The sequence below is a fragment of the Streptomyces sp. NPDC093600 genome (assembly GCF_044764755.1).
GTDB lineage: Bacteria > Actinomycetota > Actinomycetes > Streptomycetales > Streptomycetaceae > Streptomyces.
The window spans coordinates 1-57,671 of sequence record NZ_JBIWIU010000020.1 but is presented as its reverse complement, the minus strand read 5'-3'; the positions used below and the strand labels follow the sequence as shown (position 1 = coordinate 57,671).

49 protein-coding genes, 1 tRNA gene and 6 pseudogenes (1 of these 56 running past the window's edge) are annotated in these 57,671 nt (G+C 68.8%); 24 read left to right on the top strand and 32 right to left on the bottom strand.

All coding sequences use genetic code 11. The annotated features are described in order from the left end of the window. A protein-coding gene (locus ACIRB4_RS30885; RefSeq protein ID WP_403295824.1) for an SUKH-4 family immunity protein crosses the window boundary here: on the bottom strand, positions 1–172 show its start. 389 nt of this gene lie to the left of the window's left edge; 172 of the gene's 561 nt are visible here — the first part of the coding sequence; its start codon is at positions 170–172; its stop codon lies off the left edge, out of view. Positions 173–248: 76 nt separating this feature from the next. On the opposite strand from ACIRB4_RS30885, the pseudogene ACIRB4_RS30880 reads away from it, so the two are divergent. Next, positions 249–476: pseudogene (locus ACIRB4_RS30880) on the top strand (transposase); the annotation flags it as partial. Positions 477–615: 139 nt separating this feature from the next. On the opposite strand, the gene ACIRB4_RS30875 reads toward ACIRB4_RS30880, so the two are convergent. Together ACIRB4_RS30875 and ACIRB4_RS30870 are read right to left on the bottom strand one after the other, a co-directional pair. Further along, positions 616–1,290, bottom strand: a complete 675-nt coding sequence (locus ACIRB4_RS30875; RefSeq protein ID WP_403295823.1) for a hypothetical protein — start codon at positions 1,288–1,290, stop codon at positions 616–618. A gap of 363 nt (positions 1,291–1,653) precedes the next feature. Then, a complete protein-coding gene (locus ACIRB4_RS30870; RefSeq protein WP_403295830.1) occupies positions 1,654–2,811 on the bottom strand; it encodes an RHS repeat-associated core domain-containing protein in 1,158 nt (385 codons plus the stop codon). A 764-nt stretch (positions 2,812–3,575) separates the two neighbouring features. Here ACIRB4_RS30870 and ACIRB4_RS30865 point away from each other — a divergent pair. Then, the gene (locus tag ACIRB4_RS30865) at positions 3,576–4,421 is read left to right on the top strand and encodes a TniQ family protein (protein ID WP_403295822.1); all 846 of its coding nucleotides are present in this window, start codon (positions 3,576–3,578) and stop codon (positions 4,419–4,421) included. Positions 4,422–5,080: 659 nt separating this feature from the next. Here ACIRB4_RS30865 and ACIRB4_RS30860 read toward each other — a convergent pair. Continuing rightward, positions 5,081–6,661: a class I adenylate-forming enzyme family protein gene (locus tag ACIRB4_RS30860; RefSeq protein WP_403295820.1), complete on the bottom strand. Its 1,581-nt coding sequence runs from the start codon at positions 6,659–6,661 to the stop codon at positions 5,081–5,083. 552 nt (positions 6,662–7,213) lie between these two features. On the opposite strand from ACIRB4_RS30860, the gene ACIRB4_RS30855 reads away from it, so the two are divergent. The 7 genes from ACIRB4_RS30855 (at position 7,214) to ACIRB4_RS30825 (ending at position 13,840) form a co-directional block, all read left to right on the top strand. Continuing rightward, entirely contained in the window at positions 7,214–7,630 is a 417-nt protein-coding gene (locus ACIRB4_RS30855; protein WP_403295818.1) for a lipocalin-like domain-containing protein, read from the top strand. 93 nt (positions 7,631–7,723) lie between these two features. Then, positions 7,724–8,602 (top strand): fumarylacetoacetate hydrolase family protein, encoded by an 879-nt coding sequence (locus ACIRB4_RS30850; RefSeq protein ID WP_403295816.1) that lies wholly within the window; start codon positions 7,724–7,726, stop codon positions 8,600–8,602. An 84-nt stretch (positions 8,603–8,686) separates the two neighbouring features. Beyond that, positions 8,687–9,607 (top strand): VOC family protein, encoded by a 921-nt coding sequence (locus ACIRB4_RS30845; RefSeq protein WP_403295815.1) that lies wholly within the window; start codon positions 8,687–8,689, stop codon positions 9,605–9,607. Between the two features lie 54 nt (positions 9,608–9,661). Further along, positions 9,662–11,275 carry a bifunctional 3-(3-hydroxy-phenyl)propionate/3-hydroxycinnamic acid hydroxylase gene (locus ACIRB4_RS30840; protein WP_403295813.1) on the top strand — a complete coding sequence of 538 codons (1,614 nt, stop codon included), beginning with the start codon at positions 9,662–9,664 and terminating at the stop codon, positions 11,273–11,275. Between the two features lie 76 nt (positions 11,276–11,351). After that, positions 11,352–11,978, top strand: a complete 627-nt coding sequence (locus ACIRB4_RS30835; RefSeq protein ID WP_403295829.1) for a malonic semialdehyde reductase — start codon at positions 11,352–11,354, stop codon at positions 11,976–11,978. Between the two features lie 133 nt (positions 11,979–12,111). Then, entirely contained in the window at positions 12,112–13,338 is a 1,227-nt protein-coding gene (locus ACIRB4_RS30830) for a PucR family transcriptional regulator (protein WP_403295811.1), read from the top strand. Between the two features lie 226 nt (positions 13,339–13,564). Then, a complete protein-coding gene (locus ACIRB4_RS30825) occupies positions 13,565–13,840 on the top strand; it encodes a hypothetical protein (RefSeq protein WP_403295809.1) in 276 nt (91 codons plus the stop codon). 1,455 nt (positions 13,841–15,295) lie between these two features. Here the strand turns inward: ACIRB4_RS30825 and ACIRB4_RS30820 are convergent. The 5 genes and pseudogenes from ACIRB4_RS30820 to ACIRB4_RS30800 all read right to left on the bottom strand — a co-directional run bounded on the left by ACIRB4_RS30820 (position 15,296) and on the right by ACIRB4_RS30800 (position 18,621). Then, positions 15,296–15,508 (bottom strand): hypothetical protein, encoded by a 213-nt coding sequence (locus ACIRB4_RS30820; protein WP_403295808.1) that lies wholly within the window; start codon positions 15,506–15,508, stop codon positions 15,296–15,298. A gap of 434 nt (positions 15,509–15,942) precedes the next feature. Beyond that, positions 15,943–16,581, bottom strand: a pseudogene (locus ACIRB4_RS30815) (IS481 family transposase); the annotation flags it as partial. Between the two features lie 2 nt (positions 16,582–16,583). Next, positions 16,584–16,769, bottom strand: a pseudogene (locus ACIRB4_RS30810) (IS21 family transposase); the annotation flags it as partial. Positions 16,770–17,043: 274 nt separating this feature from the next. Next, positions 17,044–17,832, bottom strand: coding sequence for an NAD-dependent epimerase/dehydratase family protein (locus ACIRB4_RS30805; protein WP_403295806.1), 789 nt, complete (start codon positions 17,830–17,832; stop codon positions 17,044–17,046). Between the two features lie 321 nt (positions 17,833–18,153). Then, a complete protein-coding gene (locus ACIRB4_RS30800; RefSeq protein ID WP_403295804.1) occupies positions 18,154–18,621 on the bottom strand; it encodes a hypothetical protein in 468 nt (155 codons plus the stop codon). Positions 18,622–19,114: 493 nt separating this feature from the next. On the opposite strand from ACIRB4_RS30800, the pseudogene ACIRB4_RS30795 reads away from it, so the two are divergent. The 6 genes and pseudogenes from ACIRB4_RS30795 to ACIRB4_RS30770 form a co-directional block, all read left to right on the top strand. Next, positions 19,115–19,706: pseudogene (locus ACIRB4_RS30795) on the top strand (IS5 family transposase); the annotation flags it as partial. Between the two features lie 557 nt (positions 19,707–20,263). Further along, a complete protein-coding gene (locus ACIRB4_RS30790; RefSeq protein WP_403295803.1) occupies positions 20,264–21,082 on the top strand; it encodes an SDR family NAD(P)-dependent oxidoreductase in 819 nt (272 codons plus the stop codon). A gap of 261 nt (positions 21,083–21,343) precedes the next feature. Next, positions 21,344–23,032: a GMC oxidoreductase gene (locus ACIRB4_RS30785; protein WP_403295802.1), complete on the top strand. Its 1,689-nt coding sequence runs from the start codon at positions 21,344–21,346 to the stop codon at positions 23,030–23,032. Next, positions 23,029–24,585 (top strand): patatin-like phospholipase family protein, encoded by a 1,557-nt coding sequence (locus ACIRB4_RS30780; RefSeq protein ID WP_403295800.1) that lies wholly within the window; start codon positions 23,029–23,031, stop codon positions 24,583–24,585. Before ACIRB4_RS30785 ends, ACIRB4_RS30780 begins: the two co-directional genes overlap by 4 nt. A 16-nt stretch (positions 24,586–24,601) precedes the next feature. Beyond that, on the top strand, positions 24,602–26,446 hold the full coding sequence (locus ACIRB4_RS30775; RefSeq protein WP_403295799.1) for a hypothetical protein: 1,845 nt from the start codon (positions 24,602–24,604) through the stop codon (positions 26,444–26,446). A gap of 708 nt (positions 26,447–27,154) precedes the next feature. Next, a pseudogene (locus tag ACIRB4_RS30770) lies at positions 27,155–29,179 on the top strand (acyltransferase domain-containing protein); the annotation flags it as partial. 27 nt (positions 29,180–29,206) lie between these two features. Here ACIRB4_RS30770 and ACIRB4_RS30765 read toward each other — a convergent pair. The 13 genes from ACIRB4_RS30765 to ACIRB4_RS30705 form a co-directional block, all read right to left on the bottom strand. Beyond that, a complete protein-coding gene (locus ACIRB4_RS30765) occupies positions 29,207–30,340 on the bottom strand; it encodes an acyl-CoA dehydrogenase family protein (RefSeq protein ID WP_403295798.1) in 1,134 nt (377 codons plus the stop codon). Between the two features lie 18 nt (positions 30,341–30,358). Further along, on the bottom strand, positions 30,359–31,561 hold the full coding sequence (locus tag ACIRB4_RS30760) for an aminotransferase class I/II-fold pyridoxal phosphate-dependent enzyme (RefSeq protein ID WP_403295796.1): 1,203 nt from the start codon (positions 31,559–31,561) through the stop codon (positions 30,359–30,361). A 106-nt stretch (positions 31,562–31,667) separates the two neighbouring features. After that, positions 31,668–33,347 carry an AMP-binding protein gene (locus ACIRB4_RS30755; protein ID WP_403295794.1) on the bottom strand — a complete coding sequence of 560 codons (1,680 nt, stop codon included), beginning with the start codon at positions 33,345–33,347 and terminating at the stop codon, positions 31,668–31,670. 94 nt (positions 33,348–33,441) lie between these two features. Continuing rightward, entirely contained in the window at positions 33,442–34,254 is an 813-nt protein-coding gene (locus ACIRB4_RS30750; RefSeq protein WP_403295792.1) for a 4'-phosphopantetheinyl transferase family protein, read from the bottom strand. Between the two features lie 81 nt (positions 34,255–34,335). Beyond that, positions 34,336–34,860 (bottom strand): flavin reductase family protein, encoded by a 525-nt coding sequence (locus ACIRB4_RS30745; protein ID WP_403295790.1) that lies wholly within the window; start codon positions 34,858–34,860, stop codon positions 34,336–34,338. Next, entirely contained in the window at positions 34,861–36,540 is a 1,680-nt protein-coding gene (locus tag ACIRB4_RS30740) for an AMP-binding protein (protein ID WP_403295789.1), read from the bottom strand. Positions 36,541–36,551: 11 nt separating this feature from the next. Continuing rightward, positions 36,552–36,857, bottom strand: coding sequence for an acyl carrier protein (locus ACIRB4_RS30735; RefSeq protein ID WP_403295788.1), 306 nt, complete (start codon positions 36,855–36,857; stop codon positions 36,552–36,554). Then, positions 36,854–38,053 carry an acyl-CoA dehydrogenase family protein gene (locus ACIRB4_RS30730; RefSeq protein ID WP_403295786.1) on the bottom strand — a complete coding sequence of 400 codons (1,200 nt, stop codon included), beginning with the start codon at positions 38,051–38,053 and terminating at the stop codon, positions 36,854–36,856. Before ACIRB4_RS30730 ends, ACIRB4_RS30735 begins: the two co-directional genes overlap by 4 nt. 8 nt (positions 38,054–38,061) lie before the next feature. Beyond that, entirely contained in the window at positions 38,062–38,889 is an 828-nt protein-coding gene (locus tag ACIRB4_RS30725; RefSeq protein ID WP_403295785.1) for a hypothetical protein, read from the bottom strand. Between the two features lie 19 nt (positions 38,890–38,908). Beyond that, the gene (locus tag ACIRB4_RS30720; RefSeq protein ID WP_403295784.1) at positions 38,909–39,943 is read right to left on the bottom strand and encodes a peptidase U32 family protein; all 1,035 of its coding nucleotides are present in this window, start codon (positions 39,941–39,943) and stop codon (positions 38,909–38,911) included. A 79-nt stretch (positions 39,944–40,022) separates the two neighbouring features. Further along, complete coding sequence (locus ACIRB4_RS30715) at positions 40,023–41,228, bottom strand: cysteine desulfurase family protein (protein ID WP_403295782.1); 1,206 nt, start codon at positions 41,226–41,228, stop codon at positions 40,023–40,025. Then, positions 41,221–41,619 (bottom strand): iron-sulfur cluster assembly scaffold protein, encoded by a 399-nt coding sequence (locus ACIRB4_RS30710; protein WP_403295780.1) that lies wholly within the window; start codon positions 41,617–41,619, stop codon positions 41,221–41,223. The genes ACIRB4_RS30715 and ACIRB4_RS30710 overlap by 8 nt, the downstream gene beginning before the upstream one ends. Before the next feature lie 4 nt (positions 41,620–41,623). After that, entirely contained in the window at positions 41,624–42,775 is a 1,152-nt protein-coding gene (locus tag ACIRB4_RS30705; RefSeq protein WP_403295778.1) for a hypothetical protein, read from the bottom strand. A 144-nt stretch (positions 42,776–42,919) separates the two neighbouring features. Here ACIRB4_RS30705 and ACIRB4_RS30700 point away from each other — a divergent pair, with 144 nt between their 5' ends. The 3 genes from ACIRB4_RS30700 to ACIRB4_RS30690 all read left to right on the top strand — a co-directional run bounded on the left by ACIRB4_RS30700 (position 42,920) and on the right by ACIRB4_RS30690 (position 44,830). Continuing rightward, entirely contained in the window at positions 42,920–43,276 is a 357-nt protein-coding gene (locus tag ACIRB4_RS30700; RefSeq protein WP_403295776.1) for a BlaI/MecI/CopY family transcriptional regulator, read from the top strand. 135 nt (positions 43,277–43,411) lie between these two features. Continuing rightward, positions 43,412–44,281, top strand: coding sequence for a M56 family metallopeptidase (locus tag ACIRB4_RS30695; RefSeq protein WP_403295775.1), 870 nt, complete (start codon positions 43,412–43,414; stop codon positions 44,279–44,281). Positions 44,282–44,341: 60 nt separating this feature from the next. Further along, on the top strand, positions 44,342–44,830 hold the full coding sequence (locus ACIRB4_RS30690) for an SRPBCC family protein (RefSeq protein ID WP_403295773.1): 489 nt from the start codon (positions 44,342–44,344) through the stop codon (positions 44,828–44,830). Positions 44,831–45,032: 202 nt separating this feature from the next. Here ACIRB4_RS30690 and ACIRB4_RS30685 read toward each other — a convergent pair whose 3' ends face one another. From ACIRB4_RS30685 to ACIRB4_RS30660, 6 genes are all read right to left on the bottom strand, one after another. Beyond that, positions 45,033–46,628, bottom strand: a complete 1,596-nt coding sequence (locus ACIRB4_RS30685; protein WP_403295771.1) for a DHA2 family efflux MFS transporter permease subunit — start codon at positions 46,626–46,628, stop codon at positions 45,033–45,035. Positions 46,629–46,856: 228 nt separating this feature from the next. After that, a complete protein-coding gene (locus tag ACIRB4_RS30680; protein ID WP_403295769.1) occupies positions 46,857–47,582 on the bottom strand; it encodes a cation transporter in 726 nt (241 codons plus the stop codon). Beyond that, positions 47,582–47,917: an ArsR/SmtB family transcription factor gene (locus ACIRB4_RS30675; protein ID WP_403295768.1), complete on the bottom strand. Its 336-nt coding sequence runs from the start codon at positions 47,915–47,917 to the stop codon at positions 47,582–47,584. The genes ACIRB4_RS30680 and ACIRB4_RS30675 overlap by 1 nt, the downstream gene beginning before the upstream one ends. 85 nt (positions 47,918–48,002) lie before the next feature. Next, a complete protein-coding gene (locus ACIRB4_RS30670; protein WP_403295827.1) occupies positions 48,003–49,001 on the bottom strand; it encodes a cation diffusion facilitator family transporter in 999 nt (332 codons plus the stop codon). Between the two features lie 420 nt (positions 49,002–49,421). After that, positions 49,422–49,778 (bottom strand): hypothetical protein, encoded by a 357-nt coding sequence (locus tag ACIRB4_RS30665; RefSeq protein WP_403295766.1) that lies wholly within the window; start codon positions 49,776–49,778, stop codon positions 49,422–49,424. Then, positions 49,753–50,148, bottom strand: coding sequence for a hypothetical protein (locus ACIRB4_RS30660; protein ID WP_403295765.1), 396 nt, complete (start codon positions 50,146–50,148; stop codon positions 49,753–49,755). Before ACIRB4_RS30660 ends, ACIRB4_RS30665 begins: the two co-directional genes overlap by 26 nt. 400 nt (positions 50,149–50,548) lie before the next feature. Between ACIRB4_RS30660 and ACIRB4_RS30655 the strand changes: the two genes are divergently transcribed. Then, positions 50,549–50,622 (top strand) — tRNA-Met (locus ACIRB4_RS30655). A gap of 266 nt (positions 50,623–50,888) precedes the next feature. Here ACIRB4_RS30655 and ACIRB4_RS30650 read toward each other — a convergent pair. Both ACIRB4_RS30650 and ACIRB4_RS30645 read right to left on the bottom strand, forming a co-directional pair. After that, positions 50,889–51,263, bottom strand: coding sequence for a VOC family protein (locus ACIRB4_RS30650; RefSeq protein WP_403295763.1), 375 nt, complete (start codon positions 51,261–51,263; stop codon positions 50,889–50,891). Between the two features lie 134 nt (positions 51,264–51,397). After that, complete coding sequence (locus tag ACIRB4_RS30645; protein WP_403295761.1) at positions 51,398–51,820, bottom strand: DsrE/DsrF/DrsH-like family protein; 423 nt, start codon at positions 51,818–51,820, stop codon at positions 51,398–51,400. 532 nt (positions 51,821–52,352) lie between these two features. Here ACIRB4_RS30645 and ACIRB4_RS30640 point away from each other — a divergent pair. Continuing rightward, positions 52,353–52,493, top strand: a complete 141-nt coding sequence (locus tag ACIRB4_RS30640; protein ID WP_403295831.1) for a hypothetical protein — start codon at positions 52,353–52,355, stop codon at positions 52,491–52,493. Positions 52,494–52,523: 30 nt separating this feature from the next. Here the strand turns inward: ACIRB4_RS30640 and ACIRB4_RS30635 are convergent. Next, positions 52,524–52,891 (bottom strand): annotated as a pseudogene (locus tag ACIRB4_RS30635) (IS5 family transposase); the annotation flags it as partial. 237 nt (positions 52,892–53,128) lie between these two features. Here ACIRB4_RS30635 and ACIRB4_RS30630 point away from each other — a divergent pair. Both ACIRB4_RS30630 and ACIRB4_RS30625 read left to right on the top strand, forming a co-directional pair. Next, on the top strand, positions 53,129–53,644 hold the full coding sequence (locus ACIRB4_RS30630) for a GNAT family N-acetyltransferase (protein WP_403295760.1): 516 nt from the start codon (positions 53,129–53,131) through the stop codon (positions 53,642–53,644). 914 nt (positions 53,645–54,558) lie between these two features. Continuing rightward, positions 54,559–55,011, top strand: coding sequence for a PRC-barrel domain-containing protein (locus ACIRB4_RS30625; protein ID WP_403295758.1), 453 nt, complete (start codon positions 54,559–54,561; stop codon positions 55,009–55,011). Between the two features lie 348 nt (positions 55,012–55,359). Here the strand turns inward: ACIRB4_RS30625 and ACIRB4_RS30620 are convergent, their stop codons facing one another. Continuing rightward, complete coding sequence (locus ACIRB4_RS30620) at positions 55,360–56,703, bottom strand: polysaccharide lyase family 1 protein (RefSeq protein WP_403295756.1); 1,344 nt, start codon at positions 56,701–56,703, stop codon at positions 55,360–55,362. Between the two features lie 380 nt (positions 56,704–57,083). Between ACIRB4_RS30620 and ACIRB4_RS30615 the strand changes: the two genes are divergently transcribed. Both ACIRB4_RS30615 and ACIRB4_RS30610 read left to right on the top strand, forming a co-directional pair. Then, complete coding sequence (locus ACIRB4_RS30615; protein WP_403295755.1) at positions 57,084–57,386, top strand: hypothetical protein; 303 nt, start codon at positions 57,084–57,086, stop codon at positions 57,384–57,386. After that, positions 57,383–57,613 (top strand): DUF1775 domain-containing protein, encoded by a 231-nt coding sequence (locus ACIRB4_RS30610; RefSeq protein WP_403295753.1) that lies wholly within the window; start codon positions 57,383–57,385, stop codon positions 57,611–57,613. Before ACIRB4_RS30615 ends, ACIRB4_RS30610 begins: the two co-directional genes overlap by 4 nt. Positions 57,614–57,671: the final 58 nt, after the last annotated feature.

Genomic DNA, 57,671 nt, shown 5'->3' with positions numbered 1-57,671 from the left:
CCTCGCTCAGCATCACGACTCGTTCGATGAGGCGCGGAGCTACCGGGACGCCCACCTCGACGAGCTGCGCCTTCATGAAGCCCGGGATCTGCCAGCCGGCCACAACGTCCCGTCCGGCTCGCGTGACATGCCCCAGACCGGCCCACTCGGTCAGCTGGTCGTACGTCGCCATCGAACGATCCTCTTCCGTCGGCTCTGATCCTGACCCTATCGAGCCGGTCTCAGGTCAAGACACGGCCGCACTTGCGGGACAGCCCTTAGTCATCCCGCACCGTCGAGAGGGCGGCAAGACCGATCCCCCTGCCTGGAAAGAGGACCACAACAGGTTGCACAAGCAGGTCCGAGGCCGGGTCGAGCATGTATTCGCCCGTATGAAGACCTGGAAGATCCTCCGAGACTGCCGCCTCAAAGGCGACGGCGTCCACCAGGCCATGCTCGGCATCGCTCGCATGTACAACCTCGTCCTCGCCGGGTAGATCAATGGGTTTCACCGCGGTCAGCTCTACCCGAGGTGACTTGGAGTCATTACGCGACAGCCCTTAGGCGCTACCTGGGACAACAGGGGGTGACGACCCCAGTCACCTATCCGCGTTGAATGAGATCTCAAACGCGGTCTCAGAAAGTTGAGGTTCGAATCAGGACCGACAGAACTTCTTGTCCAAATTCATCACAGAGCCCCAAGGCTTCTCTACCGACTTCCGAGCCACCCCAGCCATCACCCTCGAAGGAAAGGATAGCAGAATTGCACTTTTGCTCAAGCTCGATATTCCGAGTGCCGAAATACCCAAGCCCATAGGCGGAGAGACTCCCTCCCACTCCGAGAATGTAATCTCGATGATCGCCTTCCCCTTCAAGAACCGAGAGAGACTGATCGACTACCACATCGGTTGCGTTCGCCAACTGCCGCACCCTCATGAGGATGTCGTAGATTGTCTCCTCATCCATGTCCCCAAGAGACTCTTCCAAGGAAATCCAGGCAGACAGCACATCCAACTGGAATTCCTCATTTCCCTCAGGGTGCACCTCATTCCCGTCTTCAAAAAGATCGGCACTCAGAAGTGCCTCGATAGCACGATGAAGATCGCGATCGACTGCGCCATCTAGCCTCGCCGATCCGGCTTGGAGAATCGCGGCCACAACTTCCGCCCTAATCCCCCATTCCTCCGGCATCGGAAGGCCTAGCAACGGCCCCTGAAGGCGCCTAAGGGCCAAGAAGGCCGCTTTATGGCGCTGAGCCGGGTTCATGCGCCTGATTTCACCCTCAAGCTGCGCATCGTCAAACCAGTCCAAGGATCCGGTATGCATCTCTATCGGTACCCCATCATCGCAAGCCAGTCATTGTACGCGCCGTAGTCCTGCCAGATATAGCCCGCCTGTCCAGGAACCTTGCCCGTGCCGCCAATGGTGACAGGGCCCACTTGAACTGCTCCAACTTGGGGCAACCAGTCCTCGCACCCCATAGGAGCAGAACAAGCGTTCCGATTAGCAGCCCCAGCTATTGGGGTCAACCCATTGCCGGCAGCATAGTGTAGACCAACGCCCTCCGCATGGACATGCTTGAGCTTCCCAGCGACCACGATGTTGGGGCGCCCCAGCTCATCACGTGCGGTAATTGAGTTCACATACCTCAGCTGGGCGGCATTCAGGCCCGACTCACCCACGCCAGAGACGACAGCGACAAGGGAGCCATCCTGCCTCCTTACCATCGTAACAGCGGTGGTCTTCCAATTTCGCGCTCCTTCCAAAAAGTGATCTTTGAATGAATGTAGTCCGCAAGCTGCTTGGACAGGGCAGCGAGTTCATCTGCCGTGCAACCAACAGCCCTGCAATTTGCGAGCCCAAGGGCTCCGCCGGCCTTAGATGCCAGCGCCTCCGCCATGGGAACACAAGTGTTACCTGAGCTTTGACCGCCTGCGGGATTGCAGTACGCGACACCCGTTTCCGGATCCAGAAGATTGCCATCAGCCGAGCACTGGAACCCAAGGAGGTTCCAGAGCAAACATCCTCTGGAATGAAGCCTTCGCTCTGCCCTGAGGTCAGTAGGGCCAGGATTTCGCTCGCGCTGTAGACCTGCGCCCAGCCGTCACCGGCCTTCCACTTCTGGTCCTCCCATTCAGGCTTGGGGGCCGGCCTATTAGGTGCGGGCTTCGGGCGCGATCCGTCATTTACATTTTGATCGATAATGGGCGCTGGCGGCCGTATGGCGCACCCATGTCCACAGCTTCCGTTGTGGCCTCCGCCGCTACCGGGACCGGACTCGCGGCCCCCGCCGGGACCGGACTCGCGGCTCCCGCCGGGTGCCGGTTCAGACCATATGTCCTCCGGTCGGCTGCATTTCGGGTTTGAAGCACGGCAGTTGTCTTGCGCAAGGTCAAGACCAGGCCGTGGTCGCGGCTTGGGCTTGGGCTTCGGCTGAGGCTTGGGCTGAGGCTTGGGCTGAGGCTTGGCTGGTGCAGGCTGCGGCTTGACGCCGATGGTGCCTCCTACAGGCCCCCCACCTCCACCCCCGTGCTTAAGGTCAGCGTGGCCTGAAGGATCGATTCGGTTGAGCGGATCCCCCGTGGCGTAGGCGAAACGGTTTGACCGCCCCGAGGGGACAGGGTCCAGTTGCCAGGTGTCCCGCGAGGTGAAGCTGCCAGTGCCGGGCTGGTACCAGCGTGCCGCCATGTTCACCTGGCCCGTCGCACTGTCGGTCCAGCCGGACTGGTAGCCAACCGAAGGGTTCGCTCCGTGGGACGCGGTGACAGTACCAAACGGGTCGTATGCCCGGGAACCGGTGACCGCAGTGCCGGTGTTGTTGAGTCCGGCCACAAGGTCGGTGTGCTGGTCCGTGAGGGACAGCTGGGCGTCCGCGGCCGTCCCGGCAGAAGCATGTGCGAGAACCGTGCCGCTCGGCGTGCGGCTGTACGCACTCGTACCGTCGCTGACGAGGTCGTTGGATCCGCCGTCGTACGTGAACCGGGCGCCATTGCCGGTGAGTACTCGGTCGAGGGAATCGTAGGTGAACGTGCTCGAGCCGTTGCTGATGGTGCGCTCGAAGGCGTCGCTGTTAATGGTGCTTGTGCTGCCCCCCTTGGTGACGCTCTGGATAGTGCCGCGCGGCGTGTATGTGTAGGTCTCGTTGCCCCACGTTTGGAGGCGGTTGCGGGCGTCGTAGACGCCGGTGATGTCGCCTCGCCGGGTGAGGTTGCCGGACTTGTCCCATTCGTAGGGCACGGTCGTGGTGCCGCTGGTCCAGGAGTCCATGCGGCCGGCGAGGTCGTAGGTGTACGTGTTCTCGCCTGCACCGGCAGTGCCGGTGGTGGCCTTCTTCGTTTCTCATATACAGGCAGGCACACTTCTCATCGGGCATCCGACCAGGAACGCCGTTGAGCACGACCTAGCAGGGGCTGAGGGACTGAACGACTCGGACATCTCGATGAGAATCTGTGTGTACAACGAAGTGAGAGTCAGCAGCCGGAATACCAGCACCCCGTGAGCCGACAGACGACACGGCCCGTGCCGCGACCGCCCCCGCCCCGCGCAGCATCCTCACCACAGAGGTATGGCTGCAGTCCCCGTCAGCAGCACCGGGCGTGTTCCGCGTACGACCACTGCACGGCGAAGCGACCGCCTCATACGCACAACGCCTCGCCGACACCTACCAGCTGACGCTCCCCCAACTCCTCGACGGCTCCGGCATCACGCTGACCGGCCACGGCACGCCACCGACCGCCGAACTCCACCTCAGCACCGCCGCCCGCCACCGCCTCGCCGCCCTGGCCCGCATCCCACTCCCCCTGATGCACGCCGTGCCCCGCCTCGCCCCCACCGACGACGCACACCACACCGCAGCCGCCGCGCACTGGAAACGGCTCGAGGCCGAGCAACAGCCCGTCCGCGCCTGCACCCTGTGCACCCGCCACCGCAGCCACGACGCCACCGACACCGCCTGGGTTCACCGGCCGCCGCACCGGCTGATGTGCCCGCGCCACCACCAAGCCGCCCCCGACCCACGGCTCGCCTCCCCCATCCACACGTGGGCCCTGCCCCAACTCACCGCCGTCCACCACGCCCACCAACGCCTCCTACGACACCCCCGCGCCGCCACCGCCTGGACCACAGCGCACGCCATCACCACCCGCTGGTACGACCACCAGCAACACCTCACCCACCGCTGGCACACCCGCCTCAACCAGCTGATCGCGACCAACCCCCACCTCACCGCTACCAGCAGCGCCTCCCCCGCCCTGCTGACCCGCGACCTGGTCACCTATCCCGAAACCGTCGCCCTCGCCCGCGCACTCGCCACCCTGCCCAGCCAGCCACACCGCACCATCGACGACGCCCTCAGCCTCATCGCCCACCGACTCAAACTGCCCCGCCTGGCCAGCAACGCGAGCGACCCGCTCCGGGCCTTCCTCACCCACATACGCCACTGACCAGCACCATCCGGAACCCCAAGCCCCCAAAGAGTGCAGCCACCTATAGACGCGTCACCACACCTACAAGAAATCCAAGATCAATCCCACACAACTATCGGACCGCAGGCCAAGCGCCCGAACAACCAAACCGAACACGCCCCCAGACCACACCAAGCACGCCTGAACACAGCGGCTCCAGCAACCCCCAGTCCCACCCCCAAACACGGAACACCAGACCACAACAGTCCAGCACCCTGAAGATCACTGACCCGTCACAGCTGGCAGGGCCTATCCCGTTGTCTCGCAACGATGGCACTGCGGCTCAGTCTCACTACGTGGCACTTCCTCAGGCCCTCGATCAGCCGATCGTGCTCCGCAAGCCCTAGCGTCACGATGCCGAGCGCAGCCTCGATCACCCTCCACTTGGCGGGCCGCCCCACGCCCGCCTGGCCGCGACCCCAAGGATCTGCATCAGCGGACGTGCTATTGGACTCGCTCCGCTTGGTTCCACAGCCGTCAGTCGGCACCGTCAGATTTCTGGGAGTGGACAATCTCGCTCGGCGCAAGGGTGACTCCTGCGCGACAACCCTGGTCGATCTCGAGGCCCGCCGCCCGAGCGAACCTCGACCGATAGCTGCGGGCACGGCGCCACCGGCGGCAGCTGTCGAGGGGGCGCGTCAGCGGTGCCCCTCGGCGGGCTGGTTGTCATTGCGTCGGGTGTCCTGCGGATCCGGAAGTTGGGGTTCCGCCGGCATTGTCCGCAGAGCCTGCTTGTCGAGCTTTCCCACGGCGTTGCGCGGCAGAGCGCAGGTGATCGTGATGTGCTGCGGCACCTTGAACCGGGCAAGCCGGGATGCGGTGAAGTCCCGCAGCTCCTCGGGCGTGACCGTCGCCTCGGCCCGGGCGGTGACCCATGCCACCGGTACCTCCCCGTGGACGGGGTCGGAGCGGCCTACGACAGCGGCCTCCAGTACTGCTGGATGCTGCTGGAGCACCGCCTCCACCTCGGAGGGCGCGATGTTCTCGCCGCCGCGAATGACGAGGTCCTTCTTGCGGTCCACGAGCGTCAGGTAGCCGTCCTCGTCGAGGTGCCCCACGTCCCCGGTGTGCAGCCAGCCGTCGGTCAGCGCGGCCACCGTCTCCTGCGGGCGGCCGTGGTACCCGCGCATGATCATGGGGCCGCGAGCGACGACCTCGCCGGCCGCACCCGTGGGCAGGGGACGGCTGTCCTCGCCGAGAACGAGCAGTTCCACGCCGGGCAGCGGCGGCCCCACGGTGCCGGGCTTGCGTACCCCGTCCGGTGGGTTCATGGTCAGGGCCACGGTCGATTCGGTCAGCCCGTACGCCTCCACCACCGGCACGCCGTAGCGGCTCTCGAAGGCTGCGACGGCTGCGGCGGGCATGGGGGCGGCGCCGCACAGGACGAACCGCAGTGAGGACACGTCCGGCCGCTCGGACGGCGGTAGGGCGGTCAGCAGATGGTAGATCGTGGGGACCGCCGAGAAGTACGCCGGCCGGTGCCGTTCCACGAGAGGCCAGAAGCCGGCGGGTCTGAACCCCTCGACCAGCACCAGATCGCCTCCGGCGTGGAGGGTGAAGACGCACGTCATCAAGGCGTTGACATGGAACAGGGGCAGCACGACGAGCCCGCGCTCACCGGGAGGGAGCTTCAGGACAGCGGCCAGCGCCCCGATCATGGCGGTGATATTGCCGTGGGTGAGTTCAACACCCTTGGATCGGCCGGTCGTACCACTGGTGTACACAAGGAGCGCCAGCTCACCGGGGCGCGTACCGCCCGCCGGCAGTACGGCGGGCGTGACCGTGTCGGGACCCCCGTCGCACAGCTCGTCGGACTCCATTACCAAACGGCCCAGCGACCGCAGGAGCGGGCCCGCGCACGCGTCGACGACGGTCAGCCGCGCCCCGGAATCGTCAAGCTGGTGCACCAGCTCCTCGGCGGTCAGCCGTGGGTTGACCGGGGTGACAATGGCCCCGATGTGCCAGCACGCGAACAGGCACAGCAGCGCCTCCACCCGGTTCGGCAGGGCCACGGCGACGACATCGCCGCGTTCCACGCCCCGGTCGGCCAGCCGCGAGGCGACACGCATGACGGCTCCGGCGAAGCCGGCGTCGTCCAGCTCGTAGCGGTCGTCCCGGACGCATGGGCCACCGCGGCGGCGGCCTCGCAGATGAGGCACTCCGTCCGTCGCAACAAGGGGGAAGGCAGCGGGTTCCGGGTCGGAGGACAGGCGGCTCATGGGACAACTTCTAACGTGGGCAAGCCGGTTGTGGCACCAACGGTCGGTGCCGCACCGGCTTCGGAGATCGTTCGCCCGGTGCGGGCACATCCGCCGTACGCGGATACCCTCCTCCCGTGCGGTGAGAGGACGGTTCCCCCATCCAAGGCACATCGGCACCGCACGTCTTGGCCCGGCAGCGCAAACCGTCACGCCGATGTGGCCCCCGGGCCCATAGGCATCGGTCTCACGTCGCCCCTCCCGACCAGGGCCGGCACCGCGCGAACCGGCCGACCACCCCCCGGGCGCACGCACTGTGCGGGCCGGTGGGCCGCGGCCTCCGGCGTACATCCGTGTCCGGGGCCGGCGCCGCACCCTCCTCCATATGCGCTGTCACACCAAAGGAGAGGCCGATCTTTGGTTCCCGGGACCGAGAGCCGGATCAGGGGGTGAGGGTTGGCTTGAGCGCGTGGTCGACGGATGTCGGTCACACGGTCCGGCCGACCGGGCACTGCCCCGTGCTCTGACTGTGCCCGGCGCGGCCGGACCGGCCCTGCGTGAGGAACGTGAGAGGTGCTTGTGGACGAGCTGATCGGTGCCTGGGTCCTTGAAGACTTCTCGGCCACACGCGAAGGAGTGACCACCCACCCACTCGGTGAACGTCCCGGCGGAATGCTGCTGTACGCCGCCGACGGCTGGATGAGCGCGCTCCTGACATCCGACCCCAAGGGCGGTACGGACCTCACCGACCCGCCAGACGCGCCTGACGGGACCGTGGCCTACGCCGGGCGCTGGGAGCGTACGGCGGAGGGAGCGGTGCTCCATCACGTCCAGTACAGCCACTTCGGACCGTGGGTCGGAGCAACCCTGGAGCGCGGTGTCCGATTCCGGCCCGGAAAGCTGGAGCTGACCGCCGTCACGACCCGGGGTTCTCACTGGCTCCTGCGCTGGCGCCGGGATCAGCCGGCACCCCCGCGACCCGGGCGCTGACCCGGCGCCCGCGAGCCCGGCTCGGCACATCGCGGTGCCGCCCGGGCGATCACCGATTTCTCGATCTCTCTTCGACATGGAGGTGGTGCGCCCATGCGCACAGCCAATCTCAATGGCCGTCTGGTGCTCGTGTTCGACGACGGTGTCGTGGACGCGGAGAAGGCCAGCGACGGCCTGTTCCCGTCCGACCCGCAGGCCGTCTTCGACCGCTGGCCCGAGTTCCGCGCCTGGGCGGGATCGGCGGCCACGGCCGGACACGAGCGTGCCCCGTTCGACGAGCGGGACCTGGGAGCCCCCGTACCGCGTCCCCGGCAGGTCTTCGCCGTCGCCCTGAACTACTCCGACCACGTGAACGAGTCGGCGTTCGACACCCCCGCTCAGCCGTCCGTCTTCACCAAGTACCCCACGTCACTGGCCGGCCCTTACGACACCATCGAACTGCCCAGCACCCTGGTGGACTGGGAGGTGGAACTGGTCGCGGTCATCGGTACCGACGCCCACCAGGTCAGCGCCGCCGACGCCTGGAGTCACGTGGCGGGGCTCACCGTCGGGCAGGACCTGTCCGAGCGTCGTATCCAGCTGGAGGGACCGGCGCCGCAGTTCGCGCTGGGCAAGTCCTTCCCCGGATTCAGCCCGACCGGACCGGTCCTGGTCACCCCGGACGAGCTGCCGGACCGCGACGACCTCGCACTCGGCTGTGCGCTGGGCGGCGAGACGATGCAGGAGTCCCGTACCAGCCGGATGATCTTCTCGGTGTCGGAGCAGATCGCCTGGATCTCCCGGATCTGCCCGCTCCTGCCCGGCGACCTGATCTTCACCGGCACCCCGGCCGGCGTCGGCGGTGCCCGTGATCCGCGCCGCTTCCTGGCCCCCGGCGAGGAACTGCGCAGCTGGGTCGAGGGCATCGGCGAACTCCGCAACCCGCTGATCGCCGGCCCGGCCCACCCGCACGGCCCGCACGGCCGCCCGTAACCGCCCCGATCGCACACGGTCGCCGGCCACCGTCCGTGTGCCGTCCGGACACTCCCTTCCCCTCACTGCTCCGAGGAGCCCGCCATGGCCCTGCACCGCCTTGCCCGCATCACCATGGGCGTCCCCGACGTCGACGCGACCGCCGCCTACTACGCCGACTTCGGCCTCACCAGCCTCGGCCGGGGGCGTTTCGCCTCCTCCGACGGCGGCGAACAGCTGAAGATCGTCCACGCGAACCGCCGCCGCTTGGAGGAACTGGTTGTCGGCGCCGACGACATCGACGACCTGGGCCGGATCGGCGCGGCCCTGGACCGGCTGGACGTGCCCTTCGTCCGCGACACGCACTCCCTTCGCGCGGTCGACCCCGGCACCGAGGTCACCGTCACCGTCGAGGCCCAGCCCCGCATCCTCCAGACCCCGCCCGCGCCCGTGCCGTACAACGCCCCCGGCCGCACCGAACGTCCCGACGTGCGCGCCCCCGGCGTGCTGCGCGAGGGCCCCGTCCGGCCGCGCCGGCTGGGACACGTCGTCCTCGGGTCGACGAACCAGGAGGCGTCCCAGCGGTTCTTCACCGAGGGCCTCGGCTTCAAGGTCAGCGACCTGGTGCCCGGCGCGGCGTTCCTGCGCTGCTCCACCGACCACCACAACGTCCTCGTCCAGAAGGCGCCCATCCCGTTTCTGCACCACTCCTCGTGGCAGGTCGACGACGTGAACGAGGTCGGGCGCGGCGCCACCTGGATGCTGGAGGGCCACCCCGAGCGGCATGTGTGGGGGTTGGGCCGCCACCACCTGGGCTCCAACTTCTTCTGGTACCTCAAGGACCCGGCCGGCAACTTCTCCGAGTACTTCGCCGACATGGACTGCATCGTCGACGACCAGCTGTGGACGCCGCGCGTGTGGGAGGACGTCCGCGCGCTCTACAACTGGGGTCCGCCCGTGCCTCCGTCCTTCCTCCAGCCCGAAGACCTCGCCGCGCTGATGACCGGCGCCCACGACGCGAGCTGACCGGAGGGCGAGACAGCCATGCAGACCGACAACAACACGCGTACGGGTACGGGGATGACGAGCGATTATGACGTTCTGGTGGTGGGCGCGGGGCCGGTGGGGCTGACCGCCGCCATCCAACTGGCCATGCGCGGCCGGCGGGTCGGTGTGGTCGAGCGCTGGCCGCAGCCCTACCCGCTGCCGCGCGCGGTGGTCTTCGACCACGAGATCGCCCGCATCCTCGCCTCGCTCGGGCTGGCCGACGTCCTGCCCACTCTCAGCGAACCCGCCGAGGACTACGAGTGGCGCAACGGTAAGGGGGAGACGCTGCTGCGCCTCGCGTTCGACGACACCAGCCACTCCGGCTGGCCGTTCATGAACATCTTCACCCAGCCCCGGCTCGAAGCGGCGCTGGAGGAACGTGCCCGCGCGATGCCCGGCATCGACATCCTGCGAGGCTGGGAAGCCGTCGACCTCACCGAGGACGCGACATCCGTCCGGCTGACCGTGGCGGAGAGCGCCGGTGACCGGCCGATGGTGCGTGACGGTGTCCGGCGGCACCGCACCGTCCGCGCGGCCTACGCCGTCGGTTGTGACGGCGCGAACAGCTTCGTACGCTCGCGTATGCGCACGGCGATGAGGGACCTGGGCTTCCAGTACGACTGGCTGGTCCTCGACGTCATTCCGCACGACCGGCACCGGGTGTGGTCCCCGCGCAATCTGCAGCTGTGCGATCCGGCACGGCCGAGCACGGTGGTGTCGGGCGGTCCGGGCCGTCGCAGGTGGGAGTTCATGCGGCTGCCGGGCGAGACGATCAGCGAGCTGAACCGGGCCGAAACGGCGTGGAAGCTGCTCGCGCCATGGGACCTGCACCCGGGCAACGCCACGCTCGAACGGCACACCGTCTACACCTTCCAGGCCCGTTGGGCGGACACCTGGCGCGAAGGGCGGCTCCTGCTGGCCGGTGACGCCGCGCACCAGATGCCCCCGTTCGCCGGCCAGGGCATGTGCTCGGGCATCCGGGACGCGGCCAACCTCGGCTGGAAGCTCGACCTCGTCCTGTCCGGCCACGCCGACGAGGCTCTGCTGGACACCTACACCACCGAACGCTCCCAGCACCTCCAGCACGCCCTCGAGCTGTCGGTGCACCTGGGGAAGATCATCTGCGAGCCCGACCCCGCAGCGGCCGCCGAGCGCGACGCCACGATGCTCGCCGACCAGGCAGCCCGCCGCGACCCGCTCGCGGGCATGCCGCCCCAGACCCTCACCGGCGGCCTCCTGGCACGCGGCAGCGACGGCACGCCCGCGAAGCCCGCGGGTGAACTCGGCCGCCAAGGCCGAGTGCGCCTTGGCGACCGCACCGGGCTGTTCGACCAGGTAGTCGGCACCGGCCTCGCCCTCCTGGCGGTCGAGCACCCGCGCCATGTGCTCGACAGCGACGCCGTCGCATGGTGCGAACAGGTCGGCATACGCCTCCTCAGGATCACCGACGACACCACGGCCGACGGCCCGGACGAGGTCCTAGACCTCGACGGCACCTACCTCCCCCACCTCGCCCGCATGCAGCGGCAAGCCCTGCTGCTGCGCCCCGACAACTACGTGTTCGGCGCGGCGGCCCGCAAGTACGACGTACCCGCCCTGCTGGCCGCGTTCCGCGACGGACTCACCGCCACCTCACCCGTCCACTGACCGTCCGGAACCATCGTTTGCCGGCCCGCCCCGCCCCTCATCCCAGCTACGGAAGAAGCCCACCCGCGTGACCGCCATGTCATCTCCTGTCCCACCCCATGACCTCCTCGCCCTCGCTCCCGACGCACAGGACCTGCTGTTCCGCGAGGCGCGCACCGCGAACGCCTTCACTGACCAGCCCATATCCCAAGACCAGATCAATGCCGTCCACGACCTGGTCAAGTACGGCCCCACCGGCGTCAACGGCCAGCCCCTGCGCCTGCTCATGCTCGGCACGAACGAGGCCAGGGCCCGGCTCCTGCCACACCTGCTGGAGGGCAACCGCGACAAGACGGCGAACGCCCCGCTCGTCGCCGTCTTGGCCGCCGACCTGTACTTCCACGAGCACCTGCCGCGGCTCCTGCCCTTCCGGCCGGAGATGAAGAACCTCTACGAGGGGAGCGCCGGCGGTGACGTACTGCGCACGGAAACCGCCCTGTTCAACAGCGCCCTCCAGGCGGCGTACTTCATCATCGGCGTCCGGGCGGCCGGCCTGGCGGCCGGGCCGATGAGCGGCTTCGACCGGCCGGGTGTCGACCGAGAGTTCTTCCCCGACGGCCGTCACCGGTCGATCCTGGTCGTGAACATCGGTGTACCCCGCCCTGACGCGTCGTTCCCCCGGCTGCTACGCCTGTCCGCCGACGAAGTGATCACCTGGCTGTAGTAGTACAAGGAGCGGGTGCGCGCCCGGCGACAGGCGCGCACCCTTATCATCCCCCTACCGGAGGGCACGGCTCATGACTCGACAGTGGCTCCAGCGACTCGAGCCGGACCCGGATCGGGCGGTTGACCCTGTGATGCCGTCGGCCGCCGTCGCGGGTGCTCTGGAAACCCTCGGACCAGGCCCAGCCGGTTGGGCGGTACAGATCGCCGAGGACATCGCGGGGGAGATCCTGGAACACGTCCCGAGGCACGGCGGGGGCCAAGGTCCGGTCACCACCCTGCGGCGGTCCACCGAGTCGGCCGTCCTGGCCGCCCTGCGCCTGCTGGTGTCCGACTCTCCCGGCCGTGTCTCCGACCTGACGGAAGAAACGCTCGAAGGCTGCCGCGAGTTCGCCCGCCGCGGCATCCCCCTCGACCAGGTGCTGCGGGGCGTACGGCTCGGCCATGCCCGGCTGGCGCACGACCTCGCGGCGGCGATCGAGGAACACGTCGAGGCCGACCAGCGTCTGACGGAACTGCGCCGGGTCAACGACCTGCTGTTCCGCTACGCCGACAGCCACGCGAGCATCATGGCCGAGGAGTACATCGCCGAACGCGACCGCTGGCGCGGCAGCGACGAGGCCGCCCGCCGCGCCATCATCGACGAGGTGCTCGCCGGCCGGCCGGTGGACACGCAGACCGCGGCCAGGCGCCTGCACTACGACATCTCCCGCACCCACGTCGCCGCCATCCTGTGGTGCGACGACACCGGAGGCAGCCCACCCCCGGCCGAGCGACTGCACCGAACGGCCATGGCGATGGCACGCACCATGGAAGCAGCGGGCATGCTGCTCATCCCGGCCGACAACACAAGCGCCTGGGTCTGGTTCACCCTCGCCGACGAGGACACCCCCGGCCGGGTCGAGCACCTCCGGGACCGCTTGGACCGCCCGCGCGACGTACGAGCAGCCCTCGGTCCGTCGGCAGCCGGATTGCCGGGCATGCGCCGCAGCCACCTGGGCGCCCTCCAGGCGGAGCGGATCGCACGCCTATCGGGGCATTGGCTGTGTGACTACCAAGAAGTCCGCCTGGTGGCACTGGCAACGGCAGAGCCCGAACACGCCCACTGGTTCGTCCAGGACGTCCTCGGCCCCCTGGCCTCCGGGGGAGAACGAGTACGGGAACTGCGCGAGACCTTGCGCGTCTACCTCGCCGAGGAACGCGGCCTCCGCACCGCGGCCGACCGCCTCCACGTCGCCCGCAACACCATCACCTACCGCGTCAAACGCGCCGAGGAACTCCTCCCTCCCGCCACCACCACGGCAGGCAACTCCCTCGAACTGCGCCTGGCACTGGAGATCGCCCAGCACCTCCCTACCTGACATCCGCATCAGCAAGCCGCGCCCGACGCGCGGCACACCCCTGGCGGCCTCGCCCTTGCAACACGTTCCGGTTCTCGGCGGGGCCCTAATCATGCGACGACGGCAGGCGCCCTCTATGTGGCCGCCGGAATCACCCTGTACCTGTGCGCCGAGCGGCGGTTCGGCACTTACCGTGCCACGGTGGATGGGGACCGTTTGGGGGGCTAGCCAGCTGAACGGAGGCACCATGATCATCAAGAAGCTGCACGACATGGGCATACGCAGCGAGCACGCCTACACCGCCGCTCTCGCCTCCATCGGCCTCACCGTCGCTGTGTGGGCCGAGTCGCTGAAAATGGAGCCCGGCACTGGCCTGGCCCGCGCTGACAGGTGGGGCCTGTTCGTCGGCGAGTGGGCGCCCACGTTCTTCGGCCTCGGCCTCGCCCTGTCCCACTACGAGCAGCATGACGGCACCCTCATCTCTACCGGCGCCGATGTGCGGGACCTCCGCGGAACCGCCTGATATGCCCATGCAGACTGGGGCCCGGCGCTCCGCCCGCCCCACTCCCGGGGAACCGACGAGATTCGTGTAACTGCGGTTTTGTGGCTCCGAACCTGTGAGAGCCCCGTGTTGACCCGGCCGGATTTCCAGAGGGGACAGGGTGGGTACGCGCGCTACTGTTGTGGTCACCGTTGCTGTGCCTGACCGCCGTAGGTGGCCGTACTGGCCACCTACGGCGCTCACGTTTCAAGGGCGACCCCGTTAGCCCCTTACAGAGGCAGGACGCCGGCGACCGGAGAGAGCAGACCAAGTACCGGATCGAGAGCCTGGCTTACCTGCCCGAGCTGGTCGGTAGGGCCGTCCGCGTGGGCAGGGACAGTAGTCAAGGCGAGGGCGCCGAGGGCGAGGGCCATGGAGCTGAGCAGGATGCGCATGTTCGTCATGCTTTGATCAACGATTGCATCCGTGTGCGGACACCCCTGAACAATTTCGTTACCCGAGCCCCGGCATGTCGTCGCTTCCCACTCGCGGGCGAACGCATCAGGCATTGCGAGGACCCGCTCCACCGGGCTGTGTGCGCCATTCCGGGAAGCTGCTCGGCATGACTCGTGCGCCGTCTGACGGAGGCGATGTTCCTCAGACCTGGGTGTGTCTCCCGTGGGGAGCCGGGAGGGGGCGCGGCCCCGCCGGACCAGGGGCAGGCGGGGCCAGGGGGCGGTCCTGTCTCCGGGGGTGGGATGCGAGAACCGCGTGCGCACAGACTGCCACTACGGCTGCGCGTAGCAAAGGGCCGTGCACGAAAGAACCGGCGGCATATGCGCGAGTGCCCGTCCCGTGTGCTGCCCGGGACGGGCACTGGCTGGTGTGAGTGGAGGGCGTAGCGCTCCGGCAGGAACGATTCCGCTGCTCGGAGCGGCTACTCGCCGGGTTTGACCTGCACGATCTCCACGCCGGTCGCGCCTGCGGCTTCGAGTTCGGCCTTGCGGTCCCGGCGCTCGTCTAGCCGTAGCTGACGGACGAGGTACGGGCCTGCGCGTTCTCGGTCCAGTGAAGTCGGTAGTTCACCATCGCTGCTCTCCGCTCTCCCGAAGGGGGGTGTGCCCGGCGGTGGCATCGGCTTCGAGGTGGGGCGCCGCCGGGCTCCGTACAGGGTGGCATCCGGCACTGACAACGGGCGGGTCAAGCGGTCCGGGTGCCGCGGATGGCGCGGCGGAGAACCCGGGGCCGAACGCGACGGCGAGGCCGCGGGCGCCGGCCGAGCCCGGCGACAGGGGGCCGTCGTCGCATGCCGCAGCGGCCTCGACCCCTGTGCGTGGCTCGGGAACCGCGCCGCCCGGCTTGGAGGGCGGCGAAGTCGGCGTGCGCCTGCTCGACGGCTTCCGGGTACGCCTGCCGTTTGGCATGTTCGGCGAGCGCCCGGTACATGCTGGCTGGGCACCGAGGGGTTCTCTCCCTTGCGCTTGCCGGTGGGGATGATTAGGTCGGGCTGGATCTGCTCGACGGACTCACCGAGCTCCCTGCGGCGGAGCCCGGGTGCAGCATGCTGTCGGTGATGACCGGCGGCCGGCCGCCGTGCTTGCCCTTGCGGGCGGCGGTATCGAGCCCTTCCAGGGTGGACTCGCGGGCCATCGCCGCGAAGAACGCGAACAGCAGCTTGCCCGGGCCGGTGGGGTCGTATATGCCGGGCAACGGTCCGGCGAGCATCTCCAGCACCAGGTGCCAGCCCGTTCACCTACTGGATAATCAGGCCCAGCTCGGCGCCTCCGCAGTGGTTGTAGGGGCTGCCAATGGGGATCCCTGCGAGGTTGCCGCCGACGGTGCCGGTCCCGCTGCGGGTGACGCCGGTTGCATGAGCGCCGTGGTGGTTGGCACAACTTGTTCCGAACGCGGGCGACAGGAGATTGCCGATACCGCCAGCCCAAGCCGGTGAGGCGAACTGGCCGCTCGCCAGCACGGTGAGAGTGACAGTGGCGGCCCGAGTAAGAGTGCGTGAGGTCATGTACCCACAACGACGACCCGTTGATCAGCGTTACTGTGCAGCCGGCCCTTGGCCGGCTGCACACCGCTCCGAAGCTCGGACGGACACACCCGATCAACCGACCATCCGATCAAAGAGACACGCTCTAGGTGTATTGACTCGCAGCGTTGTTGGCGCGGGTGATGGGTGGTTTGCCGTCTAGTGCGGTGTGGCAGCGGTGGTGGTTGTAGGTGTGGAGGAAGTCTGTCAGGGCTTCGGTTCGCTCGGTGTTCGAGGTGTAGGGCCGCAGGTAGGCCCATTCGTCGAGCAGGGTGCGGTTGAAGCGTTCGACCTTGCCGTTGGTCTGCGGCCGGTAGGGGCGGATCTTCTTGTGGACGATGGCGGCAGCGCTCAGGGTCTGGGTGAACAGCTTGGACTTGTAGCAGGAGCCGTTGTCCGTCAGCACCCGTTCGACGGTGATGCCGTGAGCCTGGAAGAACGCCTGTGCCCGCTGCCAGAAAGCAGCGGCGGTGTGCTGGCGCTCGTCGGGCAGGACCTCGCTGTAGGCCAGGCGGGAGTGGTCATCGACCGCGGAGTGGATGTAGCTGTAGCCGATCACCGGCTTGCAGCTGCGGCGCTGGTCGGTGGTGGCCTGCCGGTTCGCCTCGCCGGTCGTCCTGCCGACGGTGCGCCAGCCGCCACCGTCGGGGATGTTGCCGAGCTTCTTGATGTCGACGTGGACCAGTTCGCCGGGCCTGGAGCGTTCGTAGCGGCGGATGGGTTCGCCGGTGGGCCGGTCGAGCCAGGCCGACGGCCATGTCCGGGCGCGGCCCGACGGGGCGGGGCGATGCGGGCCTCAGAGGACAGGTACTTGCGGACCGTGCGGCGGTTGAGCCCCGTTTCCGTCGCGATCTCAGACAGGCTCATAGCCCCGGACTCGAACAGCCCGCGGAAACGTCGAAGCTCCATCCATCGTTGCGGGTCCAAGACCACGGTCAGCCGCCCACCGCCACCCTTCACAGGCCGGCAGCAGGCCGCCCATCAAAAATCCTCAGTACGTCAGGAAGTGGGCACGTTCATCCGTACGTGACCGGGCACGTTCACGTGTACGCCGACACCGGCCTTGAAGAACCTCTCCGTCGTGACCGCATCGTGATCAGTCGTTGTCCTGTGACAGTGCAACTGGACCGCTTGCCACCGAAGTCGGACCGCTGCGTACCGACAGCGGAACTGCTGCCGGTACGCATTCCGAAGGTGGATATGGGCGTTAGGGCCGAAGGTGCTTGAGGGTGAACTGCGGTAGGGCGTAGGGGCCGGCCTGGGGCGCGGCCGGGTCGGCCGGGGAGTCCGCTGCGGGAATGCCTGCGGCATGGAGTTCGGCGTCGTCGACGGGAGCGTAGGCCAGTTCCGCCGGGTCGGGGAGTGCCCAGAAACGGCGGGTGTTGTTGGAAACCGCGTATGCCGTGGTGAAGCGGAGGGAGGGCGGTGCGACCAGAGCGGCCCGCAGGTAGCCGACAGCGTCGCGCGGGCTCAGCCAGGTCGCCAGGTGCCGGGGCTCGGTGGGCAGATACTCGAAGCTGCCGATGCGCAGGCAGACGACGGACAGGCCGAACTTGTCGGCATACAGCTGTCCCAGCGCTTCGACGGCTGCTTTGCTCACCCCGTAAAGACCGTCGGGCCGTACCGGCTCCAGGGGACTCGTGAGGTGCCCGGCGGGGTAGAAGCCGGTGACACGATTGCTGCTGGCCAGCACCACCCGCTCGATTCCTGTGCGCCGCGCAGCCTCCAGGACGTGATGCGTGCCGAGCACATTGGTCTCGAGCAGATCCGGGAGGGGCGCCTCGTCGGGCACGCCGCCCAGGTGCAGCACCCGGTCGGCTCCCGCAAGGGCCGACTCCACAGCGGCGACGTCCCGCAGGTCCACGGTGTGCACGTCCTCGTTCTCGGCCTCTGGGCGGAGCGGCACGCGGTCGAGCAGGATCAACCGCTCCGCCTCGCCCCGCAGCGCCTTCCGCGCCACGGAACCGATGGTGCCCGCCGCTCCCGTTACTGCCACCGTTCCCAGACTCACCGCGTCTCCCCTGATTTCGACGACCCGGGCATCTTCGCTCCCGTTGATCCACTCAGCAAGGCAATAGGGATCCCACGGAACGCCGGGAACTTCTTGAGCGAGAGACGGGGTCTCAGGGAGCGCCATCAACGATCCAACTTCGATGTCGCGAACGGTTCAGTCGTCCAACTTCGATGGCAGACGGTCCAGGTGCGATGTCGGAGGACAGTCGTGTCCCGTGGCATTGCATCTTGACCGTTTGCCATCGGACTTTGACGGACGCGAGTTTGTGTCATCGGAGTTTGATCACCGCAGGTCAGAGGCTCGTCACCTAGGCGCTCTCCTGATCTTCACCACGCGGCGGCCACCCTCCTTAGCCTCCTTCAGCTTGAGCACCTCGTCAGGGTCCGGGTCGAGCAACTCCAGGAGCTGCTCTGCTCCGTGCTTCATGCTGAGCGCATGCGCAAGATCGACAAGGAGCTTCAGATCCTCTTCGTTCTTGACCCCTCGCGCCACGGCCATCAGGTGGCGCAGCCGCTCGGGGACCGTGTCGTCCGGCCTCACCCCACACCACTGCTCGGCGACCATCTCCGCCACCCTGCGCTCCGGAACTTCTAGCGCCTTAGCCATACGCGGGTACAGGCCAGGCTCCGGTGGGATCTTGATATCGTTCCACCGCACCTTGTTCCACCAGGTCACAGACGGTTTGAGGTCACAATCGACCGCCATCTGCTGGTAGGTCTTCCCTGCTTCGGTGTTGAGCTGGGCCACCCGCTCGCTGAATACGTTCGCCACGGTGTGAGCATCAACTCAGAAGTACGATCTGTCAACTGTCGATTATGACCACGTGTGACCGCGCCTCATCGCAAACCTCTGACCTGCGGTGTTCATAGTCCGATGACACAAACTCGCGTCCGTCAAAGTCCGATGGCAAACGGTCAAGATCCAGTGGCACGGGACAAGTCGGAAAGGGGGAGAGTTCTCCCCCTCCGGCGGCCGGGCTCTGTCCACAGGGCCGTAGATCGAGGGTGGCTTCGAGGTCGCCGCGATCAGCGGGGCGGCCCGACCGTTGAGGAGCTGTCATGCCCGAGAACACCATCACCGTGCCGCTCGCCCCGATGTAACCGGAGGACATCGCCACGTGGACGCCGGGCCTCACCGACTGGATGGACGGACGCTGCGTCTGACGTTCGCACCGGGCCGCGGGGGAGGCGATGAAGTTCGCATCCCCCGCGGCCCGGTGCTTTCCGCATGCCGCTCCACAGCCGGAGAGACTCTGTCTGCCGTCTGGTCCACGGCCGGCGTCTGGGGGCGGCTGCACGAGGCCGTGCTGCATCGGCTCGACGACGCCGGCCTCGTCGACGTGACCCGCGTCGTTCTGGACACCGCCCACGTCCGCGCTAAAAAAAAGGGGCGAACTCACAGGTCCGAGCCCTGTGGACCGGGGCAGGCCGGGTTCCGAGATGCACGTCCTGTCGGACGCGAACGGACTGCCCCTCCTTGTCGGCGTCTCGGCCGGCAACACCCACGACAGCGAAGGGCTGAAGCCCATGGTCGAGGGCCACCAAACGAGACACGACCCCCACCGCGGCCGCCACTTCAAGCCCCAGCGCTTCCACGCGGACAAAGCCTACGATCACGCCGACCTGCGGAAATGGTTACGCGGCGAACACATCGGAGTACGGATCGCGCGCAAAGGCATCGAGTCCAGCGAACGATTGCGCCGCCGCCGCTGGGTCATCGAACGGACGATGTCCTGGCTGTCCGGCTACCGACGTCTGAGCCCTCGCTACGAGCGCGATCCACGCAACTACCTGGCCCTTCTCGGACTGACAGCCGCCCTGTGCTGCTACAACCGGCTCGTCCGCCTCACCACATAGGACACGGTCTAAGGCAAGCCCGCGACGACGACCTGCTCAGCCTCAGCCCGCCAGACTCCCGCGACCTCGACCCATGTGTCGTTGCCGGAAGCCTTCACGCCGTACACCGCCCGCGCGTACGGGTCCGAGACGCCCAGCAGCCGATGAGTTCGGCGTCGTGGGCCGGGCGATGACCGTCTCTCTGCCGCGGCGGAGGCGATCGGTCCAGTCCTGGGCGGGCGTCGGTGAGCTCGAGCCGAGCATCCTCCGCCCCTGCGTCGGCCCGGCAGCGAAACCCCAGGCCAGGCGCACCCGTCCCGGGCTTCAACTGAGTGGCGGGGACCGCGTAGGCCGGGAGCGGGGCGCCGTCGTCATCGACCACCTCACCGAATCGACCACCTCACCGAAGCGGTCACCTGCCATCCAGTCCTCGCTCCACAAGGGCTCCACGATGACGCCAAGCCCTGAGGACGTTCCACCAGCCCCCATGGTTCGCCGGCCAGCCCGGCCCCGGGGCGGCGCGCGCCTAAGATCACCGGGACGGGGACGGCGGACGATGCGCGGCAGAGGCGGCGGACATGGCGGAGGAGCGTGTGTACCTGGTGACCGGGGGCGGAACGGGGATCGGGGCCGCGACCGCGCGGTCGTTGGCCCGGGCGGGGCACAAGGTGGCCGTGTCCGGGCGCCGCCCCGAGCCGCTGCGGCTGGTCGCCGCGGAGATCGGCGCCCTGCCCGTACCGTCGGACATCGGGGACCCCGCCGCCGTGGCCTCGCTCGTCGAGACGGTGGTCGGCACGTACGGGCGGCTCGACGGTCTGGTGCTCAACGCCGGCATCGGGCGGGGCGGCGGGGTGGGCGAGGTGGCCCTGGAGGACTGGGACGAGGTCATGCGGACCAACCTCACCGGTCCGTTCCTGCTGCTGCGCGCCGCGCTCCCGCACCTGCTCGACGCCCGCGGTGCGGTGGTCGCGGTGGCCTCCGTGTCCGCCCTGCGCAACGGCGTCGGGAACGCCGCCTACGCCACCTCCAAAGCGGCGCTGCTCCAGCTGTGCCGCTCGCTCGCGGTCGACTACGGGGGCGCGGGGCTGCGCGCCAACACCGTGTGCCCGAGCTGGGTGCGCACCGACATGGCCGACCGCCGAATGAACCGGTTCGCCGACGAGGCCGGCCTGGCCGGGAACGGTCTGGAAGCGGCGTACGAGGAGGTGACCCGGGTCCTGCCCACCGGGCGGCCCGGTGAGCCGCACGAGGTCGCGGAGGCCATCGCCTGGCTGCTGTCGCCCGCCGCCTCGTTCGTGAACGGTGCGACGCTCACCGTCGACGGCGGCGCGACGGCACTCGACCCGGGCACCCTCGGTTTCCAGTTCCGGCTGGAGCCACGCGCCCCGCGGGCCTGACCGCACAGCCACGGCCGAAATGACCGGTCACGTTCCACCGACCGGTTCCGCACTGCGTGCGGGCACAGCGCACCCAGCCCTCGCCTACGGCTCCGTCCCCACCGCGTCGGCGCACGGACGCCCTGACCGGTGACGACCGTGGCCTCGACATGCGCTTCACCACACGCGGGTGAACGATGGAGAGAGGTCGCGCGTGCGGCAGCCGCAGACGAGGGGGAAGTCGGGCAGCTGTTCCGGCTCCGATCTCCAGAGGTGGCGAGCGTGGACGTTTTCGATGCCGTCGTCGTCGGTTCGGGTTTCGGCGGGTCCGTGACGGCGTTCCGCCTGGCCGAGGCCGGCCTGAGCGTATGCGTCCTCGAAAGAGGGAAGCGGTTCCCACCCGGGTCCTTTCCCCGCAGCCCCCACGAGGCGGCCAAGAACTTCTGGGACCCGGATACCCGGTTGTACGGGCTGTACGACATGTGGAGCTTCTCGAAGATGGACGCGCTCGTGTCCAGTGGGCTGGGCGGCGGGTCGTTGATCTACGCGAACGTGCTGATCCGCAAACCGGCCGACTGGTTCGTGCACGAGTCGTTCGACGGCGGCTACGAGAACTGGCCCGTCACCTATGAGGACCTCGAACCGCACTACCAATCCGTCGAGACCACGCTGGGCGCGCGAAAATACCCCTTCGACGTGAAGCCCTATCGGCACACACCCAAGACCCTCGCCATGCGCGAGGCGGCCGAGCGGCTGGGTCTTTCCTGGGAACTTCCGCTGCTGGCCGTCTCCTTCGGGGACCCCCCGGTGCCCGGCACCCCTCTCGACGTCGGCGAGGGCAATCTGCACAACAGCCCGCGCTACGCGTGCAGGCTCGTCGGCGAATGCGACCTGGGATGCAACTTCGGAAGCAAGAACAGTATGGACTTCACCTACCTCAGTGCCGCGGACCGGCTCGGGGCCGACATCCGGACCCTCTGCGAGGTCCGCTCGTTCGAACCGGTCCCAGGGGGCTTCCAGATCTCGTACATCGAGCACCGCGCGGCCGGCGACGAGGATCCGTCGGCTCCTCCCGTACGTCGGACCGTCAGGGCCAGGCGGCTGGTCCTCTCCGCCGGCACCCTCGGCACGACCTATCTGCTGCTGCGGAACCGCAGCGCCTTCCCCGCGCTCAGCCCGGCCCTCGGCACACATTTCTCCGGGAACGGAGACTTCCTCGGGCTGGCGGTCAAAGCCCGGAAGAGGCGTCAGGTCCGGCCCGGGGAAACGGAGCCGCACCTGATGGAGCCGAGTTTCGGACCCGTCATCACGAGTGCGATGCGGGTGGACCGCGAGGGAACCGGCGAGAGGGACCGGGGGTTCTACATCGAGGACGCCGGGTACCCGGAATTCCTCAACTGGCTCATCGAGCACAACGTCCTCACGATGTCCAACCGGATCGCGAGATTCCTGCTGCGCCGAGGATGGTCGCAGCTGACCGGTACGGCACGCAGCCGGGTGGGACGACAGCTCGGTGACGCCATGGGCAAGGGGCTGTTCACCGCGACGTCCCTACCGCTCCTCGGCATGGGGAGGGACGTCCCCAACGGTCGGATGTTCCTCCGGGACGGGCATCTGGACCTCGACTGGGAACTGGCCGCGTCCGATCAGTACTTCGACCAGATGAACGCGACCATGGAGCGCGTGTCCCGCAGTCTCGGCGCACGCTACGCCGCGAATCCCCTGTGGTTGCTCAACCGCCTCATCACCGTGCATCCCTTGGGCGGCGCTCCGATGGGGCACACCGCGAGGGAAGGCGTGGTGGACTCCTTCGGCCGCGTGTACGGCTACCCGGGACTGTCGATCGCCGACGGCTCGGTGCTGCCAGGACCCGTCGGCCCGAACCCCTCGCTCACCATCGCCGCGCTGGCCGACCGGTCGGCCCTTCGCATCGTCGAGGACGACCCGCAGAACCCTGAGAGCCCCTCATGACGACCGGACAGGGCACCACGCCCCGCAGCGGATCCCCACGCAAGCCGCGCAGGTCCCTCCTCCTCGCCGGCGGCGGGCTGAAGGTGGCCTACCAGGCCGGCGTCCTCCAGGTCCTGCTCGACGAGGCCGAGTTGACGTTCGACCACGCCGACGGCGCCAGTGGAGGGGTGTTCAACCTCGCGATGTACTGCCAGGGGATGTCCGGGCGCGAGATCGCGGACAACTGGCGCACGCTCTCCCCACTGAAAGGCGTCACCCCGAACTGGCGCGAGCTGCCGAAGGGGCCCTACGCCCGTTCCCTCTTCACCCTGAACGGATACCGGCGTCGCGTCTTCCCGGGCTGGGGGCTGGACTGGGAGCGGATACGGGCCACCGACCGTGAAGCCACCTTCACCCTCTACAACTTCAGCACCAACGAACTGGAGCCGGTGACCGCCGACCGCATGGACGAGGACCGGTTCTGTGCCGGGGTGGCGCTGCCCATGTGGTTCCCTCCGGTCGTCATCGACGGGCAGACGTACATCGACCCGGTCTATCTGACCGACGCGAACGTCGAGGAGGCGATCCGGCGGGGCTGCGACGAACTGTGGATCATCTGGACCGTCAGCCGAAGGCACCGCTGGCGCAACGGCTTCGTGGCCAACTACTTCCACATCATCGAGACGACGGCCAACGGCCGGCTGCAAGACTGGCTGCGCCGGATCGAGGCCAGCAACGCCGCCATCCGCGACGGGGAGGAGGGAGAGTTCGGGCGCCCGATCGAGGTCCGGCTGCTGAGCGGCGAGGTCCCCTTGAACTACCTCATCAACTTCAGCCGGGACCGTTTCGCCCAGGCCGTGGAAATCGGAGTACAGCATGCGCGCCGCTGGTGCACGGACCAGGGGATCCCCTGGAAGGCTGGAGCACCTCCTGGCCGCCCCGACGACCCGACCCGCATGCGCTTCACCGAACGCATGGTCGGCCGTGTCGTCTTCGGGGAGGACGACGCCCGGCAGGCGGCCTCGTCGGCGGGCGGAGCCGCCGCCGACATCGCCCTGCACCTGACCGTCGACATCAGGGGAATGGACCGCTTCCTCTCCGGTCCCGAGCACGAGGCCGAGTTGCGCGGAGAGATCCTGTGCCAAGAGCTGGGCGGGCGCCTTCCGGTCGAGCGCGGCACCTTCCACCTGTTCGTGGAGCACTCCGACCCGCAGCACCTGCGGATGCGCTACCGCCTGTTCTTCAGCGACCGGGCCGGGCACCGGCTCACCCTCAGCGGGTACAAGGACGTCAGCGAGGACTCCCGTCGGGGGATCTGGAAGGACACGTCCGTCCTCTACACGCGCGTTCTCCGTGGTCACGTCGACGCCGACGAGGAGTCCGGAGCCCAGTCGGTGGCCGCCGGAAGCGTTCACATCCGCCCCGCCGACTTCGTGAAGCAACTCACCACCTTCCGGGTCGAGGCCCCGACGCTGCGCGACAGGGCGACCACCCTGGGACGGTTCGGGCAGTTCTTCGCCGGCAAGCTGTGGGACGTGTACGCGCAGAACGTCCTGCCCTGGTCCCCGCTGTGACCGAGGAGGAGCCGAAGTGGACTTCCATGAGCTGCGCAGACACGCGGATGGGCTCCGATTCACTCCGCAGGAGCCGGTGCGCTGGCTCGCGCCGAAGGAGCTGGCGCGTACAGCGGTCAAGGTCTGCCTGGCCGCCGTCTTCGCCGGCTACTCGGACAAGCGAGAGATCCAGGGCGCGCTGGAGGCCGGTCTCCTGCGGGCGCCGTTGGCCGATCCCGGCGCCGAGGAGATCTGGATCGATTTCGTCGCGGACCTCGGCGACGGATTCGAGGCGACGGCCTCGGTGGCATCCGCCCTGGGGGCGGACCGACTCGCCGTCGACGGGCCCGGCTCGCTCCCCCGTGGCTCGCTGCTCGTCCTCGGCGGGGACCAGGTGTACCCGGTGGCATCGGCGACCGCCTACGAGGACCGGATGAAAGGGCCCTATCGCGCGGCGCTCCCGTCGGCGCCGGACGAGCCGCTCATGGTCGCGCTGCCGGGCAACCACGACTGGTACGACGGACTCACCGCGTTCCTGCGGATGTTCGCCCAGGAGAGCGTGATCGGCGGCTGGCAGACCCGACAGACCCGGAGCTACTTCGCCGTGGAACTGCCGCAGCGCTGGTGGCTCGTCGGGCTGGACAGCCAGCTCGGCACCTACTTCGACGATCCGCAGCGACGCTACTTCGAGACCCACCTCTCGCCGCGGCTGCGTCCGGGTGACAGCGTCATCGTCTGCTCGGCCGAGCCCACCTGGGTGAGGAGCGACGAGAGGCCCGACGCCTTCAACTCCCTGCACTGGTTCGACCGCAACATCGTGCGGTCCCGCTTCGACCGGACGACCCGGAAGCACGAGGAGACGGGCGCCTCGATCCGGTTGTGGCTGACCGGCGACAAGCACCACTACGCCCGCTACGCGGAGCGGCTCGCCGATGACGGGGCCGGGGTCGGGGCCGACGACGCTCTGCCCCCGGACCCCCGGCGGCGCCAGATGGTGACGTGCGGCCTGGGCGGCGCGTTCCTCTCGTCCACCCACAGGCTCCCGAAGGCCCTGCCCCTGCCGCCGGCCACCTCACGTATGCAGAGGAAGGACCACCCGCCGACGGCTTTCGCCCTCGCCCAGCACACGTACCCGGACGCGGCGGAGTCCCGCTCGCTCGCCCGCGCGATCGCCAAGCCCTGGTCGCGGTACTGGCTCCCGCGGCGCAACCCCGGATTCGCCGTCCTGGCCGGGGCGGTACAGATCGTGCTCGTCCTGATCGCGAGCGGCGCGTTCGCGCTGGCCGGGGGCCGGCACAATCCCGTCGGGGCCCTGCGGAGCGCCGGCGCCGACGACCTGCTCGGCCTGCTCTGCACGAGTGCCGCCCTCTTCGTCCTGCCCTTCGTGATCGGCTGGTGGAGAGGGCTGGTGCGCGAACGGCGCCCCAGGGCGCCGTCCGGTCCCGTCGTGGCCGTGCTGTTCCAGTCGGCGGTCGCCGCCGCGGCCCTGACCGTCACCGTCGCCCTCGCCCGGTCGATCCCGTCCTCCTGGAACGGCCTCGCGTTCCTGGCGATCCTGCTGGTCGTCGCCGCCGTGATGGGCGCTTCCCTCGGCTCCCAGCTCTTCGCACTGTGGGTACTGTGGACGGACCGGGGCGTGGTCGCCGAATGGCAGATGTCCGGGCAGTCCATCGACGACCACAAGGGCTTCCTCCGGATGCGCCTCGCGCGGGACGGCACGCTCACCCTCTACCCGCTGGCGCTCGACGGGACCTGCCGCAACTGGGAGTTGGACGAGGTCGCGGACGCGGAGGGCGTGTGGAAGCGTCCGGTGCCCGATCCGGCTCCGACCGTGCGGCTCATCGAGGATCCCGTCGTGATCGCGCGGCACGGACAGGGGTGACCGCGCGGAGACACCGGACCGGGGCATGTAGCCACGGGTGTGAGGTTCTCATGCCGAACCCGTCCGGGCGACTGAGATGTCTCCAGACAGAGCCGGGCGGGCCCCGCAGCATGACCAAGATGAGACGATCTCGTCGTGGCTGGTGTGATCACGGCGTCGGAACCGTCGGCCCATGGATCCGGGCCCCATCACGGGAGCGATACAAGAGGGCCCTTGAATACGAACTGCCCATCCTGCTCCGCGTAACTGAAGGATGAACAACTTCGCCTCAATTACCTGGTGAGAGCCCGACACAGAGCCGCCAGAGGGGTGTGCTCCAAGCACAGAAGTCCTCACGCGCCTTCACCGGATGACGCGGACGGCAGGGTATGGAACGCTGTAGTCCGTGTCCTCGCCGCTCGCTCTTTCTCTTGGATACGCGTGACGTTGGGCAGTGCGTGCTCTCCCCCAGCGCGCCGAGCATCGCGCCGGCTGCCGTGGATGCCCACAGCTCCCGGTCGACGGCGACCGCGACATCCACGCCGAAGCCGTGCCCAAGCGCACCACGCACCCCCGCTGCCACCTACCACGCCCAACCCGCGCGCGCCGTTCGAAGACGGCTTCCGGAACGAGGATCGACTCGTTGTGGCCAGTGAGTGATGTGCCGCCGAAGCGCGGTCGCGTGAGCCGGGGCCTCGATGCCGATGTCGCACTCAACTTGGCTTGGCGATGGGCTGGGCCGTCACCGTAGTGCGGTTGCAAGCGTCCTTGAGTGTTCGCGGCTTGCTAGAGGTCATGTTTTTCAGCCCGGGCTTCCGTTACGTGAGAGAGACCGCGGCCTTTCCTGGGCTGGGCTCGTCTGCTCACTGGAGTGTTGACTTGCCGGGGCTGCTGAAAGGGATGCTCGTACTGCGAGAAGGCCGAATCCCGGCGACCTTGCACGCCGTACCGCACAACCCGGCCATCGACTTCGCCGGCCTTGGGCTGGAGCCGGTGGTGGAGGAACGGACCGTACCCCGGACGGGCAAAGCCCTGGTGGGTGTGAACTCTTTCGGGTTCGGAGGCGCCAACGCCCATGTCGTCCTGGCGGCAGCGCCGGCCCCCGCCCAAACGCCGGAAAAGCCCCGCCAGGGACGGGGGTTCGGAAAGCGGCTGCCCGTGGTCGTCTCAGCCCGTACCTCCCCCGTGCTCACCGAGGCAGCACACCAGTGGGCCGATCACTTCGAGGGCCTGGCCCAGCGGCAGGACGCTCCGGGCGAAGGCTGCTTCTACGATGCCGCCTTCACGGCATCCCAGCGGCGTCAGGGACTGGAGCAGCGGATCGCGGTTCTGGCCGAAGGATCCGAGGAGGTCGCGGCGGCGCTGCGGGCGGTGGCGTTGGGAGAGCCGGTCGCGGGGGCGGCAGCGGCTCGAGCTGCTGATCGCGGCCGTGTGGGATTCGTCTTCAGCGGCAACGGTGCGCAGTGGATGGGGATGGGAGCCGACCTGCTGGGCGAGGACGAGGCATTCACGGCCGAGGTGAGCGCCGTGGACGACTCCTTGCGGCCGATGCTGGGCTGGTCGGTGAGGGATGAGTTGGCGGGGGGACGAGAGCAGGAGCGCTGGAATCGGGCGGAGGTGGCGCAGCCGTTGCTGTTCGCGGTCCAGGCCGGTGTCATGGCGGCGCTGGCCGCGCGCGGTATCGAGCCGGCCGCGGTGATGGGGCACAGTGTGGGTGAGGTCGCGGCGGCCTACTGCGCGGGGGCGCTGAGCCGGTCGCAGGCTTGCCAGGTGGTCGCTGCACGTAGTCGGGCGCAGGCGGTGACCGTGGGGGCGGGCCGGATGGCAGCGGTCGGCCTGGGCCCCGATGTCGTGAGCCGGCGGCTGGCCGAGGAGGGGTTCGCCGGTCGGCTGAGTGTCGCCGCGGTCAACCCGGGTCAGGACGGGACGGTCGCCGGTGAGGCGTCGGCGTTGGCCGAGTTCGGGGCGCGGCTCGACGACGAGGGCGTCTTCTTCCGGGATCTCGGGCTCGATTACGCCTTCCACACGCCTGCGATGGACAGGATCCGGGAGCCGCTGGCCGAGGCCCTGAGTGACCTTCTTCCCGGCAAGTGCCGCATTCCGTTCGTTTCGACGTTACGGGGGCCGCGGTGGAAGGAACGGCCCTCGGTGGGGGCTACTGGTGGTCCAATGTGCGCGAGCCGGTCCGGTTCGCCGACGCCGCCGCGGTACTGGCCGGGGACGATTGCAATGTGCCGTACTGGTGGACATCGGCCCTCACCGGGTGCTCAGCGGTTACCTGCGGCGCGTGGCATCGGCCGACGGCAGCCCGGTCCACTCGTACCGACGCTCTCGCGCGTCCACTCGGGCCCGGCAGCCCTGGATGCGGCACATACCCGGCTGCTGGCGCTGGGTGCTCAGATCGACTGGTCGGTGTTCTTCCCGCGCCGGGGCGCGGTGGCGGATCTGCCTGCCTATCCCTGGCAGCGGGAGCGGCACTGGAACGGCCGGCCGCGGTCGTGGCGTGAGGACGGCATGCAAGATGCCGATACGTCGGTGTGCCGACCGCTGCTGGGCAGCCGGCTGCCGGTCGCCGAGCCGACGTGGCGTCGGCGCCTCGATCCCGACGCCGTGCCGTGGCTGGCCGACCACACCGTGGCGGGAGCGGTGGTGTGGCCTGCGGCCGCCTACACCGACATGGCCTTGGCCGCCGGGAGTGAAACCGGCAGCGTTCCAGCGGAGGTCACCGGCCTCGTCTTCGAGCGGGCGCTGAGCCTTTCCGTCGGTGACGCGGAGACGGGGTCAGCGCAGCGTCACCGCGCCGGTGCCTGCGTGGTACGCGTGCAGTGTGTCCGCGGTCGCCCGGCGGGACGGCGGGTGGAAGCCGGCCGCCTGCACCGCCGCCAGCAAATAGGCGATCTCGGGCGACTTGATGAAGGCGATGCCGCCCAGCGCGTCCACCGCCGTCGACGCGGCACGCTTGATGCCGTGCCGGATCCCCTCCCGCACGAACAGTACGCGCGCGCTCAGTTCGTCGGACCGGTCGCCCTCGTCGAAGGCGCGGGCGATGGCCTCGAGAGCCGCCATCGACGTCTCGATCTCGCACGCGGCGTCGGCGTAGAGCATCGGGCTGGTCTTCGGATTCGCCAGCATCCGCTCGAGCAGCAGCGACGCGGCACCCAGGTAGGTGGCCGATATCAGCAGGCCGAACCAGACGTAGCCGGTCTTCTCGTGTCGGCCGGTCGGATCGTCGACGTCGTTCCAGAACAGCATGTCCGAGGGAACGAACACGTCCTTGAGCACGACGGTGTCGCTCTGCGAGGCTGCCAGGACGTGGGTCTCCCAGAACGGCTCGACCGTGATCCCCTCGGACGCGGCCGGGATCACGATGACGCCGCGACGGCCGGTCGCCTCGTCGGCGACGCCGGCGGTGAGCAGGTCCATCGACACGGACAGGCTGCACGGCTGCTTTCTGCCGTTGACCTTGAAGCCGCCCTCGACCGCCTGCGCCGTCACGGTCGGCTTGAAGGCACTCGCCGCGCTGGTGCCGGGGTTGCCCTCGGAGAAGCCCGACGAGAGCAGCATCCTCGCGAGCACCACGGCCTTGAGGAGTTCCTTCTCGTCGTCGGTGCCGGTGGCGCTGTGCTCGATGAGTGTGGCGATCGACAGATGGTGCATGGTGGTGGCGGCACCGAGCGACGGCGACAGTGCGCCGATGGCCCGCTGCACGCGGGTCGCCTCCAACGCGGATGCGCCGAGACCACCCCACTCCTCGGGCACCACCAGCGCGGGCGCGTCGGAATTCTTGAACATCTCGATGACCCCGCTGTCGCGGGCCTCGAGGTCGAGCAGGGTGTGCCCTGCGAGTTCCTTTCGCAGGCCGGGCAGGTAGCGCTCAAGGGCTGCGCGCTCCGTCGTCATCATGCGGATCGTCACGGTGTCCCCTCTGTGTGGTCAGGCGACGAGCCGGCGCTCAGCGTCCAGCTCCAGCACGGTGTGGATGGCCTTGGCCGCCTCTTCCAGGTCGGCGAAGGTGTGCTCGGCGGTCACGGCCAGCCGCAGCATGGCGCGGTCGAGCGGCACCGCGGGGTAGTGAGCGAGGGCGGCGAACACCCCGCGCTCGTACAGCTCGTGCCACTTCGCGAACGCCCGCAGGGACTCGCCGACGATCACCGGCACGATCGGCGTCACCGCCTCGGCACCATCGGGCCCGATCGCCGGGCCGGCCAGCGGAACCCCCAGCGAGGCAAGGGAGTCTCGTAGGAATCGGGCGTTCGCCAGGCACCGTTCAGCCCGTTCCTGGCCCTCGGCGGACCGGATGAGCCGGACCGCGGCGAGTGCGGCGCCGATGGCGGCGGGCACCCCTGCCGCGGTGAACAGTAATGCCCGCCCGTTCGTCCGGATCGCGTCGATGAGGTCGCGTGAGCCCACCGCGAAGCCACCGGTGGAGGCGATGCTCTTGGAGAAGGTGCCCGTGCGCAGGGGTGTCCTGCCGGCCTTGCCGTAAAGCGCGGTGACGCCGGTCAGGTCCGGGCCGAGCACGCCGACCGAGTGCGCCTCGTCGACCAGAAGGAGGGCGTTGCGCTCCAGGCACACCTCCGCGATCCGGTCGATCGGCGCCAGGTCGCCCTCCATCGAGTACACGCCGTCCACGGTGACCATGGCCGGTCGGCCGTGCTTGGCCGCCGCGGCCAGTTTCTCGGCGAGGTTGTCGATGTCGTTGTGACGGAACCGTACGGACTGCGCGTCGGTGAATCTGGCCGCGTCGTGGAGCGAAGCGTGTGCGTCGGAGTCGGAGACGATCACGTCGCCGCGGCCGGCCAGGGCGCCCACGGTCCCCAGGTTCGCCTGGTGCCCGGTGGTGAACACGATGGCGGCCTCGGTTCCGTACCAGTCGGCGATCTCGGCCTCCAGTTCGAGGTGCAGGTCGATCGTGCCGTTCAGCAACCGGCTGCCGGTGGACCCGGCTCCGAACCGCTCCAGTGCCCGCCGCGCGCCCTCGATGACCAGGGGGTGGTCGGCGAGGCCGAGGTAGTTGTTCGACCCCAGCATCATGCGGGAGCGACCGTCCATGTCGACGCTGGGCGAGTTGGCCGACTGCAGGGCACGGAAGTACGGCGACTTGCCTTCCAGCTCCAGGGCCCGAAGGATTTTCATGCTCCAGTTGTCCTGGAGGCGCCGTACCATCTGGCTTTTCTGATTCCTGGGCACGAAAAGGCCCCCCGTTTCGATAGAAAAGTCGTGTGTCCGGTGCGCAGGGAGGTCAGCTCCAGTTGCCCTTGCCGACAGGCGCCTCGTTGAACAGGTGCTGACGCAGCGCCACTCGCTTGACCTTCCAGGTGGCCGTGCGCGGGATGTCGCTCCAGCTCAGGTGGATCGGGCTGTCGAGGTCGGGCAGACCGGTCAGAGCAGCGCGCCACCGCTGCGGGTCGATCTCCTTGCCGGAGTAGGTGGAGTAGACGACGCTGGGCTTGCTCTGCAGGCGGGCCAGCACGATCACCTCGTTCGCTTCGGGCAGCCGGTCCAGCAGCACGTCCTCGATGGCGATGCCGCTCGTGCCCTCGATCCGGTCGATCTCCCGGTCGACCAGCCGGATCATGCCGCTGCGCGTCTTGATGCCGAGGTCACCGGTGTTCCACCACCAGCCGCTGACCTTGTTGTCGTGCCGGTCCTGCTCACCGACGTAGGCCAGGCAACGGCCGGGCTGGTCGATCTCGACCAGGCCCACCTCGCCCTTCGGAAGCTGTCTTCCGGTGGCCGGGTCGGTGATACGGATCTTGGCGACCGTGGGCAGCGGCCAGCCCATGTACTGGGTGGGCGGCGGGAACCGACCGACTTCGCGCACCACCGACTTGAAGTACGGCCGTAGCACGAGACCGCCGTTCTCCGTCTGGCTCCACGACTGCACCCAGACCGGCAGCCGCACGTCCGAGGCGTCGAGGAACTTGCGGATCGAGCGGGTGTGCACGGCGTCGAAGGAGCTGATGTAGAAGCGGACCTGCTTGAACAGCCTGCGCGGGTCGTCGAGAAGGTGCTCTTGGCGCAAGTACATGTTCGGGAGCATGTCGACGATCGTCGGACGGTGCTCGGCGATCAGATCCGCGATGCGGTCGTCGGGCACGTCCGAGACCGCGAGGTACTTCGGCCCGACCGTGGCGATGGCGAACAGCGCGGTGAGGGTGTGCTGGTGGAAGAAGGGGTCGAAGAAGGCGAAGGTGTCGCTGTGCCGGAAACCCATCCCGCCCCAGCGCTCGGTCTGGACATGCGCGATGGAGTGCAGCGTCTCGGCGCTGTGCAGGGCCAGCTTCGGGATGCCCGTGGTGCCCGACGTGTGGGTGGCGACCATCGGCTCGTCGAACTTGCGCAGCTCGACGGGCGCGGCGGGGCTGCCGGCCAGACTCTCGAAGGAGAGGGCACCGTCGGGCAGCGCGTCACCGGCGCCGATGACGATGGTCTTGCGGGTCAGCTTCGCCAGGGCTTCCGCGTCCAGCTCGGCGATCTCCAGCCGACCCGGGTCGGTGACCAGGAAAGGCTGCTCCATCCGCTGCAGCAGCGTGGTGGCCACCTGGTTGCCGTGGTTCCAGGCCAGCTGGAAGGGGATGGCGCCGATGCGGGCCGCGGCCGACCCGATGACCTGGACGTCGGGGTGGTTCGCCTTCATCACCGCGACGCGGTCCCACGGCCGCACTCCGGCCGCGTAGAGGCGAGCGGCCACGTCATCGACCAGTGCGGCCCACTGTCGGTAGCTGAAGAGAGTGCCTGCGTCGGGCGCGATGTCCGCGGGCCGCGACAGGACGATCCGCTGGTTCGGAAAGCGCTGAGCCGCGAGGTGCCACGCCTCACCGTAACGACCGGTGGCCGGCGTCCGTGAGAACGGCATGATCCGCTTCATGCCCCTGCTCGGGGTATAGACCTTGAGGAATTCCGGTACGTCGGTCGTCATGGTCGCCCTTGGATGTCGAGTACGGACATGGGGTTTGCGGCGCTCCCGGGATTCACGAAGCGGCAGGGGCCGGCACCGCACCGAGCGAGCCGCCTCATGCCCACAGCGCGGCCCCGGCATCAGCCGCGTGAGCCGGATGGCTGCACAGGTCGCATCCGTGATGGGCGATGGTCGGATGCCGGCAGGCTGCCGTACCGGACCGCAGTGCCGCGGCGGCCGCGTACCCGGGAGGTGCGGCGAGTGGTGTCACAAGCCACCCGGCGGGGGTGTCGGCGCTGTCGCCGGCGAACTCGGGTCCCGGTCCGATGTCCACGATCTGAAGGTGGCCTGCGCCGAGGCCGGCTCCGTACCCCTTGAGGTACGCCTCTTTGCGGACCCAGCAGTCGAGCAGCGCGCGGGGGCGGTGCGCCGGGGGCAGTCGGTGGATCGCTTCCTGCTCGTTCGGGTGGAGACGGCGCAGCAGTGCGGCGTCGACGCGGTCGACGGCCTCCAGGTCGATACCCACGCTCGTGCGGGCGAGGGCGAGCATGACGGTGGTGCGGGTGTGGGACAGGGAGAAGTGCAGGTTGCTCTGCGGAAGCGTTGGTCTGCCGTGGGGCTTGTGGCAGGAGGGGCAGAGGGCGCGCCCGATGGTGACGGCTCGTGGTGCGGTGCCCAGGCAGCTGGCGAGGATGAGTCTCAGGGCCAGGTGCGCGAGGACGTAGGTGTCGCGTCGGTCGGTGCTGGGGAAGCTGTTCGCGCGCCGGCGCTCGGTGGCGTCGAGCAGGGTTCCGAGGCGCTGGGCGCGGCCGGCGGTGTCCGGGTCTGCGTGCAGGGTCCACACATCGATGTGGTCGGCGGCCGGACGGTATCCGGTCGGCGGGAGGGCGATTTGGGGCAGGAGGTGGTGCTGTGTCCAGGCTGTCATCCGCTTTCCTCTCGCCTGATGGGCGGTGTGGCGGTGATCGACCGGTCGGAGAGAGGCGACGGCGGCAGTGGCGCCGCTCTGTCAGGCCAGGCGGCGGTAAGTGCCGCGGTGGCGCACCAGCGGTTCGCCGCCGCCGTGAGTGGTAGTGGTGGTGACGGTGCCGATGAGGATGGTGTGGTCCCCGCCAAGGTGGGCGGCGTGGACGCGGCAGGTCACGGCGGCGACGGCTTCGTCGAGGATCGGCACGGTGTCCTGGTAGTGGTGCGGAACGCCGGCGAACCGCTCCATCAGGGGCTTCTCGGCGAAGACCTGCGAGGTGTGGTCCATGGTCACGGCGAGGATGTTCACCGCGAAAGCTCCGTGCTCGCGGATGAGGGCGAGAGTGCCGGAGCGGTTGGCCAGGCAGGCCAGGACGAGCAGCGGGTCGAGCGACAGTGAGGTGACGGCGCTGGTCGTCATGCCGACCGGGCCGCTCGGGGACATCGTGGTCAGCACCGTGACCCCGCCGGCCAGTTCGCCCATGACACGGCGGAACTGCTGCTGTCGCTCCTGGGCGTGTATATCGGGGGCGGCGGAGCCTGGGCGGGGCACGGTGCTGTGCGGCATTCAGGCCAACCTCCCCGTCAAATAGTCCTCGCGCAGACGTCCGCGCTGACGCTTGCCGCTGGTGGTACGGGGGATTCCGCCGCGGCGCAGCACGATCACCTCATGCAGGTTGAACCCGAACGACTGGCGGACCAACGTTGCGGCTTCGCGTTCGATGCGGGGGTGCTCGTCGGCGCGCAGGCGGGTCTCGATGACGGCGATGACGTGTTCCCCGCTGTCGTCGGTGCAGGAGAAGACGGCGCTGTTGCCGGCGTCGATGTCGGGGTGGGTTTCGATGGCCTCTTCGACGTCGTACGGCGGCAGGTTGCGTCCGTTGACGATGAGGAGTTCCTTGACGCGGCCGACGATGTAGAGGTCGCCGTCGCGGGTGAAGCCGAGGTCGCCGGTGGCGTGCGTGCGGTCGGTGACCATGGTCGGGGCGCCGCCGGCGGCCAGGTAGCCGGCCATGACGGAATCGCCCTGGAGGTGGATCTCGCCGATCTCGTTGTCGCCACAGGGGGTGCCGTCGGCGGTGCGGACGTGGACGGTGAGTCCGCCGAGCGGTCGGCCGCAGGCGATGACCGTGAGGGAGGGCCGGTCCCCGGTCGCGTCGCCGACCTTGTTGTGGTGGTGCAGGGCTTCGCGGTCGAGGCGCAGGGCTTTCACGCGGCCCCATGACAGGTCGCCCGGCGGGCGCCGGTCGAGGGACATGGTGGCGGCCAGGACGGTCTCGGCCATGCCGTAGCAGGGGATGATCACGTCTTCGCGGAGGTTCTGCCTGGCGAAGGTGTCCCGGAAGTCGGTGAGGACCTTGAGCGGGATCGGCTCGGCGCCGACGTACGCCTGTCGCAGCGTGGACAGGTCGAGGTCCGGGTCGGGGGTGCGGCGGAAGCGTTCGGTGGCGGTGCGGTAGCCGAAGGGCGGCGCGGTGGTGATGGTGGCGCCGCGCTGGGAGATGTGCCGCAGCCAGGACAGCGGGTCGCGCAGGAAGCTGATGGACGGCATGAGGTCCAGCGGCACGCCGCGGGTGAGGGTGGACAGGGTCAGGATGAAGCCCATGTCGTGGTGGAGTGGCAGCCAATGGCACGCCCGGTCCCGCTCGGGCGTGAAGTCCAGGGCGCGGTGGATGGCGCGGACATTGGCGTTGACCTGGGCGTGGGTGAGGACCGCGGCTTTGGGGGCTCTGGTGGATCCGGACGTGAGCTGGATGTGGTGCGGGTCGTCCGGACGCGGTGGGGTGAGCAGTTCGTCGGTCGCCGGCGGGTGCTGGAGGTCGGCCACGGTCAGGAACTGCGGGCCGTCGTCGGTGGCGAGGGCGGCAGCGGTGGCGCTGTCGGCGGTGATGACGGCGGCGGGTTGGGTGACGGTGACGACGGCCCGGAACTGGCGGGTGCCGGTCGCGGTGTCGTCGCCCGGGTTGGGCGGGACGACGATCGTGCACGGGACCAGGCCGGTCAGCAGGCAGCCCCACAGGGCGGCCAGGTGGTCGGGGCTGGTGCCGAGGGGGAGCAGAACGCGGTCTCCCCGCCTCAGGCCGCGGGCCAGGAGCGCCCCCGCGACTCTCCGGGCCTGTTCGGCGAGCTGACGGTAGGTGAGGGACGCGGTGGTGCCGCGGGAGTCGAGGAAGGTGATGTCCGCGGTGTGGTCACCGAGGGCCTGGTAGTCGAGCAGGGCGGGTTCGTCGACGGTGGTGATGGCCATGGGCTGGTCCTTCACTTGTCGGCGCGGGCGGCTTTGGCGGCCACTCGCTCGCGGACGTGGTCGGCGAGGTCGCCGATGTGGGTGAAGGCGAACGCCTTCTGTTCGGGGATGAAGACCCGGAAGGTGTTCTCGATGCGGCTCATCGCGGCGACCAGGGTGATGGAGTCGAGCGGCAGGCTGAGCAGCGGCGTCGTGCGGTCGAGTCGGTCGAGGTCGACGTGGGCGAGGTCGGCCGGGTCGAGGATGTCGGTGAGGGCCTCGCGCAGCGCGGTGAGCAGCTCGTCGTCGGTGGGTGTGGCGGCGGGTGTGGTGGTCACGGCCGGGTCTCTCCTGTGGGTGCGGTGATGGTGTCGCTGCGCGGGTCGAGGCCGAGCGTGGCTTTGCCGATCATGTCGCGCAGGGCGTCGAGGTTGGCGCCCATGACGGCACCGGCGCGGGCGTCGCGGTAGTGCCGCTCGAGCGGGTTGGCGCGCAGGAAGCCGTGGCCGCCGGTGACCTGCATGGCGGTGTCGGCGACGGCGATGGCGGCCTTGTTGCAGATGTACTTGGTCATGTTCAGCGCCGGGAGTGCTTCGAGGGGGTCGTTCTCGGCCGTCCACGCGCCGTGCAGCAGGGACAGGCGGGCGCTGTGGACGGTGGTGGCCATGTCCGCGACGTGGAGGCGTACACCCTGGAATGCGGCCAACGGCTGTCCCGTAGGTGCGAGTCTGCGGCGCATGACGTGGTCGTTGGCGAAGCCTTGGGCGGCTCGGGCGATGCCGAGGGAGGCGGAGGCCAGTCCGAGGATGAGGGCCGGCAGGGCGTGGGTGAGGCGGGTCATGCCGCCGCCGGGGCCGCCGACGCAGTTCGCGGCGGGGATACGGCAGTCGAGCAGCAGGGTGTTGGCGCTGTTGGCGCGCATGCCCATCGCGTCCCAGGTCTGCTTGACGGTGAGGCCGTCGTGACCGGCGGGGATGACCGCCATGGTCTGGCTGCGGCGGAACTCGGCTTCGCCGCTGTGAGCGTTGATGAGGTAGTAGTCGGCGTGGCCGGCGCCGGTGCAGAACGCCTTCGTGCCGGCCAGGTGCACCGTGTCCCCGTCGGGGGTGGCGCGCAGTTGGGGGTTGAGGATGTTGCCGCCGGTGCCGGGTTCGGAGAATCCCCAGCTGAGAAGCTTTCCCTCGGAGGTGACCTCCTTCAGGACGCGTTCGGCGACCGGGTTTGTCGCGGCGTCGGCGGCCAGGAGGCGGGCGGCGCCCGAGTGCATGGCGAAGATCAGCGCGGTCGATCCGCATGCTTCGGCGAGCTCGGCGACGGCCAGCCCCCACGAGGTGAGGTCGGCGCCGATGCCGCCGTACCGGGTGGGCACCAGTAGGCCGAGGAGTTCGGCGTCGTGGAGGTCTGCGAAGTTCTGCGTCGGGAAGCCGGCGTCGCGGTCGTACTCGCCGGCGCGGGGTGCCAGGCAGCGGCGGGCGACTGCCCGGGCCTGGTCGACGATGTCCTGCTGGTCACTGCTCAGTGCGAGGTCAACCATGAAAGCTCCTAGAAGGCCGCGGACACCGGGCGCCGCAGCGAGGTCACACGGGTGGCCAGCTGTTCCGGCGTGTAGAAGCGGGCGTCGATGATGACGCCACCGGCGGGCGGTGCGGTCGTGGGTGTGCCGGCGTAGACGGCGTTCCCGTACACGGTCAACGGCACCTGGGCGGACCGCTCGGCGACGGGGATGGGTTCGCGGTGCCCGTGTCCGAGCTGCCAGCGGTGGGTGGCCACCATGTCGGTGGGCCTGTCGCAGGTGCTCGCGCAGTCTGGCTGCGCGAGCTGGTGATGGCGGGCGGTGGGACATGAACGGGCCCAGGCGAGCGGGGTGACGTCGAGCAGGCGCCGCACCGTCAGACTGCTCTTCTCGGGGACGCGGGCGGCGGCCTCACTCTCCAGGGCCGTGATGCCGAAGGCGGCCAGTTCGTGCAGGTAGGCCTCTTCGAACACCGGCTCCTCGAGCGGGGCGCGTGGCGCCTGAGCGGCGTCGTGGGGCCGTCCGGGCATCAGGGCGAGCCCCGCGGCCAGTTCGCAGCCGGCGGCGTCGAGAGCGGCGGCGGTACCGAGGTCGTTGACGGTCATGGTGAGCGGCCCGTGCCCCGCCAGGTCCCGTGCCAGGCCGACGAGGCGCGTACCGGTGCGCTGCCAGGCGGCCGGCAGGACGACACCGGCTCGCAGCCCCGCCCGCCGGATCCTGTCCATCGCCTGGCGCAACGCGTACTCGTCGGGCAGCTTGGCCGCGCAGCCTTCCTGCCCGATGCTCACCGCGTCAACCGGCAGTCCGAGCACCTCGTCGAGCCGGCCCGGGGTGGTCAGGCGGACTTCCACGGTCATTGCTTCTCCCCCTTTCCTGTCAGACGTGGGCGCGGCGGCGGGGGGTGTCGCGGAAGCGGCAGCGTCGCTGCTCGCACATCCGGGGAACCCAGCCCATCTGCCACATCAGCTCGACGCGGTCGATGTCGGCGATCGTCTGCTTGGTGCTCCAGCCCTTGGCGACACCGTTCAGCGCACGCCGGTACATCTGGGTGATCTTGGCGTTCTGCCGGACGATGGGGCTCTCCCGGCCGGGAATCTGCAGCGCCGTCACTCCGAGAGCCACCAGGGAGGGCACGTCGCACAGGGCGCAGTCCGACGCCCCGTCGAGGAATCCGCCCAGGTCCCTCACCGCTTCCTCGGGTGCCGGGCTGCCCTGGTAGCCGGCGCGGCAGCCGAGGCCGGAGCCGGGCTGGTCGGGCAGTCGGCAGGCGTGGCAGTTCCCGCCGGACCCGGTCTGCACGGGGACTTCGACCTCCAGGCCGTCGACCGCGCAGAACGCCGCGATCTCATCCAGCGTGGTGGCGTGCGGGACGACGATCCGCCCGACTCCGTAGACCTCTTGCAGCCGCTTCGCGTAGGCGACGGTGGTCACCCCGAGGTGGGAGCCGGCGACGAGCGGAACGCCCGGATACTCGTCGGCGATCCAGCGGGCGGCGGCCAGGGCGCCGACGACGACGGTGTCGGCGCCCGCATCGATGCCCTGGGCGACATGGTCCAGGAACGTGTCCTTGTCGCCGGTGGTGACGGCGGGGGCGTCCGCGCACAAGTGGACTCTCATGCCGGCCGCGTGGGCGTGCGTGATGATCTCCTTCAGCAGGCGCCGGTTGGAGACCTGCGTGGGGTCTCCGTCCCGCTTGCCCGGCAGGGCGTCGAAGCTGACGCCCGTACCAGCTGGTGGCCGGTGGGCGAGGTAGATCTCGGTCGCGCCTCCGGTGATCTGCAGTTCCAGCATCTGCAGGTTGCGCACCGGTGCGTCGAGCCCCACCGATGCCGCCGCCGCGGGATCGGGCACCGCCACGAACGCCGCTTCGCGTTCGGTGTGCGGCGGGGCCATCTCCCACTGCTCGCTCACGTCATTGCTCACTGCTCTGCGCCCCCGTCGTTTACCGCTGTGTGTCGTGCTGGGACCCCGGCCCGGGCCGCCCCGGGTGTCAGGCGTGGGTCGGCTGTGGCGCGTCGGCCGGGCCGAGCGCCCGCAGCTTGCCGACCACGTCGACGGTTCGCGCCGCGGCCGCGGTGACGGCGTCCACGGTGGTGGTACGGCCGGGGCTGAACCGGACCGCGGAGCGGGCCCGCTGGGTCGGGATCCCCATCGCGGTCAGCACGTGGGACGGCTCGTCGCTGCCGGCGTGGCAGGCGGAACCGGCCGAGACGCAGATGCCGTGCACCGCGAGGACGTCGACGAGTGTGTCGCCCCGCACTCCGGTGAAGGACACGTTCAGCGTCTCCGGCAGGCACGGCGCGCCGTCGCCGTTGACCGCGATGTCGCCCGCTTCCTCGAGCCCCTTCAGGAGGTGGGCGCGGACCGTGTGCCGGTACGCCTGGTAGGCAGGATCGTCCAGGTGGCGCAGGGCCGCTGTGGCGGCCGCGGCCATGCCGAGTACGCCGGGGACGTTCTCGGTTCCCGCGCGCAGGCCGCGCTCCTGGCTGCCGCCGCGGATCAGCGGTGACAGTTTCACCCCTGGGGCGACCTTCAGCGCGCCGACGCCTTTGGGGCCGTAGAACTTGTGCGCCGAGACGGACACCAGGTCCGCGCCGAGTCCGGTGAGGGAGATCTTGCCCGCGGTCTGCACGGCGTCGGTGTGCATCAGCGCGCCGGCTTCGCGGGCGATGGCGGCGATGTCGGCGACGGGCTGGATGACGCCGGTCTCGTTGTTGGCGTGCATGACCGACACGAGCGCCGTGTTCGGCCGCAGAGCGCGACGTACGTCCTCGGGGTCGATCCAGCCCCGGCCGTCCGGCCTGAGGATCGTGATCTCAGCGCCCAGTTCGTGGGCCATGGCGCACGATTCGAGGACCGCGGAGTGCTCGATGGCGGTGGTGATCACGTGGACCGTCCGGCCGCCGGAAGCGGCGGACAGGACGGTGCCGCACACAGCGAGCGCGTCTGCCTCGGAGCCGCCGCCGGTGAACACGACGTCGTCCGCCGCGCAGTCCAGCAGGGCCGCCATCTGGGCCCGGGAGGACTCCAGGGCCTCTTTGGCCTCGTCGCCGGCGTCGTGCCGACTGGAGGGGTTGCCAGTGATGCTCATCCCGGCCAGGACCGCGTCGACCGCTTCACGGCAGACGGGACTGGTGGCGGCGTGGTCGAGGTAGATGCCCGTGCCGCCCACCGTGGGCTGGGGCGGGCTAGGCACAGATGAGGGGTGCGTCATCGTCGACCCCCTCCCGGTGGTTGGTCACCAGGCGGTGCGCCACCTGCCGGCCGAGCGCGGCGACGTGCCGCTGGTCGGGGGCGAGGCCACCGAGCAGGGCCTCGACCCGCTCGTCGTCCCACGCCTCGATCTCGCCGAGCGTGGCCCCCAGGGCGGCTTCGGTGATGACGCTGGCGGTGGCCAGCGAGGCGGCGCACCCGTGGGCGCGGAAGCGGATCTCTGCCACCGTGCCGTCGTTGATGCGGGCGGTCAGCATGATCTGGTCGCCACACACCGGGTTGCCGATGAAGGCCCGCACATCGGGGGTCTCGAGCTCGCCGGCGTTGCGTGGGTTGGTGAAGTGGTCCACCACGGTGGGGCTGTAGCGGGGCATCGTGTCAGCCCTCCACCGGCGCGGCAGCGGCGGGGACCTCGCACTCGGCGACGATCTCCTGGCTGTCGATGAACTTCTCGATGCTCACCGCGCAACAGCCGAGTTCGGCGCCCTGCAGGCGGCGGCGGAAGGAGACCGTCTGACCGGTGCGGCCGCACGGGCAGGGGGTGCGGTCGACCTCGCCGACGTCCTCGCTGAGGATGAAGGCCGGGTATCCGGTGGACAGAGCGTCCATCAGGGCGATGACGCCGGTCTTGCCCGGAGCGACTTCGACGTCGGTGTTCTCGACGTCCCGGATCGAGATGTAGGACCACGGCGGGACGTGCTTGCGGTGGTGCTCGCACTCCATGGCCAGCATGTTCGACTCGATCATGCCGTACATGTCGCGGACCCGGTCGGCGGGAATGCCGAGGTACTTCTCGATCTTGGCGTTGAACTCCTCGCGGCTGATCGACTCGCCGGTGTACCGCTTCCAACCGCCGAGAGTGATCACGAGGGACTCGGGGTCGAGCTTGAGGGTGATGTCCTCCAGCTCCAGGTAGCGCAGGAGCCGGCCGACGAGGAACGGCGGGCCGATGATGTGCCGCGTCATCGACTCCTCCCACTTGTCGAGCTGGCCGAGCGCCTCCTCGGGGTCGAAGGCGTAGTCGCGCACGATGTAGGCGTGGTCGTCCAGCAGGCCGTTGAGGACGTTGAACGCCTTGACCATGCCCATCTCCGGCGTCTCGGCCGTCGAGGGGCACAGGAACAGGCCCGCGCCCTTGCCGACCTGGAAGAACTCCCGGTACTGAGCGAAGATCGCGGTCATCACGCGGCTGACCGTCTTCACGTCACGACGGGCGACGCTCGGCACGCCGCCGGTGCCGGTGGAGCGAATCTCCAGCTCGACATCGGTCAGCGGCGCGGTCATCAGCACGTGCGCGTCGGGCTGCTTGAACATCCGCACCGGCAGCAGCGGGATCTTCACCAGGTCGGCCAGCGTCTTGATGTCGTCAGCCGACACGCCGGCGGCCTCGCACTGGGCGCGGTAGAAGGCGTTGTGCCCGGCGTGCTCGGCGAACGAGCCGCGCATCGCGGCGGTCACCGAGGCTTCCCACTCGCTCTCAGGCTGGCGGAAAGCGACGTCCGGACAGCCGAGCATGGCAGCGAGTTCCATGAATCCCCCTTGGATTTGGGCAGCGAGAACTGCACACTGCGGTCGGGTAGTTGGCTCGAATCGACCCTGACCGCGGCGCGACCTACTATTGCAGTAGTACTACCTGGATAGTCAAGGATCGCCCGATGTCCTATGCTGCTCGCCATGGCGAGACTGGGTGACCTTGAGCGAGCGGTGCTGGACTGCCTGTGGCAGGCCGAGCAGCCGCAGACCGTGCGCGAGGTGCACGAGGCGCTGGCCGAACGGCAGCTTGCCTACACAACCGTCATGACCACGCTGCAGCGCCTCGCGCGCAAGGGCCTGGTCACCCAGGACGCACAGGCCCGGGCCCACCTCTTCAGCGCGGTGGCCACCCGGGAGGAGATGTTCACCGAGCTCATGACCGACGCCCTGGGGATCGCCGGCGACGAGCACGAGGCGATGCTCCGGTTCGTCGACGGGATCAGCCCTGAGGCCCGCGCGGCCCTGGCCGAAAGGCTCGAGCGCGACACCCGCGCGTGATCCAGCGACGCCACAGGCCGGACAGCGTGACGCTGCGCCGGCACCAAGCCTGGCTCCAGGGGTGGAAGCCAGGCCACACAGGCGAGAACAAGTGAAACCAAAGTAACGGGGGGTTACGTGGATGCGCTGTGTCTTGTGCTGTTGTCCATCCTGCTGCTGGCCGGAGTGTCAGCCGTGGTCACCCACACCAAATGGCCCTACCGCGCCCCGTGCGCGGCCCTGTGCCTCTGGCTCGCCGGATGCGTCGCCGCGCTGACCGGCCTGCTGACCGCCAGCTACGCCATGGTCGTCCACTTCGAGGAGATCGCCCAGCACCAGATCCTGCTGCTGCCCGTCGACGTCACCGCTGTCCTCGTCGCCTGGGGATTCGCCGGTCGTGTCCTGAGCGCCTACGTCCGGATCCATCGCAAAGGAAGAAAGCGGCGTCAGCGGCATCTGCAGCTGCTGACGCTGTTCGGCAAAAGCGTGCACGACCTCCAGGCGGTGATACTGCCCAGCCGCCAGCCCCTCGCCTACAGCGTGCCAGGACCCGACGGCGGCCATGCCGTCATCTCCGACTGTGTCCTGGCCGAGTTCACCCGCGAAGAGGTCGATTCCGTCCTCGCCCACGAGAAAGCCCACCTTCGGCAACGCCACCACCTGCTCACCCAGTTCAGCGACGCCTGGTGCGCGGTGCTGCCCAAGCACTCCTTCGCCGTCCGCTTCGCCGAACGCTTTCACGGACTGATCGAGATGCGGGCCGACTGCGCCGCCAGCGTCCGGTGCGGCCGCCGCGCCACCGCGTCCGCGCTCGCCCGTATGGCGTACGACAAGAGCCCTGACGCCGAGGCCGACTTCGGCTGCCCGGTGGCCGCACGACGTCGGCACCTGCTGACCAACGACCGATGTTGCACCTCGTTGACCGCCTCCACGGTCTTCTGCGTGGCCTGCGCCGTCGCTGTCACTCCCGCAGCCCTCACGGCCGCCGGCGTCCTAGCCGCCGCCTGTGCCTGGATGTGCCACTGACCGCCCTCCACACGAGGGCTTTTTTGTTGAGCCGAGAACGTTCATCGAGAAGGGATGCTGATGGCAGAGTCGCGAGTCTCCGAGTCCATCGAGATCGCCGTGCCGCCGAGCGTCGTGTACGCGGCGGTGACGAACGTGGCCGACATGGGCCGCTGGAGCCCCGAATGCACCGGCGCGAGCGTCAAGGACGACGGCCCGCGCCGGCAGGTGAGGGCCGGTATGAAGTTCACCGGCCACAACCGCTCCGCCAAGCGGCCGTGGTCCACCCAGTGCACCGTCACCGCGGCCGAGCAGGGCGTGAAGTTCACCTTCCTCTCCCGCGGTGCGGGGCTGCGCGTCGCCCTGTGGAGCTATCGCTTCGAGCCGCTCGACCACGGCCGGGCGACCACGGTCACCGAGACCTGGATCGACCAGCGCGGCTGGTTCATGCACTTCATCGGCCCCAAGGTCAGCGGTATTCACGACCGGGCCACCCACAACCGACAGACCATGCAGGTAACCCTCCAGCGCCTGAAAGAGACACTGGAGAAGGAACACCGGTCCACCTGACCGCGCGGGACGGGGAGGGGCACGCCGACATGGTGTGCCCCTCCCGCCGCTGTCCGCGGGCAGCCGGCCCAGGTGGCCGTGCTGCCGGGCCGGGCGGGGGTGGCCGGCCCGACAGCGGGTGGGCGCGGCACGGCACGGGGGGAAGGAGCCGCACCGCGCCCGGCCTGGCCGCCCCGGCACGGGCCGGGGCGGCCTGGAGCCTTTACGGGGTCGCGCTTTCGGCCTTCACACCGGTCGGCTCTGTCAGGAGCGGGGTCTTATCCCGGGCGGGGAGCAGTACGACCACCACCACCGCGGTGACCGCGGCGAGGCCCGCGCAGATCAGCGAGACCGTGGCCATGCCGGCCACGAAGGCATCGCGTGCCGAGTCCGCGATGCCGCCTGCCTGTGCGGCGGGGAGCTTCTCCGCGACCTGGATGGCTCCGGCCACGTTGTCCCGGATCGCCTCCTGCGCCTGTTCCGGCAGAGCGGAGGGGATGTCGTCCTCGACATTGTCGCGGTAGGAGGAGTTCAGTGAGCTGCCGAGGACGGCGACTCCCACCGACGCGCCGATCTGGCGCATGCTGTTGGCCAGCGCGGACCCCGCACCGACCTGGTCGGCGGGAAGGGAGCTGAGGATTGCGTCCAGCGTGGTGGGCATGGTGAAGCCCAGCGCCAGGCCCATGATGGCCAGTGCCGCGCCGGTCACGGTGAAGTCGGTGTCGGGGTCCACGGTGGAGAGCAGCCCGAGCCCCGCGACCCACAGCACCATTCCGGTGGCGACGATGACCTTCGTGCCGATCTTGCCGACCAGGCGGCCGCCGACCGCGGCCGCGATGACCAGCGCACCGATCATCGGCAGCAGGTGAAGGCCGGTGTCCATGGCGTCCTTGCCCTGTACCTGCTGCAGGAACTGGGGCACCACGAACAGCACTCCGAACAGGATGAACATCACCGCGGAGATCGCGACGCTGGACCAGGTGTAGCGGGCGTTACGGAAAAAGCGCAGGTCCACCAGCGGGCTGGATGCTTTGCGCAGCCACACCAGCAGCAGGCCCAGCAGGACGAGGCCGCCGATCATGGTCAGCAGGACGACGGGGTCGTCCCAGCCGGCGTTCGGGACCTCGATGACGCCGTAGACGAACGCCGAAACGCCCAGCAGCGACAGGGCGGCGCCGATGAAGTCGAGTCGCTTGGCGTTCGGGTCACGGGTCTCCGGCACGAACAGCAGCATGCCGATGACGGCCACGATGACGACGGGAATGTTGATCAGGAAGATCGAGCCCCACCAGAAGTTGTTCAACAGCCAGCCGCCGGCCAGCGGGCCGAGCGGGAGCCCGAGGGCGAACCCGGCGGTGGCGATCGCCATGGCCTTGGACCGCTCCTCCTGGGGAAACATCAGCGGCACGATCGACAACGCCAGCGGGGTGATCGCCGCAGCTCCGGCACCCATGACGATGCGAGCGACGATCAGGCCGTCGGGGCTGTCGACGCCCAGGACCATCAGAGAGCCGATGCCGAACAGCAACAGGCCACCGACGAGGACGAGTCGGCGTCCGATGCGGTCGCCGAGCACTCCGAGCGGCAAGAGCAGACCGGCGAAGGGAAGGGTGTAGCCGTCGGTGAACCACTGCAGCTCAGTGGTCGTCGCCTCGAGCTCCGTGGCCAGCGTCGGCAGCGCGACCGTCAGGATCGTCGCGTCCAGGCCGACGATCATCAAGCCGAAGACGGGCGCGGCCAGAGCCAGCCAGCGATTACGTGCGAGCCCGCTGTTTCCGGGCGATGATGGATCAGTTGCGGTGGTGCCGGGCATTGCCATGGATGCTCCTCAGCAGGGCGCAAACGAAGAGTCGATGAAGTGCCGGGGCGTCGGGACCCGGCCGGATTCGGAACTCGGCCCGATCCGTGGTGATCGGAGTGCGCTCGGGCGCACTCGAAAGCCCCCTGAGCTGTTGCCGTGCCGCTCAGGGGGCCGATGCACAGTTCCCCCTCTTGAAGTGTTCTGGGCACCAGGGCCCGGCTGCCGCGAGCGGCAATGTTGTTCAGGTCAGTTGCAGCAGGCACATCCTGGGGCGCAGCCGCAGGCGTCGTCCCCGGCCGCAGGCTTCGCGTCGGCGTTCAGCGTGCTCAGACCGGCCGGCGCGCAGCAGCCGTCGCCACGCCATGCCTCCCGGCCTTCCTTGACCGCGATCGCCGCTATGACGAGCGCCGCTACCGGATCCGCCCATGACCAGCCGAGCGTGGCATTGGCGACCAGGCCCAACAGCAGCACGGCCGACAGATAGGTGCACAGCAGCGTCTGCTTGGAGTCCGCGACCGCCGATGCCGAACCCAGCTCGCGACCGGCCTTGCGCTGGGCGGCCGACAGGAACGGCATGACGGCCAGCGACAGGGCCGCCAGAACGATGCCTGGGATCGACGGCTGCGCCTCCCCGCTGCCCGTCAGCACGCGGATCGCGTCCACTGTCACGAAGGCAGCGAGCGCGAAGAACGAGACCGCGATGATCCGCAGCGCCTTCTTCTCGCGCGCTTCCCGAAGTGCGTGCTCGCGAGCGGAGAACTGCCAGGCCACTGCCGCGGCCGAGGAGACCTCGATGATCGAGTCCAGACCGAAGCCCACCAGAGCGGAGGACGATGCGATCGTTCCGGCGGTGAGGGCGACGATCGCTTCGACGACGTTGTAGGCGATCGTCGCCGCGACCAGCATCCGTATGCGGCGGGTCAGGACCTCCCGTCGCGCGGGTGCCGGTCCGAGGGATATGCCCGCGGCCATCAGCAGCAGCCCTTCTCCTCGTTGTCGGGGCAACTGCTGTCCGCGGCGACAGCCAGCACGGCCTGACGCAGGTCGTCCAACGCGTGCCCCAGCCGGGGGTCGGCGAGCTCGTACCGGGTCCGGCGGCCCTCGGGTACGGTCACGACCAGCCCGCAGTCGCGCAGGCACGCCAGGTGGTTCGACAGACGTGTGCGAGAGATCCCGAGTTCGTCGGCGAGGTCGGAGGGATAAGCGGGAGCTGCGCGCAGGGCGAGCAGCAGACGGCAGCGGATCGGGTCGGCGAGGGCACGGCCGAACCGTGCCAGCACCTCGATGTCGGTCGCGAGATTCAGCACAGCCAAAACGATACACAGGAACCTGAATTCAGGAAAGCATGGATAGTTGGTTTCCGGCTTCGGCCCGCCAGGGGGCCGGAGCCACTCAGTGGTCGTGCGGTGCGTCCCGATGGATGGGGCCGTGCGGGCCTTCGCAGTGCGGGGCCGGCCTTGCGACACCGCCGCCGTGGGCGGTCAGTTGAAGAACTCGCTCCGGCTGATGGTCGACCTGGAGGGTCGTGTGCGTGATGCCGTAGTCGCGGCGGACGAGGTCCTCCAGGCTGCGGCGCACTGCATGGCAGTCGCCGCCCGGCTCCACAAGGACGTGGGCGGACAGGGCCGCCTCCTGGGAAGTGATCTGCCAGATGTGGAGATCGTGCACCTCGGTGACCGAGGAGTGAGCCACCAGTTCGTCGCCGAGCCGGTCGGGGTCGACGTGGGCGGGGGCAGCCTCGAGGAAGACGCGCCCCGAGTCGCGCAGGAGGCCGTAGCCGGCCTTGAACATGAGCGCGACGACGATCAGCGTGGCGATGCCGTCGGCGCGGGCGAATCCCGTGGTGACGACGATCAGGGCAGCGACCGCGGTCCCGATGAAGGCGAAGAGGTCGTTGAGAATGTGCTGGTAGGCGCCTTCCACGTTGAGCGAGGAGCGGTTGGCGCGGGAAATGCACCACGTGGCGGCCACGTTCACCGCGACTCCGGCCAGTGCAGTGATCAGCATGAGACCGCCATTGACCTCGGGCGGGTCGATGAGCCGTTCGGCTGCCTCATAGGTCAGCCAGGCGCCCAGCAGGATCAGTGAGAGACCGTTGGCTTGCGCGGAGAGGATCTCCGCACGCTTGAGGCCGTAGGTGTATCCGCCCTTGGCCGGCCGCTTGGCTATCCGCATGGCGATGAGCGCCAGGGCGATGGCCACGGCGTCGGTGAGCATGTGGGCGGCATCGGAGATCAGCGCCAGCGACTGGGCTACGAAACCGATGACCACTTCGACCGACATGAAGCCGACGATCAGCGCGAGCGCGATCGAGAGCCAGCGCTTGTCCGTGTCAGCGGTCACGCCGTGGTCATGACCGTGTGAGCCGTGATCGTGCGGCTTACTCCCCATGGTTCCCCCTCGCCTCGAAATCGGCTGGCCTTTCGCCCGCGAAGTGAAGCGCATATCGGCGGAAGACGCAAAGGCTGCAATGAAGTCGGAAATCACCCCCGTTAACAAGCCGTTGACCTGCGGCTTCATAATTCAGGCAGTGCATTCCGATTGGGATTGAGATCGGTTTTCGAGAAGGATCGTGCGTCCCGGTCGGCCGCTGTCCAGGACGGCGACGACCGAGCTGAGACCGTTGCCGCAGATCACACTCCGGTCGAGCCCTTCGAGGGCGTCCAGAACGGTTTGCTGGTGCGGGGAAGGTGGTTGCTTTGCTCGGGGGCGCGGTGCAGGGTGCGGCGCACCGCGACGAGTTCGGGCAGGATCCGTTGTGCGTCTGCGAGGACACTGGCCGGCTCGTCGCCCGCGGTCGCGGGGGGCTGTTCACCGGGGGCTTCCGCATGAGTGAAGCACGTCTTCGATGATCTCAGGGCTGCGGTCGGGAAGGCCGAACACGAGGCGTTCGTCGAGGCCGCCGGGGTTGACCACGTTGAACTCGAAGACGTACGGGCAGGCGAGATCGATGTCGGCGAACCGGGTGCCGTGGCGCAGCAGTTGCTTCCCGATGTGCTCACAAAGTCGCCGTTCGTCGGCGCTCAGGAAGGTGTCGGAGCAGTGGGCGCGGTGGGCCGTGTCGCCCCGGTGCTCGTCGGTTGCGAGGAGGTGGGCCTGTTGGGCCACGGGCCTGCCGGCGGCGAGGATGACGCGCTTCTCCTCAGCGTGCGGTACGTACTCCTGCAAGCAGGTAGACGTCGGCGCCGGCGTCCGCGTCCGGAGGTTCGACCAGCCACGTGGCATCGGGATCCTGTTGGTATGCCGTCCAGAGTTCGTCGAAGGAGTTGGAGATCAGGGTGCGTCGCGGCAGGTGCTCGGGCGGCACCACCACGGACAGGTTGGTCTTGCTGCCCGGCATCAGGATCCCGGTCACGTCATTGACGAACCGCACATGCTGGTTGAGCCGCCACAGCAGCTGCCACGCCGCTGTCTCCACCGAGGGCTGCGAGTAGTCGAGCACCCACACCACCTCGATCTCCTCGAAACCGCGCCGTTCGGGCACGCCCGGATACGGCTCGTAGGCTTTGACCGGGCCGTCCACCCTCCCGGCGGCCACCAGGGCCTCCTCCCCCGCACCGGTCAGACTGTTGATCGACCCGACCCACACTTCGGGCCCGCCCGCAGCAAAAGCGTTGGCTTATAAGGCATGACAGCTGTCGAGTTCCGCCAGGGCGCCGATCGGTAAGGCGGCCACACGCACGCGGGCGCCCTCCTCGATTCAGCGATGGGCAAGACGCCGCAGAAAGAGAGCTCCCCCACTCGGCGGCAAATAACACGACCGGCCACAGAACAATCCTCCCTGCCGCCGCAGGCCGGCACGCGATCGGATCCTCCATTCGACACCCCGGACTGGGACACCCGGGCAACAGCGACCACCCCATCCACGGCAGCAGGCACTGGGCAAACAAGTTTGGTCAGGATCCGGCTCGGCGGTGGCGTAGGGTGGTGTTCACCGACGCGGGGTGGAGCAGCTCGGTAGCTCGCTGGGCTCATAACCCAGAGGTCGCAGGTTCAAATCCTGTCCCCGCTACTGAAAAGAAGGGCCCAGATCCCCAGGATCCGGGCCCTTCTGCCGTACGCCGCGCCCGCGCCCGGTACGCAACCCCGCACCCCGCCGTGCGACGACCCCCTGAACGCCGCCCCACCGATAACCCCAGGCTAGACCCTCAGCCGATGAGAAATCCTGCTCCTGCGCACGAGCAGCTCCGCGATCGGGATGCGCTCGTCGTAAACGGCAAGGGACCAGGGGACCATCACTGTGAAGACTCGGAGATGCCGCCCTGGTGCCGGGGGGATTCAAGCTCCTGGGAGGAAAAGGCAGAACAGATGGCCGTGAGGGTCGCGCAAAACCCGTACGCCCTTCTGAGGCTGATACTCCTCCAGCGACGCACCCAGGGCGCAAGCTCGCTCTGTCTCCGCGTCCAAGTCGTCGACCTGCAGGTCCACATGCGCTTGCATCTGCTGAGCACCTGGGCGTTGGGGCCAGACCGGGGGCGTGTGGTCGGCTTCCAACTGGAAACTCAGGCTGGGGCGCTCCTGTTCCGGGGCCCGCAGTCGGACCCACTCAGGCTCCCGCTCGACTTCCTGCCAGCCCAGCAGGGCGCGGTAGAAATCCGCCAGAGCAGGTGGATCGGGAGTACCAAGAACAAAAGCACCGAGCATCGCCGTCATGCCCCCACCCTGCCCCTGTGACTCACCCCCATGCATCATGGCTGGCACAAGGCCAGTGCCGGGTGAAGAGTCCTGGGCTCCGCCTGCGGGCCGTGGGCCCCGGCCCTCCCCGGGCCGGGGCCGTACCAGCGTGGTCAGAAGTACTGGCAGTGGTCCGCCTTGGTCGCCTTCTCCTCCAGGAACCAGGTGGCGTCCACGATGCCTTCGGCCTCCGGAATCAGGTTCGAGTCGTCGACCCCGAAGGTGGTGGCGGCGGCCCGGCACCCGTAAAGGTTCACCTTCCCGGTGCCCTTGAGGTACGTGAGGTAGTCGATGATCTCGGTGGGCTCCCCGTTGTCTATCATCGTCGCCCTCAGCGCTTCCGTGTCCGCTTCCGCCGCGTGCCGGCCCTCCATCTCCAGCGAGGCCGCTCCCTCCTTGGTGAGGACGCGGACGGCCCACAGCACGAAGAGCATGTCGACCTGAACGCCCTTCTCGGCACAGAGCCAAGCGAAGGTCAGTGGGGTGAGCATCTTGTCGTAGGCGTCGTCCCTGACGACGATGGCCAGCTTCTCCATGACTGCTGCCTCCTCTCCCCGCCCCGGCCCCGTTCCGCGCCGGCCCCGTACCGGCTTGCCCGCATCCCACGCTAGGCAGCGGGGAGAGGGAGAGCATGCGTGGTGCTGCCGTATTCCTGGCCTGCTATCGCCGTACTTCCGCGGTGGCGTCGGCCAGCCCGAGCTCCAGGGCTCGCCGGGCCGCCGCGGTCCGGGAGGCGCAGCCGAGCTTGGCCAGCACGTGGCGGACACGCGCCCTGCAGGGCCAGGGCGTGGGCTCTCAGGCCGGTACGGCACGCCGCCTCGGCGTCCTCGGCCGCGGAGATCGCCTGGTCGAGCGCCTTGGTGAGATACCCGGCGGACTTCCACTGCTCGGCAAGGGCGAGATGTTCCGCCGCCGCCTCGTCGCGCCGTCCCGCCTCGGTGAACGCCTCGGCGGCGGCCTCCCGCGCCGCGGCCGCGCGCGACCGGTCACCCACCAGGCCGGCGGCGTTGGCCAGTCTCCGCTGTGCGGACCCGGAGCCCGCGAAGTCGCCGCGGGAAAGGCGTACCCGTGCGACATTTCAACGGCCTGACCGTGCCCAAGCACCTGAACCTGTGGATCGGCGACCACGCCTCACCGGAGGGCGCCGGTCTGACCATCCCGCTCAGCGTGGAACCGGCCCAGGCGGACGTGCGCCCGCACGTGAACTGATCTTTGTGCGGCCCCCTTTAAGGAACCAGGCGGTGTTCGAGGCTCCACCTTCGGGGCCCCGGCGGCGTGCTGGTGGGCGCGGATCGAGGTGGAGTCGATGTTGATGTTCCAGTCGATGCCCCCGCCGCGTCGGCGACGGCCTGGACGTACTGGAGCAGCCTCTCCCCAGTGCCGTCGGCCGACCACAGCATGTGCCGCTTGTGGAGGGTCTGCCACGGGCCGAAACGTTCGGGCAACTCGCGCCACCGGCAGCCGGTGCTGAGCCGGTGAATGATCCCGTTGATCACCTGGCGGTGATCTCGCCACCGGCCACACCGGTCATTACTCCTGGGCAACAGCGGCTCCAGCACCGCCCACTCGTCATCGGTGAGCCCCCCTGCTGAGCATGGCCAGAACAACGAACCGTCCCTCGAAGGGATACGACCTTCAGCGAGCAAAAGCCCCCGTCAGCGGCCCGGAAATGAGTTGCCCTGGCTGAGGAGGAGCTACTACCGTCACGCCAGCGCGACAGACGCGCGATCTCGGGATGGGGAGGTTGATGAATATGGCCGCCGTCGGCCCTCATCAGTATGCCCTCATCCGGCCCGCGCGCTAACAAAGCGCGGCCCGGTCGCTCCTACGACCAGGAGAGACACATGTCTTCCCCTTCTTCATCCGCCCACGCCGACGTGGTCACCAAGCGGCTCGTCCTTCGGCCCTGGACCATGAGCGAGGCCACCGCAGTCCTCGACGACACCCGGTCCCCGCACTGGGCGGACGACTTTCCCGCCGACGGCGATCGCGTGGTCGCGGGCCTCTTCGACCAGTACCCCGACTGGCTCGGCGCATACGGCCACCGTCTGATCATCGAGCGCGACAGCGGCCTGGTGGTGGGCTCCATCGGCCTGTTCTGGCCGCCCATCGAAGGCGTCCTTGAGATCGGATACGGCATCGTGGCCTCCCGCCGCGGCCGGGGTTATGCCCCCGAGGCCACCCAGGCTCTGGCCGAGTTCGCCCTCACCGCGCCTGATGTCCACACCGTGTCAGCCAACGTGGAACTGTCGAACACATCCTCGGTCCGAGTATTGGACAAGGCCGGCTTCCACCGGTGGGCCACCGAGGAGAACGTAGTCACGTTCACGATCACGAGTCCGGGCCACGATCGGCGCTGATCCCCGGGGTCCTGGAGGCGATGCCCTGCAGGACCCCACCGCGGTGGCTGAGTCCCAGGGCAACCAGCGTGATCGGAGAGACAGAACCTAGCTGCCGGTACCGGCGTGGCGTTCGAGAGCGAGCATGAGGCGGTTGCGCCCACCGCCTGGAGCTGGTGGATGCTCATCACGGACTCGGCCCGGCTGGTGCTGGAAACCCGCCCCCGCCGAGGCGATCGGGCTGACTCCCAGAACAGCCAAGGCGACGACAGCAGAACGGGCCACATTTCACACACTCACAGCGGCACAGCGAGAAAGCCATGCCCTCATCACGAAACCTGATCGACCGGACGGACGCTAGTAACCTGAGCGGGTCGAGATAGAGGCCGGCCACGGGTCGGACCTTGTTGATGCACAGCGGATCCGTGGACTGCTTGAACGCCTGCGACCCGCGCGGGGCCAGGCCGAACTCCCGCCAGATCCGCGAGATCGCCGACTGGGACATCCCGCTCGCCGCCTTCAGCGCCCCGAGGCCAGGACGCGCAACGGGTCGTATCGGACTGGACGCAAAGCGTGACTGTCTCGGTCGGCCCACACGGCGGCTCGGCGTCGGACAGCTTCACCACCCGGCCTCCCGGTCGGGGCGTGTCCTTTCGTCGTAGCGCAAGGTGCATTTTCCGTCACCTGATTCGGTGTCTCGGTCCCTGGAAGATGCCGGGGCGAGACGTTGATCTGGTGGTTCGGTTGGTCGCTTTCTCCCTGCTCCTTGACAATCAGGATGGACGAGATGTCTTCTCGCCGGCGCCGTCTCCCCGCGGCATGTGCCGCCACACTTGCACTGGCGGGCCCGCGAGGCGTCCCCCAGCACGTTTGCAGGCTCGGGCCCGGGCAAGGAAGGCTGGGACAGGTCGCGGCAGGGCAGTTGAGGAGCAACGGTGATTTCACAGGAGCAGCTCACGGATCTGGCTCGGCAGCCGGTCTACGCCGCGGACGGGGTGAAGGTCGGGGATGTGGTCCATGTCCTGCTGGACGACACCACTGGCAGGGCGGAGTGGGCGCAGGTGCACAGCGACTCGTCGGGGCCGGGTGACGTCTTCGTGCCTTTGGGGGACGCCGTTCATGTCGGCGACCGCATTCAGATCCCGTTCGCCAGGAGCACCATAGAGGCCGCAGCAAAGGTGGAGCTTCAGGGGCGTCCGGTACTGTCCGTGGCCGATGAGGAGAAGCTCTTCGCGTGCTTCGGGCTGAGGGACGTTCGTGAACAGGTGAACGCGGAGCAGGGCTCCGGGTGGTCGCAGATGGACCGGGCCGACCACATCCGGAGGGGCACTGACGGGCAGGAAGGGGTCCGAACACGGCTGCGTCTCCTTCAGAACGACAGCGCCTGACAGTTGGCGGTTGCTGACGTGCCTGAAGCCGGAGCCCCTGGCTCCGGCTTTCGGCGCGTACCAAGGCATGGGTACAGCGCAGCCGCCCCGGCCGATGCGGGTTCTTCGGTCAAACCTCGTTGTACGCGCCCCCACAGGGCACGCCGTGACCTCCGACTCGAGTTCCTCGCCAAGAGCTCGCGATCCACCCGGTCGGCATCGGTGCTTTGCCCATAGGGAGTTCGGCCCTCTTGCTCGCTCACGCGAAGAATCACTACGAGTGCGAACGCGAACCGACCCCGACCGCACGGTATGGGTACGCGAGGGCCGAGGGGCTCGTGCTCTCCCGGCCCTCGCGTGTCTCGGGTGCTACTTGAGCACGCCCGCTCCCGTCGTCGTCGCCAGCGACGTCGGCAGGTTGCTCGCCGAGGCCTCCAGGCCCGCCGTGAGGGTCGGGGTCCAGTTGACCGTGGTCTTCAGGTCCTTGGACGAGGCGGCGTTGTAGGCGGCGACGAGGTCGGTCACCGTGCCGTTGACGAGGTTGCCGGAGCCCTTGACCGAGCCGGTGCCGTCACCGCTGAGGAGCTTGGCGGCCTTCGCGCCGGACGGCAGCTTCCAGTAGTTGTTCTCCGCGACGAGCTGGGCCTTGGCACGGGAGTTGATGCTGTACTGCGGCGTGTACCCGTTGAGGGGCGTGACGTCGTAGTAGTTGTTGTAGATGTGGATCTGGCCGATGCGGGCCAGCGGGGCGCGCTGCATGATGCCCTTCCACACGTTGTGGTGGATGGACACGCGCAGCTTGCCGACGCTGTCGGTGTCGCTGCTGCCGATCAGCATCGTCTTGTCGTGATCGGTGAACTGGTTGCGCGAGACGGTCACCAGGTCGGATCCCTTGGTGATGTCGAGGGCGCCGTCGTGGATCTGGTACTCGCGGCTGAAGTACTTCGGGTTGGCGGTGTCGAAGTGCGGCGCGTCGGTGAACGTGTTGTGGTCCGCCCAGACGTGGGTCGCGCCACGCAGGGAGACCGAGTCGTAGTTGGAGTTCCAGTTGCCGTCGTCGCCGTCGGTCGGGTCCCACTGCGGGAAGCAGTCCTCAGTGGCGGCGAAGGTCAGGTTGCGGACGATGACGTTGTCCACGTTCTGAATCTGGAGCATGGCCCCGGTGAGGCCCGCGTTCGTGCCGGGGACGCCCACGATCGTCGTGTTGGCGGGGACCTTGAAGACAATGTTCTTGCCCTGCTTGGCCTGGGCGGCGGCGCGTGCCGTCTCCTGGGTGCCGGAGGGCAGCTTGGAGCGGCCGTAGGTGGCCGGGTCGTAGGCCTTGAGGTAGGCCGACAGCGAGTAGCCGGTACCGGAGGCGTAGTCGGCGCAGGTCAGCTTCTTGCCGCTGTCATCGGTGTTCGCGTCGATCACGCCGTTGATCTTGATGATGCGGGGCGTGGTGTCGGAGACCGAGCCCAGCGCCTTCACGAGCTGCGCGCGGGTGGACACGGTGAAGGTGTGGGCGGCATCGGCCTTCGTGCCACCGGTGGTCCCCGTACCGGAGGACGCCCAGCCGTCCTTCGCGGCGAGCGTCTGGTGGTACAGGTCGACGGTCCCGGCGTTGGCGTTCACCACGACAACACCAGCGCCGACGCCTGCGGCCACGACGGCCGCGCAGACGACGGCGGCACGACGGGAGCGGAGGGACCGGCGGTGGGAGCGAGCAGCCACGGGGCTTCCTTACAGGGGGAGGAACAGGGTTACGCCCTGTCAGTGGCCGCCGCCCCATGAAGGGTTGCCGGGTGCGAAGGAATCTTTTTCCTCCGCCTTTCCCGGCACGCGATGTCGTCCGAATCCGCCTCCACGTCGCCTCACCCGATCCGCTCACCTTCGGCTCACTGCGGGAAGAGCTGGGCTACGTCAGGTACCTGCACGCGACGTACGACCTGCCCGTCCTGCTGGTCATGGTCCGCCGGGCCAGGGCCGTCGACGTCGCGCTCTGCACCACGGCATCAATCGACGCGGTCATCCATCGGCCAGGACAGCACCACCGGGGCGCATCTCCTGCGCTGACGAGCTGTCCCGCCATTTGCTCCTGCTGGGAGACACCCATGTCACGCATCACCCTGCCGCGTACCGGGCCGCGCCTGTCCATCGCTGCCACCGCCGTCCTGCTCGCCGCCGGACCGGCATCGGCTCACGTCGAGGTCGCCTCCGACAGCGCGCAGGCACTCGTGCAGAACGCGGAGTTGAACTTCAACGCGGCATCCGAGTCCACCGCGGCCGGCATCACCGAACTGCGGGTAATCCTGCCCGAAGGGGTCACGCTACCGACGTCACGTACGGCGAGGGCCCAAGGGCTGGAAGTTCGCGGGCACCACGACGGCTACACCATCAAAGGGCCGGCGCGGTGAAGGCCGGTGAGGACGCCGAGCACTCGGTCGTCGTCCGGCAGCTGCCCGACGCAGAAGAGGTGGTGTTCAGGACCCTGCAGACCTACAGCGACGGCCGCGTCGACCGGTGGATCGAAGCGGGGGCGTCTGGTGGCGACCACAGTCACGGCAACGAGGCCCCGGTGCTGAAACTGGAGGCCGCGCCTCGGGCGCTAGGTGTTCTGTCCCGGGAGGTTGTGGACGGGTGATGCAGGTCTCGGCTGAGGGATCTTGAATGGGTGAGGGCCTTCCGGGTTCGGTGTGGAT

Bases quoted from the DNA above. Each gene is read 5' to 3' on its own strand.
- ACIRB4_RS30860 (WP_403295820.1), bottom strand. From the start codon at position 6,661: ATGAGCCGCCTGTCCTCCGACCCGGAACCCGCTGCCTTCCCCCTTGTT.
- ACIRB4_RS30850 (WP_403295816.1), top strand. From the start codon at position 7,724: ATGCGCACAGCCAATCTCAATGGCCGTCTGGTGCTCGTGTTCGACGAC.
- ACIRB4_RS30845 (WP_403295815.1), top strand. From the start codon at position 8,687: ATGGCCCTGCACCGCCTTGCCCGCATCACCATGGGCGTCCCCGACGTC.
- ACIRB4_RS30840 (WP_403295813.1), top strand. From the start codon at position 9,662: ATGACGAGCGATTATGACGTTCTGGTGGTGGGCGCGGGGCCGGTGGGG.
- ACIRB4_RS30835 (WP_403295829.1), top strand. From the start codon at position 11,352: ATGTCATCTCCTGTCCCACCCCATGACCTCCTCGCCCTCGCTCCCGAC.
- ACIRB4_RS30830 (WP_403295811.1), top strand. From the start codon at position 12,112: ATGCCGTCGGCCGCCGTCGCGGGTGCTCTGGAAACCCTCGGACCAGGC.
- ACIRB4_RS30825 (WP_403295809.1), top strand. From the start codon at position 13,565: ATGATCATCAAGAAGCTGCACGACATGGGCATACGCAGCGAGCACGCC.
- ACIRB4_RS30790 (WP_403295803.1), top strand. From the start codon at position 20,264: ATGGCGGAGGAGCGTGTGTACCTGGTGACCGGGGGCGGAACGGGGATC.
- ACIRB4_RS30780 (WP_403295800.1), top strand. From the start codon at position 23,029: ATGACGACCGGACAGGGCACCACGCCCCGCAGCGGATCCCCACGCAAG.
- ACIRB4_RS30760 (WP_403295796.1), bottom strand. From the start codon at position 31,561: ATGAAAATCCTTCGGGCCCTGGAGCTGGAAGGCAAGTCGCCGTACTTC.
- ACIRB4_RS30755 (WP_403295794.1), bottom strand. From the start codon at position 33,347: ATGACGACCGACGTACCGGAATTCCTCAAGGTCTATACCCCGAGCAGG.
- ACIRB4_RS30750 (WP_403295792.1), bottom strand. From the start codon at position 34,254: ATGACAGCCTGGACACAGCACCACCTCCTGCCCCAAATCGCCCTCCCG.
- ACIRB4_RS30745 (WP_403295790.1), bottom strand. From the start codon at position 34,860: ATGCCGCACAGCACCGTGCCCCGCCCAGGCTCCGCCGCCCCCGATATA.
- ACIRB4_RS30740 (WP_403295789.1), bottom strand. From the start codon at position 36,540: ATGGCCATCACCACCGTCGACGAACCCGCCCTGCTCGACTACCAGGCC.
- ACIRB4_RS30730 (WP_403295786.1), bottom strand. From the start codon at position 38,053: ATGGTTGACCTCGCACTGAGCAGTGACCAGCAGGACATCGTCGACCAG.
- ACIRB4_RS30725 (WP_403295785.1), bottom strand. From the start codon at position 38,889: ATGACCGTGGAAGTCCGCCTGACCACCCCGGGCCGGCTCGACGAGGTG.
- ACIRB4_RS30710 (WP_403295780.1), bottom strand. From the start codon at position 41,619: ATGCCCCGCTACAGCCCCACCGTGGTGGACCACTTCACCAACCCACGC.
- ACIRB4_RS30705 (WP_403295778.1), bottom strand. From the start codon at position 42,775: ATGGAACTCGCTGCCATGCTCGGCTGTCCGGACGTCGCTTTCCGCCAG.
- ACIRB4_RS30700 (WP_403295776.1), top strand. From the start codon at position 42,920: ATGGCGAGACTGGGTGACCTTGAGCGAGCGGTGCTGGACTGCCTGTGG.
- ACIRB4_RS30690 (WP_403295773.1), top strand. From the start codon at position 44,342: ATGGCAGAGTCGCGAGTCTCCGAGTCCATCGAGATCGCCGTGCCGCCG.
- ACIRB4_RS30685 (WP_403295771.1), bottom strand. From the start codon at position 46,628: ATGGCAATGCCCGGCACCACCGCAACTGATCCATCATCGCCCGGAAAC.
- ACIRB4_RS30680 (WP_403295769.1), bottom strand. From the start codon at position 47,582: ATGGCCGCGGGCATATCCCTCGGACCGGCACCCGCGCGACGGGAGGTC.
- ACIRB4_RS30670 (WP_403295827.1), bottom strand. From the start codon at position 49,001: ATGGGGAGTAAGCCGCACGATCACGGCTCACACGGTCATGACCACGGC.
- ACIRB4_RS30650 (WP_403295763.1), bottom strand. From the start codon at position 51,263: ATGACGGCGATGCTCGGTGCTTTTGTTCTTGGTACTCCCGATCCACCT.
- ACIRB4_RS30645 (WP_403295761.1), bottom strand. From the start codon at position 51,820: ATGGAGAAGCTGGCCATCGTCGTCAGGGACGACGCCTACGACAAGATG.
- ACIRB4_RS30630 (WP_403295760.1), top strand. From the start codon at position 53,129: ATGTCTTCCCCTTCTTCATCCGCCCACGCCGACGTGGTCACCAAGCGG.
- ACIRB4_RS30615 (WP_403295755.1), top strand. From the start codon at position 57,084: ATGTCACGCATCACCCTGCCGCGTACCGGGCCGCGCCTGTCCATCGCT.